Genomic DNA, 55,345 nt, shown 5'->3' with positions numbered 1-55,345 from the left:
CTCGCCAACATGCCGGAGGAGCGCTGGAGCTCCGTCCTGGAGGTGAACCTCGGCGCGGTGCTCCGCACCACCGATCACCTCCTGGACGCGGGCGCGTTGCGCCGCGGCACCGGCCGCATCATCAGCACCGCCTCCATCGCCGGTATCGCAGGCAACGCCGGCCAGACCAACTACGCGGCCGCCAAGGCGGGCGTCATCGGCCTGGTCCGCTCGCTGGCGCCGCGCGCCGCCGCCGAGCACGGGGTCACCGTCAACGCGGTCGCGCCCGGTTTCATCGAGACCCGGATGACCGCCGCCGTACCGCTGCTGATCCGCGAGGCGGGCCGCCGGATGAGCTCGCTCGGACAGGGCGGCGCGCCCGTCGACGTCGCCGAGACCATCGCCTGGCTGGCGAGCCCCGCCTCCTCCGGCGTCAACGGCCAGATAGTCCGCGTCTGCGGGCAGAGCCTGTTGGGGGCCTGATGAGCGACGCGACCTGGAGTCCTCTGCGTGGCACAACGGTGGTGCTGCGCCGTCGGCCCCGTCTGCTGCCGGCCCTCGGCAAGGGCGTACTGACCGGCATCGGCAAACGTCCGCACCCGGACGCCGCGCCGCCGCCCACCCGCCTGGTCCTGCCCGCCGCCCGGATCGACGCGGCCCAGGTCGCGGCGTACGCCCAGGTCTGCGGCTTCCCCACCACCGGGCCGCTCCCCCTCACCTATCCGCACATCCTCGGCTTCCCGCTCGCCGCTCGCCTGATGGGCGCCCGCGCGTTCCCGCTGCCGCTGCTGGGGCTGGTGCACACCACCCTCGAGATCGAGCAGTACGCGGCGCTGGAAGCCGATGACCTGCTCGAACTTGCCGTGTACGCCGAGGGGTTGCGGGCGCACCGGCGCGGCACGGAGGTCGTGATGACGACGGAAGTGTGGCGGGCGGGGCGGCTGGTGTGGGTGGACCGCAGCGGCTATCTGGCGCGGCATGGGGCGGCGGACGGGCTATCAGGCCCTGTCGAGCCGGGGCCCGCCCCCGGTGAGGCGGCCGCCGAGCCCCTCCCCATACGGGCCGAATGGCCGCTCGCCGCCGACCTGGGCCGTCGCCACGCCGCCGTCTCCGGCGACTACAACCCCATCCACCTCCACCCGCTGACCGCCCGCCCGCTCGGCTTCCGCCGGGCGATCGCCCACGGCATGTGGAGCGCGGCCCGCTGCGCCGCGGAGGCCGTCCCGGCCGGGGCCGCGTCCGTACGCCTTATGGCCGCATTCCGCGCGCCGGTGCTGCTGCCCGGCACCGTGGCGTACGCGCAGGAGGACGCGCGCGACGGCACGGGCTGCGCCTTTCAGCTGCGGGGTGGGGGCGGCGCGGCCGAGCGGGTCCATCTCTTTGGGACGGTGGCCGCCTAGCTCACGCTTGGCCGCCGTCCTGCCGTCCATCCGTCCTGACGTCCTGCCTCCCCGCCGCCCCGCCGTGGATTGATCCCGCCAGGCCGTCGAGGACCCGCTGGAGCCCGTAGTCGAACTTCTCGTCGCGGATCTCGCGCATGTCCTTGCTGCGCAGGGCGGCGTACTGCTCCTGGAGCCGGGGGTGTCCCTGGGCGGCCTCTTCGGCGGCCGGCCAGAGGTGCTGCGTCCACTCCTGCTCGCTCTGGCCACTACGGGAGACCGTCGTCAGCCAGGAGGCCTCGCTGATGGTCATGCCGATGACGTACGCGGTGAGCGTGGACACGGCAAGGTCGGCCTCGCCCGTCGGGAGGCCCGCCTTCTTGAAGATCGCGAGCATGCCCTCGGAGGCCCGCATCACGTTCGGCCCGAGCTGGGACATCCCGACCTCGCCGAGCACCGAGGCCATCCACGGGTGCTTCAGTATCGTCGCGCGCAGGCTTTGGGCGCAGCGGGCGGCGAGGGGGCGCCAGGCCGCCGGATTCCCGGCCTTCGATGCGCCGGCCTCTGATACGTCGGCCCCTGGCACGTCGCCCCCCGGCACGTCGACCTCTGGTACGTCGATCTCGCCGTAGACCTCGTCCACGACCAGCTCGATCAGCTCGTCCTTGTTGGCCACGTGCGAATAGAACGACGTGGCTCCGGCGTTCAGGCGGGTCCCGAGGCGCCGCAGGCTCAGCGCACCGATCCCCTCCTCGTCGAGCAGGCGCACGGCCTCCGCCACGATCTGGTCCCGGCTCAGCGCGGGCTGCTCGCGCTTGCGGCGCTGCGGGCGCGTCCACACCGACGGGATCGGCTGCTTCTTGTCGACCGGCATGCGGCCCCTCTTTTCGGTGTCTTTTGCGACGTGCTGTGCGGCGCATGGGCGTCTCGCCGGCGCTTCCTCGGCGCCTCTTCGGCGCCTCTTCGGCTTGACGATCAGGGTAGCCCCAGCTCGTACGTTGTGCGCCCTTGCGAACAGTGTTCGGAGACCGTACAGTGTTCGACATGAGGCCGAACGGTGTTCGGTGTGACGCACATCGCTCGACCCGAATGAGGCGCCGCGCCTCCCCGGCCGCCCGGCCGGCAACCAACTACCGCACCAGCACCAGCTGTTGACCAACAAGGGGGAGATCACATGTCGCAGAACGGCACAGTGAATGAGGGCACGGACAGCAATGGCGTGCCCAACCAGGTCGCCACGGGATGGGACGTCACTCGCTGGCAGGCCAGGCTGGACGGGCTGCTGGCCACCCACCACGTGCCGGGAGCCGCCCTGGCCGTACTCGCCGGCGGGGAGATCCACGAGCTGGCCAGTGGGGTGCTGCACACGGGGACCGGGGTCGAGGTGACCACGGATTCGGTGTTCCAGATCGGGTCGGTCAGCAAGGGATACACCGCCACGCTCGTGGTACTGCTCGCGGAGGCGGGAAAGCTGGATCTGGACGCGCCGGTCGTGGACGTGCTGCCGGACTTCGCCGTCGCCGACCCGGAGGCCAGCCGGACGATCACCGTCCGACAGCTGCTCAACCACACCAGCGGCATCGAGGGCGACTATGTGAACGACACCGGCCGGGGCGACGACTGCCTCGCCCGCTATGTCCAGGGCGCCAAGAGCGTGGGCCTGACCAATCCGCCCGGCGTCACGATGTCCTACTCCAGCACCGCCTACAACATCCTCGGCCGCATCGTCGAGGTGCTCACCGGCAAAACCTGGGACGAGGCGCTCCAGGAGCTGATCTTCGCCCCGCTCGGGCTCGGGCACACCATGACGCTGCCGGAGGAGGTACTGCGCTTCCGCGCCGCGATGGGACACATGGGCGATCCGGGCGTGGACCCGGTGCCCACGCCGGTGTGGAACATGCTGCCCCGCTCGGCCGGACCGTACGGCGGGATCAGCGCCACCGCCGCCGATGTGGCCCGCTTCGCCCGGCTGTTCATCGACGGCGGTACGGCACCGGACGGCACCCGGGTGATGTCGGCCGAGGCCGTCGAGGCCATGCTCAATCGCGAGGTCGAGATGCCGGACCAGTGGTTTCTGGGCGCCCACTGGGGGCTGGGCTGGGGACTCTTCGAGTGGGACGGCGTACGCGGATTCGGCCACGACGGCAGCACCTTCGGGCAGCTCGCCTATCTGCGTGCCATCCCGGAGAAGGGCATCGCGATCGCGCTGCTGACCAATGGCGGAGGCGCCGCGCCGAAGGTCTTCGAGACGCTCTGCCGCGAGCTGACCGCCGAACTCGCCGGGGTGACCATGCCGGAGTTCGGGCCCGCGGACGAGGAACTGGCCGTCGACACGGCACCGTTCGTCGGCAGCTACCGGCGCGAGGGGTTCTTGATGACCGTCACCGACCGGCCCGCCGACGAGGGCGTGCTCCAGGTGAAGTACGAGGGAACCGACAGCCTGAAGGGCACCTTCGAGCCGCTCTTCTGGAATCTGTTCCCCGTTTCGGACACACCGTCCAAGACGGTGTTCGCCGGACGCCGGAACGCGAAGGACGGCTGGATACCAGTGGTGTTCTACGCCCTTCCGGGAGGCGCCCGGTACGTCCACTTCGGCGTACGGGCCACGGCCAAGGCCAAGGCGGCGGCCGAGGCCGCGTAGCGACGCCGGCGAGTGTGCGTCGTGACCGCCGAGTGAACTCCGTGGCCGTACCGGCCACAGAGTCCGCCGGCCGGCCCACCGGTGCGGCTGCCCCGCGCAGCCGCACCAGAACGGGACGACGGACCGGACGAGGGACCGGACGAGGGCGTGCGGGACCAGGGCGTGCGGGACGAGGCGGACCACAAGGAGGGAGCCCATACGAAGCACAACCGGAAGCGGCCCGCACGGGAAACAGCGCCGACGCAGCCAGACCGCCCAGACCCTACGCCCGGCGCTGGTCGGACACCGTGGGGCACCAGGCCAGGTCCACCGATCGGAACCACCGATCAGCACCACCGGCCAGAGCCGCCTATCAGAGCCATCGATCAGAGCCGCTGATCGAGGCCACCGATCAGGGCGGGCGCCAACTCCGCGGCGCCGGGCGGGCCCTGGGTCTCGGGAATTCGCCCGGCGCCGCCGGCGTCGGCTCTCGTCAGGCGCCCGGTGTCCAGCGCTCGCCGCCCATCATGCGGCCCAGGCCTGCCCAGGCGAAGTTCATCAGCGTGGCCGCGGAGTCCTTTGCCGACGGGCGCTCGCGTTCCACCGAAGTGCCTGCATTCGTACGGGAGTTGGCCCACTCGGCGAGCGACTCGGCCGCGCCGACCAGTGCATGGGCAAGGGCAGCCACCTCGCGGTCGGCCAGTTCCCCGGCGCAGCCCGCCTCCTTGGCGGCCGCTCCGATCAGACCCGTAACGAACTCCACGATCTCGGCCCGCATCGCGGCCACTTCAAGGGCGAACGGCTCACCGTGCGTACGCGCCTGCTGGTGCAGCACCGCCCATCCGTCCGGATATTCGGCGGTGTGCGCGAAGAACCCCTTCAGCCCGCTCCACAGCTGCCGGTCGGCCGACGCCTCGGGCTCGACGGCCGCCGTCACGGACTCCACGAGCGCCGCCGACTCCCGCCGTATGACCGCAGTGAACAGCTCGTCCTTGGAATTCAGATAGAGATAGACCAGCGGCTTTGAAACCCCGGCGGCCTCCGCGATCTCATCCATCGAAGCTGCCCGGTAGCCGCGCCGGGCGAACGTCCGTACCGCCGCGTCCAGCATCTGCTGCTCCCGGACCGCCCGCGGCACCCGCTTGCTCTTCACAGCACTCACGCCGAATATCCCTCCATCCCGCCCCTTTACTGCAAAGTAAGTTTACGATCTTCGCCACCCGCACCTCGCTCCTTGACACGTTCGCGCCATGACGAGACGATACGTCTCGTCATGGGAGTTCGAGCTCGCGCTCACCACGCCCCTCCCCTCCCTCCATCCCCACGAACAGGACCGACCGTGCAGCAGTTCCTCAACTCCTCCACCCCCGGCATCCGCTTGTGGACCGAACAGCGCGGGTCCGCCGACGCGCCCCCGTTGCTTCTGGTCATGGGCGCCCAGGCGACCGGCGTCGGCTGGCCGGAGCCGCTGGTGGACGCGCTCGCCGAGCACCACCGGGTGATCCGCTACGACCACCGCGACACCGGCCGCTCCAGCTGGCCGTTCGAGGAGCGGCCGTATCACATCGCCGACCTCGCCGCGGACGTGGTCGCCGTCCTCGACGGGCTCGGCATCGAGCGGGCGCACCTCGTCGGCCTGTCTCTCGGCGGCATGCTGTCCCAGATGGTGCTCGCCGACCACCCCGACCGGTTGATCAGCGCCACCCTCATGGGCACCAGCGCCCTCAGCGCCACCCCCTACACCCTCCCCGACGGCACGACGGTCCCGGTCGACGAGCTGCCCGGCATCGCGCCCGAGGTCCTGGAGATGTGGGCCCGCCCCGTCGAGGACCATGGGCTGGAAGCGGAAGTGGAACGCCGTATCGCACAGTGGCGGGTACTCGCCGGTGACCACCTTCCCTTCGACGCCGACTACTTCCGCGCCTTCGAGCACCGCGTCATCGAGCACACCGGCCACTACCGCGTCGGCACCGCGCATGGCCGCGCCCATCACGACGGCATGCTCCGTACCGACGCACTCGCCAAGAACCGGGTCCCCACCCTCGTCATCGCCGCCCCCGCCGAACCCGTCTTCCCGCCCCCGCACCCGCAGCACCTCGCCCAGGCCGTCGGCAACGCCCACCTCGTCGAGATCCCGGGCATGGGCCACGCCCTCCCTGCGGCCGTCCACGCCCCGCTGGCCGCCGCGATCCTGGCGCATACGGGCGCGGCGCAGACGAATACGGCGGAGACGGGTACGGCGCAGACGGGTTCGGGCGCGACGGTCTGAGCCCACGGCGTCGCGGGGCCCGGAGGCACCCTCCCGACACCCCCGGCACCACAGCCGTCCCCACCTCCTGACCCGAAGGCCCGACGGCGCGGCCGGGCCCGCAGGAACGCCACCCGGATCACACGGCCCAGGGGCTCCCGCCACAGGCAGATCCCCGCCACACGTCGACTACAGCGGTGGCGCCCCAGGACATACGACGGCGCCCCCGCAGCCATCCGTACTGGACGTGATGGCTACGGGGGCGCCGTCCCGTGCGCTACGGGCCTCAGCTCGCGGCGGCCCCGGCGGGCACCGGCGCCGGCTCGGCCTCGGCCCGACGGCTCGACCGCCGCCTCGGGCACCGTCTCGGCCGACGTCTCGGGCACCGTCTCGGCCGACGTCTCGGGCACCGTCTCGGCCGACCTCTCGGGCACCGTCTCCGTCTCGCCGATGCGGATGCTGGTCGCGGTGGCGAAGGCCTCGCAGTCTAGGACGGACCTTCCGCCGCACGTTCTGCCATTCGGCCGAGGTGGGCGCCAATGGTGAGAGGGGCTGCGGCAAGGTCACCGTCGCTACGACTGGATCGAAGCCCGCGTGAACGAGGTGGTGGAGGCAGCTTTGCAGCTTCGCAGGCCCCAGCCCCAGGCCGCGCCCACCGAGGACCTTTCGGAAGAGATCAAGGTCTTGGAGGAGCGCATCCGTGGACTGCGTGCCCGGTGGAAGAAGGGCGAGATGGAGGACGAGGACTACTTTGACTCGCTGTCTCACCTCCGCAGCGAGCTGCAAATGCTGCGTACACGGGAAGCGGCATCCGTCGTCAAGGAGGCGCGCACCGAGACCGACGCGCTGGCGGTGTGGAGGGACGAGGACATGCAGAACCTCGAACGCCGCAGGGCCATCGTTGCGAGCGTGATCCAAGAATGCGAGGTCTTCAGTGTCGGCAGGGGGCGCAAGAAGCCCCCCGAGCCGGACTCGATCAAGGTTTGGCCAGTGGCCGCCGAGCGGGATTAGGGCACGCCGCCCACTCCCCGGCATGCCGACGCCCCGTCACTATGGCGGTGACGGGGCGTCCATCTGCGCCCATGCGGGATAAGGCGTCAGGTCACTCTCGGTGCAGCCCCCGAGCGAACGCGATGATCACGTCTCTGCCTAGCCGAAGGCCGAGATGGCCGGGGATGTCCAGAAGGTCACAGTCGGCCCGTAGGAGCCGTCCTCCTCGTCGCTCACCTCGACCGCGATCTCCCGGTCGGGGTAGCGCGCGGACAGAACTCCCTGCCAGCACTCCCCCAGAGCCAGCGCGAGTTGGGGCAGTTCCTCCCCGAGTTGATCGTCCTCCGTCAAGGGAGTGTTGCTGAAAACGGCCCACAACTCGACGTGGTTGACGACGAGTTCGATACGCCGCCGATCGTCCTGCAGGTTCGTGAACCAGTCGTCGACAGTGCCCTGACTGAAGTTTTCCTTGAGGAACACGCAGCCGCGGTACTCGACCGTCCCGGGGCAGAACAGCCACGCTGCGGCCAGGACGAAACGCAGGCCACCCTCGAAGTCAAGGTAGTTGTCCGGTGAGAGGTCCTCGTCCTTCCAGTCAGTGCGCCATTGCCTGAAGAACACCGGCAGCTCACGCTCGGACCACACCGGTTTACTGCTGCTCACGGGATCTCCCAAGGGAATGCGGCACGCGCCTTCCTTGATGGGCGCACGAAGATTTCACCAGTCTTCGGATGGGGATTATGCATATATTCTACGACATGCGCCGTTTCCACCCCGCCATGCGAATCACCCTCCAAGTTTACACGCTTCAAAGGCCGCCCTTCGGAATCGTAAGTTGTATAGTTGCTTACTTTTCCGGACTCCGGATTGGCCTTATAGAGGGTTCCGTTTTCGGACCGTCCTCCACTGGCAGATTGTTCGCTGCGCGACCACCGGTGCCCTTTTGTACTGCTGACGGTTATTAATGAGCTCGGACGCTTGCCGCTGTTCGGAGCCGCCGACGCCACGCCCTTCGCTGTTCCTCTGTAGAGGTTCGACCGCGGAGTCGCTTGTGGCGTGCCGGGCAAGGTCCGTGGCGCCGGCACCTGCCATGCCGACGCCCGTGGCAATCCCGGCAGCGGAGACAGCGTTGAGCGGTACTCCAGCGACAGCACCGAGGCCTGTGGCGTCCAGGGCAACGCCGAGCCCTTCACCGCCGGCGCTGACCCCGGCAGGGCTATGCCGCCGAGCAATGCCACACTGTCGCCCGGATGCTGGATCATGGCGTTTCCGAAGGAGGCAAGGTCGGTGAGAACGGTCATACCTCCGTCCACCGGCCCTTCACCCACATCGCTGAAGAAGTCGCCGACCTCGGGCCAGAATCCCGGGCGCTCCGGGGCGGATTCTGTGGCTTTCTTCACCAGCGTGACCGCGGTGTGCCCCGCGCTTTCCACATTGCCCATGGAAACGATCACGGAAGGCGTCGCCGGCTTTGCCACGCCAGCCATCCTCGGTGTCGATTTTCGCCAGCCCTTTGCCGGCCTCTATGAGTACATCACCGTAGGCGAGCAGAGACTGTGCAGTCGTGGTCAGAGCATCCGGTGCGTCAGGGACAAGCTCGCGGGGATTCGACGTCTCACCAAGGTGGGCCATCAGGACGCCCCCGGGTCTGTTCCGGATGAGGACTGAAGAATGCCCTTGGCTGAGATGGGGATGTGTTGCTCAGCCCTTTCATCGCTCTTGACGCAGTGGTTCAGCCGGTCGGAGACCTCTGCTCCGTCAGAGGCCAGGTGTGAGACGCCGATGTTCCACCGATCACAGAAATCGACGACTGCTGCGGCCAGTTCGCCGTGTCCGAAGGCGTCCGACCTCAGCTCCGCGGTCCTGTCCTGGATTGTGGCGCGCCCCGACGGCATTCAGACGGACCGGCCCGCCTCCCAACGCGTCGGCATGCGCGACGTCAAAGCGATCCGGGCGGCCGCCGAGATATTCATGCAGCTCGACTTCAAGTTCGGCGGTGGCCACGGCCACAGGGCTCTACGCCACTACTTCCGCCACGAGGTCCTGCCACTGCTCAGCGCCGGCTACAGCGAACGCGTCGGCACGGCACTGTTCGGCGCCGCTTCCGAAAACTCGCAGTTGCCCGGATGGACCCCGTACGACTCCGGGAACCACGGTCTCTCGCACCGCTACCTGACATCGACGTGGCGCCGTCCCAGGTCATCGACGACCGCGTGTTCGGCGCCCGCATTCTCGGCAACCTCAGCCATCAGGCGAACTGTCTCGGCAACCACGCCCAGGCGATCCAATTCGCCCGCGCCGCCGTCGAGGGCGCCAAGGGCCGAGCCACCCCACGCGCAATGGCGAACTACTCCGCGATGGAGGCTCGCGCCTACGCCAACGCGGGCGACTCCATCGGCGCCGGCCGAGCCATGAACGCAGCAGAACGCCACGTCGAACGCGCCGACACAGGCGAAGACCCGGAGTGGCTCGGCTACTTCAACTCCGCAGAACTCAAGGGTGAACTCTGCCACTGCTTCCGCGACCTGAAGATGCGCCGCGAGTCGATCGAGGCCGCACAACGAGCGGTCGACGAAACCGACCCGGAGTATGCCCGCACCCTGGGGTTCTGCCGGATGGTTCTCGCTCAAAGCCAGTTGCTCAACGGCGAGCTGGAAGGCGCCGTGCAGACCGCAAGCCTCGCTGTCGACGGCAGGGACACGCTCCAGCCGTCCCGCTTCCAGCGCTACGTCACCGACTTCCAGAAGGAGGTCAGCATCCACGCGGCGAACCCCTCCGGTGCTGCTTTCCATGACCAGGTGCGCGATGCCCTGGGCCGCCTGGACGACGAGTAGCAGCGAGTAGCAGCCAGTAAGGCGTGTCCGACGGTCGTGTGACGGCATACGTCTTTCACGGCACGGTCACACTCGCCGCGATGCGGCTCTGGCTTCGCCTGTGACCTGCCCGTCTCCCAGCTCACGCATCGTAATTCTCGTCGAACGTATCCCGACGATCTTGCTCCTCCTGCTGCTCCCGGAGCCTTCTTTCCCAGTCCTGCTGTCCGCGCTGCGATGCCTCGTCCTGTGCGCCCTGCTTGGCCTTCTCTGCCTTGTCCTTGGCCTTCTCTGCCTTGTCCTTGGCCTGCTGCGCCTTTTCGTTGAACTGGTCCTTGGCGCCCATGACTGGTCCTCCTAGACAGGTGACACTGATCTCAGACTGGCGCAGACCGCCTCAGCTCGCATCCGGGCTCCGGCATAGCGCGTCCCCTCCCTCAACGCGGCGCGCCAGAATGGCCCCTCCCCAACAGTCACGGGCTTTCCCACGCCGTCCCTGCTCGTCTTTTGATCAGCCGGACACGCCTTAGCAGCTACCGGGGGCGCCAGTCCCGAGGACCGTCATCATTCCGAAGGCCCGCGATGCGCCGCCGGTACTCGGCCGCGGTCGCTTCGTCCTCCTGCACGTTCCGCATGAGCCACGTCGTCATGCCGAACTCCTGGAGCCCGCGCAGCGTCTCGTACCCGTGCCGGTCTGCCGGGGTGGAAGCCCCAGAGCAGCATGTTGGGCTGGTCTTGCCCCCATTTTCATGCTCCCGCCCCACCGATCAAAGTCTCCCCAAAGCCTCTCTGGCGGTCCGCCGGCTCAGGTGACAAGCCGAAAGGCCCCTCGCATATCCACTCAACCTCTGAGTGGATATGCGAGGGGCCTCCTTGCTGCGGCAGAGGCGTTCTAGGAGCCTGCGGCACCGCCCACTGACGACGCTCCGGCAGGCCGACCGAACTCAGTACGGCGGCTGCCTCAGCCGCATCGGCATCGCAGGACGAGCTCAAGTCAGGCAGCAGCCGGCGCCGGGATCTTCTCGTCCACAGCATCAGCGGCGGCCGAGTCCAGGCTGATGCTCTTGGCGCCGTTGAACGCCTCGCGATCGAGGATTCCCTCACGCGCGGCCACGAGCAATGTGCATACGGATTGTCCAGCAACGTTGGTGGCCGTACGCATCATGTCCAGGATCGGGTCGATGGCCATCAGCAGACCGACGCCCTCCAGGGGGAGGCCCAGGGTGGAGAGGGTCAGCGTCAGCATGACCGTTGCGCCGGTCAGGCCGGCGGTGGCGGCGGAGCCGATGACGGAGACAAAGGCGATCAGGATGTAGTCGCCGATGCTCAGGTGGACGTCGAAGATCTGGGCGATGAAGATCGCGGCGATCGCCGGATAGATCGAGGCGCAGCCGTCCATCTTGGTCGTCGAGCCGAACGGCACCGCGAAGGAGGCATACTCGCGCGGCACACCGAGGCGCTCGGTGACCTTCTGGGTGACCGGCATGGTGCCGACCGAGGAGCGGGAGACGAAGGCCAGCTGGATGGCGGGCCAGGCGCCGCGGAAGAACTGGAGCGGGTTGACCTTGGCGACGGTCGCGAGCAGCAGCGGGTAGACGCCGAACATCACCAGGGCGCAGCCGATGTAGACGTCGACGGTGAAGGTCGCGTACTTGCCGATCAGGTTCCAGCCGTACGTCGCGATGGCGTTGCCGATGAGGCCGACGGTGCCGATCGGGGCGAGGCGGATGACCCACCACAGGGCCTTCTGGAGCAGGTCGAGGACCGAGCGGCTGATGTTCAGGACCGGCTCGGCCTTCTCGCCGAGCTGGAGGGCGGCGATTCCGGCGACGGCCGCCATGAAGACGATCTGCAGGACGTTCAGCTCGGTGAACGGCGTGATGATGTCCGTCGGGACGATGCCTGTCAGGAAGTCGATCCAGGAGCCGGCGTGGTCGGGGGCCTTGCCGTCCTTGGGGGTGAGGCCGGTGCCCGCGCCGGGGTTGGTGAGCAGGCCGATCGCCAGGCCGATCGCGACGGCGATCAGCGAGGTGGCCATGAACCACAGCAGGGTGCGGGTGGCGAGCCGGGCGGCGTTGTTGACCTGCCGCAGGTTGGTGATCGACACGAGGATCGCGAAGAAGACCAGCGGGGCGACGGCCAGCTTCAGCAGCTGGACGAAGAGGTCGCCGACGTGCTGCAGCGTGGACGTGAGCCAGCCGATGTCACCGCTCTTGGCGACCCAGCCGAGCAGCACGCCGAGCGCGAGACCGGCCAGGATCTGGACCCAGAACGGGACCTTGGGTATTCGGGAGGACTTGGGGGCCGCCGAGGCAGGCGTGGCCTGGGCAGACGGGGACGAGGACAACGGACACACTCCGGTAAGGGCGGGGAAGCTTCGGGGACGGCGTGCGGAAAGCGCCAGGAGGTCCGTACGTACTGCCAGGATCTCCGGCCGCTGGATGACGGGGTGGTCAGACGCGGCAACAGGCCGCGGACATACAGCGGCAAAGATCGACGTGCAGGCGCGCCACGAGCGGAACGCTCATGGGGAACGGGGGCGCGGCTGCTGTCTTCATGACCAGAACGTTAACACTTGAACTTTGAGGAACCCAAAGAAAATCTTTGGGAGGGGGAGGTTCCGCGGATCCGCGGCGCAAGCGGCGGAAAGGGAACAAAAAGCGGCAGGCGCCCGGCAGTTGGGGAGTTCCCCACCGCCGGGCGCCTGCCGCTCAGGACGTGGTGTGAGGCGTCTTACACGCCGTCCTCCTGGCTCCGGCTGGCCGCGAGGCGCTCGCGCTGGCGGTCCACCTTGGCCACGATCTGCTCGGACATCGCATCCCGCTGCTTACGCAGCAGCACAAAGCTGAGCGGCGCGGAGATCACGATGGCGAGCAGCAGCAGCCAGACGAAATTGGAGCTGCCGACGCCGAGCGGAATGATCCGGAAGTAGGCCAGCACCCACACCACGGCGAACGAGGCAAGGAAAAGGCCGATGCGAAGAGCGGTGTAGCGGAACGTGGCGAACTGGGGGCTACTCACGGACGGGACCTTCTTCTCAACAGCAACCGAAAGGGTCTGCTGCCAGTGAAGCACAGCGGCCCAGGCGATCTTCCGCAGCCCCGTCGCACCCGGCGCCCCGCTCATCCCAGCTCGAGCCACATCGTGATGTCGTCGCGGACGTCGTCCGCCGCGACCTTTATGGCGCCCGGGACGCGGCCGACCTCCTTGTAGCCGCAGGAAGCGTAGAACCGCTCAATCCCCATGCCGCCTCGGCAGGTGAGGCGGATGCCCTCGATCCCGTCGAGGGAGCGGGCCGCGTCCGCGGCCGCCGCCATCAGGTCGCGGCCGTATCCCCTGCCCTGGTGCCTGGGGTGGACCATCACGGTGTAGAGCCAGACCCAGTGCCGCATCAGGCGGTGGCTGTTGTGGGCGAGGAAGGCCGTCGCGGCGACGGCGCCCTCCTCGTCGTACCCCACAAGGAGCCTGGTGCGCCGCTCACTCATGGCCGTGAGGTGCTTCAGCCACTCGGGCCGGATGTCGTTGGGCGTGACGGGTGGCACGAAACCGACGGCGCCGCCCGCGTTGGTGACATCGGCCCACAGCGCGAGGACGCCGTCCCTGAGCGCCGGACCGCCCTTGGGGTCCAGCTCGCATATGAGCGCCATGCGGCCGGTCAGAGGCGCATCGGCTGCGGGGCCTCGCGGCGGTCCGGGTCGGGGCCCGGGTACTCGCGGATGGCCTCGTAGCGGGTGTTGCGCTCGACGGGGCGGAAGCCGGCGTCGCGGATCAGGTCGAGCAGGTCGTCGCGGGTGAGCTTGTTCGGCGTGCCGTAGTTGTCCGCGTCATGCGTGATCTTGTACTCGACGACCGAGCCGTCCATGTCGTCCGCGCCGTGCTGCAGCGCGAGCTGGGTGGTCTGCAGGCCGTGCATCACCCAGAAGCACTTGATGTGCTGGACGTTGTCGAAGAGGAGGCGGGAGACCGCGAAGGTCTTGAGGGCCTCGGCGCCGCTGGCCATGGTCGTACGGGCCTGGAGCTTGTTGCGGACCTTGCCGTCCTGCATGTCGACGAAGTCGTGCTGGTAGCGCAGCGGGATGAAGACCTGGAAGCCGCCGGTCTCGTCCTGGAGTTCACGGAGACGGAGAACGTGGTCGACGCGGTGGCGGGGCTCCTCGATGTGCCCGTAGAGCATGGTCGAGGGGGTCTTGAGGCCCTTTTCGTGGGCGAGGCGGTGGATGCGCGACCAGTCTTCCCAGTGGGTGCGGTGGTCGACGATGTGCTGCCGGACCTCCCAGTCGAAGATCTCGGCGCCGCCGCCGGTCAGCGACTCCAGGCCGGCCTCGATCAGCTCGTCGAGGATCTCGGAGGCGGTCAGCCCGGAGATGGTCTCGAAGTGGTGGATCTCGGTGGCGGTGAAGGCCTTGAGGGAGACCTGCGGGAGGGCTTCCTTGAGGGCCTTGAGGGAGCGCGGGTAGTAGCGCCACGGGAGGGTGGGGTGCAGGCCGTTGACGATGTGCAGCTCGGTGAGGTTCTCGCCCTCCATCGCCTTGGCCAGGCGGACGGCCTCCTCGATGCGCATCGTGTACGCGTCCTTCTCGCCCGGCTTGCGCTGGAAGGAGCAGTAGGCGCACGACGCGGTGCACACATTGGTCATGTTGAGGTGACGGTTGACGTTGAAGTGGACGACGTCGCCGTTCTTGCGGGTGCGTACCTCGTGGGCGAGGCCGCCCAGCCATGCCAGGTCGTCGGACTCGTAGAGGGCGATACCGTCCTCGCGGGTCAGCCGCTCCCCGGCGTGGACCTTCGCCTCCAGCTCGCGCTTGAGGCCCGCATCCATAGACGCAGCCATCCCGTCGCCTCCCAGTGTCCCGGACACGTCCGTGCCGTATCCGTTGCCGTATCCGTGCCGCTTTCGGTGCCTTTCGATGCCGAAAAAACGGCTTCGCCGAGCCTACTCCCCCCTTGTCCGGGCGGGCCGGAGGCCCCTTGCGCCGGGCGGACGGAGGCCTCTCGACACGTCCCGTCCGCCCGCGCTTCCCTGCCGGCGGCCGGCTCTACTCGGCCTCTTCGGGCAGCTCGCCGACCCGGTTCTCCCACTTGGTGGAGAGCACGATCGTGGTCCGCGTACGGGAGACGCCCCGGGTGCCGGACAGCCGCCGGATGGTGCGTTCCAGGCCGTCCACGTCGCCCACCCGCACCTTGAGCATGTACGAGTCGTCGCCGGCGATGAACCAGCAGTCCTCGATCTCGGCAAGGTCCTTGAGCCGGCGCGCCACGTCCTCGTGGTCGGCGGCGTCCGAGAGGGAGATGCCGACCAGCGCGGTGACGCCGAGCCCGAGGGAGGCGGCGTCGACCGTGGCGCGGTAGCCGGTGATCACGCCGGCCGCTTCGAGGCGGTTGATCCGGTCCGTGACGCTGGGCCCGGAGAGGCCCACGAGCCGGCCGAGCTCGGCGTACGAGGCCCTGCCGTTCTCGCGAAGTGCCTGGATGAGCTGCCTATCCACCGCGTCCATGCCCTCAAGCCTTCCAATCTTTACGCATTTTCGTGTTCTGCATGTAGAATCTAAGGCATACAGGGCCTCAGAGCCTGCGAATCTTTCGAGCCTTCCGGTTCGAAACGTTCAACGATCAGCGTCCACCAGCGACGACCCGCAAGATGACCTTCAACAGGAGCAGTCACCGTGTACTCGATCGAGATGGCCTACGCCCGCATGCGCGAGCTGCAGGACCAGGCCAATCGTTCACGTGCCCACAAGGAAGCGGCCCCGCGGGCCCGGCGCCTCTTCGGCCGCGCCGCCGCAGCCAAGAAGCGCTAGAGAGCTAGGACGGGTCCGGGGCCTCCTCCTTGGAGCCTCCCCGCAGCTCCCCCTCCCAGCGCCGGTACAGACCGTGCGGCACCTCTGCCGCATCGAGCACCCGGCCCGCGACGAAGTCCACCAGATCCTGGATGTGCGTCGCCCCCGCATAGAACGCCGGAGAGGCGGGCAGCACCACGGCGCCCGCCTCGTCCAGCGCCACCAGATGCTTCAGCGTAGGTCCGTTCAGCGGAGTCTCCCGCACCGTGACCACCAGTGGGCGGCGCTCCTTGAGCGTCACGCTCGCCACCCGCTGCAGCAGATCCTTCGAGAGCCCGAGCGCCACCCCGGCCACACACGCCGTGCTCGCCGGGACGATCAGCATCCCCTTGACGGGATACGAACCGGACGACGGGCCGGCCGCCAGATCCGCGGCCGGCCAGTACCGCACATCCGCCAGCTTCTCCTCGGTCACCGGGAACGTCCCCGGCTTGCCATCCGCCCCGAGCGCCAGCCATTCGCGCAGGTCGGAGCGCCAGTGCGCATCCCGGAAGGCGATGCCGGTCTCGTCCAGCAGCGTCAGCCGCGACGCCCGGCTGACGATGAGATCCACCGCCTCCCCCGCGGCGACCAGCCCGCGCAGTACGGACGCGGCATACGGCGTTCCGGACGCGCCGGAGATCCCCACGACCCACGGACGGCGGCGGCCGGGGCCCGGATTGCTGGTGTTCCTGGTGTCGTTGTGCGGCGGCTCCACAACTCGAGCCTATCCGGCGGAACCATTGACGCCGTCACGACCGTTCTTACCTGTGCGCCCCTCGCGCAGCCCGCCGAGGGCCGCCCCACCGGGGGACGAGAAGGGACGGCCGGAAGATGACCGCACGCGCGAAGCCCGCGATCTGCCTGATGCTGATGCTCGGCTGGGTCGTGCTCCTGTGGCTGCTGGAGGGCCTCGACTTCGTGACCGGGGGCGCCCTGGACACCTTCGGTATCCAGCCGCGCGACCCCGCCGAGCTGGTCGACATCGTCCCCGCCGCCTTCATGCACTTCGGCTTCGGCCACCTGGTGGCCAACACCCTGCCGCTGCTGCTGCTCGGCTTCGTCGCCGCGCTGCGCGCGGGCATACGCCGGTTCCTCGGTGTCGTCCTGCTGATCGTCCTCGCCAGCGGGCTGGGCGTCTGGCTGACCGCCGCGACCGGCAGCAACACCGCGGGGGCCTCCGGCGTCGTCTTCGGCCTCTTCGGCTATCTGCTGGTGCGCGGCTTCATCGAACGCAAGCTCCTCGACATCGGCATCGGGGTACTGGTCGGCGCGGTGTACGGCTCCATCATCTGGGGCGCGCTGCCGACCGACGGCCAGATCAGCTGGCAGGGGCATCTGTTCGGGCTGATAGGCGGGGTGGTCGCGGCCTTTGTCCTGCGCGGGCGCCCGCGTTCGGTCGCTGCCGCTGCCACCGTCCGAGCCGTCCCGTAGTCTCACCGGGACGGAAACCGTCGGCTGCCGCGGTCAGTTGACGCCATCGCGGCGGCGGACGACAGCAGCGGCGACACGGGGTGAGCAGAACATGTCCGACTATTACCAGTCCGGATACGGGCCGCAGGGCGGTGGTCCTCAGCAGCCGTACGGCGGCCAGCCGGGCTGGGGGACCGATCCCTCAGCGAGCGGCTACGGCTACCCGGCCGGCCCCGCCTACCCGTCCCCTCCCGCCTACCAGCAGCCCGGCCCCGGCTATCAGCAGCCCGGCTACGGCCCCCAGATGCCCCCGCCCTCGCAGCGCCCCGCGATGTGGTCGCACCTCGGGGCGCTGCTGACCGTCATCCTGGGCTCGGGCCTGTGCTGCGGCCTCGGCGGCTTCCTCGGCTGGGTCGCCCCGCTGTCCATCCGCAACAGCGCCCGCAACCAGCACGACCCCTACGTCCGCCACCACGCCACCCAGGCCATGAACTTCGGCTTCACGCAGGCGATCGTGGCGTTCCTCGGAGTGGTCCTGTTCTTCGTCAGCGGCCTGACCTTCGACGCCCTCGCCGATGAGGGCCAGAAGGCCGGCGACGGTGTGGCGGTCCCGATCCTGACCGTCATGGGCATCATGGGCGCGTATGCCATATCCGGCATGGTCTGCGCCATCATCGGCGCGGTGAAGGCGAACAGCGGCGAGCTGTGGACCTACCCGCGGCTGATCGCCTGGCCGATGGCCAGAGCCTGACCCCGTACGGGAAGCCGGCTCCCGTACGAGCCCGTTGTCCCGTCAGGCCGCCGGGCCGTCAGGCCGTCAGGCCACGGACCAGCAGGTCCAGCAGCGCGCAGACGAACAGCGCGATGCCGATGAAGCCGTTGACCGTGAAGAAGGCCCGGTTGAGCCGGGACAGGTCGTGCGGGCGGACGATGGTGTGCTCGTAGAGGAAAGCCGCGACCACGATCACCAGGCCGGCCCAGAAGAAGATCCCGGCGCCGGTGGCCAGCGCGTACCAGACCAGCAGGGCCGTGGTGACGGCATGGCTGGCGCGGGCGCCGTGCAGCGCCGCCGGGATGCCGAAGCGGGCGGGGACGGACTTCACGCCGTGCGCCCGGTCGGCCTGGACATCCTGGCAGCCGAAGATCAGGTCGAAGCCGCCGATCCAGACGCCGACCGCGAGACCGAGGATGACCGCGTCCCACGACCAGGTCCCGCTGATCGCGATCCAGGCGCCGACCGGCCCCATCGCCTGCGCGAGGCCGAGGATCGCATGCGGGAAATTGGTGAAGCGCTTGCCGTACGGATAGACCACCATCGGGATCACGGCGATGGGGGCGAGGGCCAGGCACAGCGGGTTGAGCAGCGCCGCCGCGCCCAGGAAGATCACCACGGCGACCAGGGCGCCGGTCCACGCGGACTTCACCGTGACCGCGCCGGTGACCAGCTCGCGGGTCGCGGTGCGCGGGTTCCGGGCGTCGATCTCGCGGTCGATGATGCGGTTGCAGGCCATCGCGAACGTCCGCAGTCCGACCATGGCGATGGTCACCAGCAGCAGCCGGCCCCAGTGGATGCTCCTGTCCCACTGGAACATCGCGGTGAGCGAGGCGATATAGGCGAAGGGCAGCGCGAAGACCGAGTGCTCGATCATCACGAGGCGGAGAAAGGCCTTGGTCCGGCCCGGCTGCGGGACCACTGCGGCGGCGGAGGCGGTCACAGCCCGTACTCCTTCCAGCGGCGGTCGACCAAGGCGGCCGTCCGCGGGTCGGACTCGACCATGTTCGGCCAGCCCCCGTCGCGTGTGTAGCCCTCCTCGGGCCACTTCTTCGTCGCGTCGATGCCCGCCTTGCCGCCCCAGAACTGCTGGTAGGAGGCGTGGTCGAGGTGGTCGACGGGGCCCTCGACGACGGTCAGGTCACGGGCGTAGTCGGTGTTGCCGAGCGCCCGCCAGGAGACCTCGTGCAGGTCGTGGACGTCGCAGTCGGCGTCCACCACCACGATCAGCTTGGTCAGCGACATCATGTGCGCGCCCCAGATGGCGTGCATGACCTTCTGGGCGTGCTTGGGGTACTTCTTGTCGATCGCGACGATCGCGCAGTTGTGGAAGCCACCGGACTCGGGGAGGTGGTAGTCCACGATGTCCGGGACGATGATCTTGAGCAGGGGGAGGAAGAAGCGCTCCGTCGCCCGGCCCAGCGGACCGTCCTCCGTCGGCGGGCGGCCCACCACGATCGACTGCAGGAGCGGGCGCCGCCGCATCGTCACACAGTCGATCGTCAGCGCGGGGAACGGCTCCTGCGGCGTATAGAAGCCGGTGTGGTCGCCGAACGGGCCCTCGGGCAGCATCTCCCCGGGCTCCAGCCAGCCCTCGATGACGACCTCGGCGTTGGCCGGGACCTGCAGCGGGACGGTCTTGCAGTCGACCATCTCGATCCGCTTGCCCTGGACGAAGCCCGCGAAGAGGTACTCGTCGATATCGCCGGGCAGCGGCGCGGTCGAGGCGTAGGTCACCGCCGACGGGCAGCCGAAGGCGATGGCGACCGGCAGCTTCTCGCCGCGCTTGGCGGCGACCTGGTAGTGGTTGCGGCTGTCCTTGTGGATCTGCCAGTGCATGCCGATGGTGCGCTTGTCGTGGCGCTGGAGGCGGTAGAGGCCCAGGTTGCGCACGCCCGTCTCGGGGTGCTTGGTGTGCGTCAGGCCCAGGTTGAAGAAGGAACCGCCGTCCTCGGGCCAGGTGAACAGCGCCGGAAGCCGGTCGAGGTCGACCTCGTCGCCCTGGAGCACGACCTCCTGGACCGGCGCGCTCTCGCCCTTGACCTTCTTCGGCGGGACATGCGTCATCCCGGCGAGCTTGCCGAACGCCTCCCGCACCCCGACGAAGCCCTGCGGCAGCTCCGGCTTGAGCAGTCCGCCGATCTTGTCGCTGATGTCGCCGTACGACTTCAGGCCGAGCGCCTTGAGCAGGCGGCGGTCGGTGCCGTAGACATTCATGGCCAGCGGCATCGCCGAACCCTTGACGTTCTCGAAGAGCAGCGCCGGGCCGCCGGACTTCTGCACCCGGTCCACGATCTCGCCGACTTCCAGATACGGGTCGACCTCGGCCTTGATGCGCTTGAGGTCGCCTTCGCGCTCCAGAGCCCGCAGCAGGGAGCGAAGATCGTCGTAAGCCATGCGCTCCAGTATCCGGTACGCACTACCCTGTACGGGTCACCGGGCCCCGCCGCGGGCCCGCCATCGCGTGCAGGGGGCCGTTCCGCAATGCTCAGGTATCTGCCGTTCCTACTGATCCTGGCACTGTGGATCTACGCCTTCATCGACTGCCTCAACACCCCCGAGTCGCAGGTGCGCGGCCTGCCCAAGGTGGTGTGGGTGATCATCATCCTGCTCTTCGGCGAGGTGCTGCTCGGCCCGATCGCCTGGCTGGTCGCGGGCAAGCAGCGGCAGCCGGCGAGGGGTGGCGGCAGCACACCCTCGGAGTGGCACCGCAGGCACAGCAGCGCCAAGTGGGTGGCGCCGGATGACAATCCCGAGTTCCTGAGGTCGCTCAAGGACGAGAACAAGAAGGACGAGGCGCTCCTCAAGGACTGGGAGGCCGACCTGCGCCGTCGCGAGGAGGAGCTGCGGCGCAAGGAGGGCGAGGCGCCGAACGGTCCGGAGGACACTCCGCCGCCCGCCAAGGGGTAGGGACTGGCGGGGGATCGGACCCTTAAGGGCTGGTCGAACGGATCCTCTCGGGGTGGCAAGGGCCCCCTGCGGGGCCACAACGTGGCGGGGGCGGGCGGTATTCCGGGCGTACGGGTACTCCGGGCGTACGGCGGGACCGGCGCACAGCGGGGCGCGGCGCACAGCAGGACCGGCGTACAGCGGGATGCGGCACACGGCAGGACGCGTGCGCACACCAGAACGCGGCCGGCGCACGGCAGGACGCGGCGCACGGCAGGACGCGGCGCACACCGGAACGCGGCACACGGCAGGACGACGCCGCGTACGGTGACCGCATGGACCGTGACCGCATGGACCGTGACCGCATGGACCGTACGGAGGACCGGGCCCGGGCCATGCTGGCGGCCGCGGTGGCCGAGGCCCGGGCGGGGCTGGCCGAGGGCGGGATCCCGATCGGCGCGGCGCTCTACGGGGCGGACGGGGCGCTGCTGGGGCGGGGCCGTAACCGCAGGGTCCAGGACGACGACCCGTCGGTACATGCCGAGACGGCCGCCTTCCGTGCGGCGGGGCGGCAGCGCAGCTACCGCGGTACGACGATGGTCACCACCCTCTCCCCCTGCTGGTACTGCAGTGGCCTGGTGCGGCAGTTCGGGATCTCGCGGGTGGTGATCGGCGAGGCCCGTACCTTCCACGGCGGGCACGACTGGCTCGCGCGGCACGGCGTGGAGATCGTGCTGCTGGACGACCCCGGATGCGCGGCGATGATGCGGGACTTCATCGGGGCGCACCCCGCGCTGTGGCACGAGGACATCGGCGACGAGTAGCCGGGCGCCCGCGAAATTCGGTGGCCCGCGGAATTCGGTGGCCCGCGGACCGGCCGCACGCCAGGATGAGCGGCGATGAACACCGCACCCCACACCCCCGAACCCGCCCGCCGCATCCGGGCCCGGCACACCGAAGAGACCGTCACCGTCTATCAGGCCTACGCCCCGGCGCTCGGCATCCCGGCCGCCCGTGACGGCCGGTTTCCCGCCGCCTGGAAGCGCGAGCGGATGACGTGGATCAAGCCGTCGTTCCTGTGGATGATGTACCGCTGCGGCTGGGGCACCAAGGACAGCCAGGAGACCGTGCTGGCCATCGAGGTCGACCGGGCGGGCTTCGACTGGGCGCTGCGCCACGCCTGCCTGTCGCACTACGACGCCGACGAGCACCCCGACCGGGCGGCCTGGAAGCAGCAGTTGAAGGCCGCGCCGGCCCGGGTGCAGTGGGACCCGGAACGCGATCTGCACCTGGCTCCGCTGCCGCACCGGTCGTTGCAGCTCGGGCTGACGGGCGAAGCCTCGCGGCGGTACGCGGACGAGTGGACGGTCGCCATCACGGATGTGACGCCGCTGGCGCACGAGATCCATGCGCTGGTGCGCGCCGGGGACGCCGGGGCGGCCGCCGCGCTGCTGCCCGCGGAGCGGCCGTACCCGGCACCCGAGGGAACTCCGGGGCTTGTCCGCGTGTCCTGACATACCGTCACCCCCCTGCGGTTCGGTCGGTTCACCGTCCGCGGCACGCTGCTCCGTATGACGTACGGGGCATCGCCGCGCGAGGGGCCAACTCGCTCCCGTTCACGGCTCGTTGATGCGGCGTTCAGCCACCTCCCCCAGCCCGGGAAACCCGGCCGCCGCCACAGTCGCATCGGCCCTCCGAGGCCGTACGCGACTCAGGGAGAGTGGCACATATGCCCGACATGACCCGACGCAGACTCCTCGGCTCCGCGGCCGGCGCGATCGGCGGCGGAGCCGCGCTGTCGCTGCTGCCGCCCAGCGTCCAAAAGGCCGTCGCCGCCGGACCGCCACGTCACGGCTCGCTCCAGGACATCGAGCACGTCGTCCTGCTCATGCAGGAGAACCGCTCGTTCGACCACTACTTCGGCACCCTGCGCGGCGTCCGCGGCTTCGCCGACCCCGACGCGCTCACCCTGCCCGGCGGCCGCTCTGTCTTCCATCAGCCGGACGCGGAGAACCCGGACGGCTATCTCCTGCCGTTCCGCCTCGATACGCACGCCTCCAGCGCGCAGGCCATTCCGTCCACCAGCCACGCCTGGTCCGTCCAGCACGAGGCGTGGAACGGCGGCACGATGGACCGCTGGCTGCCCGCGCACCGCAAGGCCGACGGGATCAACGGGCCGTATGTGATGGGGTACCACACCCGCGAGGACATCCCCTTCCAGTTCGCCCTCGCCGAGGCGTTCACCCTCTGCGACAACTACTTCTGCTCGGTCCTCGGCCCCACCTGGCCCAACCGCCTCTACTGGATGACCGGCACCCTCGACCCCGGCGGGACCCTGGGCGGGCCGGTCCTCAACAACACCGCGCCCAAGCCCTACCGCTGGACGACGTATGCGGAGCGGCTGGAGGCGGCCGGCATCAGCTGGCGGGTGTACCAGGAGGAGGACGACTACGGCTGCAATCTGCTGGAGCAGTTCCAGACCTTCAAGGACGCCAAACCGGGCGAGCCGCTGTACGAGCGCGGGGTGCGGCCGCAGCCGGCCGGGACCTTCGAGGAGGATGCCCGGAGCGACCGGCTGCCGGCCGTCTCGTGGCTGATCCCCACCAGCTACCAGTCCGAGCACCCGGACTATCTGCCGGCCGCCGGCGCCGACTATGTGGCGAAGAAGATCGAGGCCATCGCGTCGAACCCGAGGGTGTGGCGCAAGACCGCCTTCCTTCTCAACTACGACGAGAACGACGGCCTCTTCGACCATGTGCCGCCGCCGGTGGCGCCGGCGGGGACGAAGGACGAGTTCGTCAAGGGCCTGCCGATCGGCGGCGGCTTCCGCGTCCCGTGTCTGATCATCTCTCCGTGGACGGTCGGCGGCTGGGCGGCGGGCGATGCCTTCGACCACACCTCGGTGCTGCAGTTCCTGGAGCGCTTCACGGGCGTGGCGGAGCCCAACATCAGCGACTGGCGGCGGGCGGCCTTCGGCGATCTGACCTCCGCGTTCGGGTTCGGGCAGGCGGCGCACCGCCCGCCGACCCTGCCGGACGACACCGCCGAGCAGCTGGCCGAAGCGCAGTGGGAGGTGGCGCATCTGCCGAAGCCAACGCTGCCGGGGGCGGACCAGCAGCTGCCCCGTCAGGAGCGCGGGCGGCGCAGGCGGCGCTGAGGGCCGCGGAGAGACGACGGTGCCGTACGGCCGGGCTCGTGCGCCCGGCGCCGTACGGCACCGTGGTGGTGTTTCGGGGTCCGGGGGTCAGACTCCGGCGTAGGAGTGCAGCCCCGTCACAAAGATGTTCACGCCGTAGTAGTTGAACAGGTAGCAGCCGAACGCGATCAGGCCCAGCACGGCGGCCTTGCGGCCCTTCCAGCCGGCGGTGGCGCGGGCGTGCAGATAGCAGGCGTAGGCGACCCACGTGATGAAGGTCCAGACCTCCTTGGGGTCCCAGCCCCAGTAGCGGCCCCAGGCGGCCTCGGCCCAGATGGCGCCCGCGATGATGGTGAACGTCCACAGCGGGAAGACGGTGGCGTTGATGCGGTAGGCGAACTTGTCCAGCGAGGCCGCCGAGGGCAGCCGCTCCAGCACCGAGGTGGCGAACTTGCCGGGCTGCTTGCCCGCCGGGTCGGCGAGCTTGGCCTCGTAGGGGTCGCGGAAGAGGAACAGCAGCGTGGCGACCGCGCCCATGTAGAGCACCGCGCCGGAGATGATCGCGCAGCTGACGTGGATCCACAGCCAGTACGAGTGCAGCGCGGGCACCAGCTGGTCGCTGGCGGTGTAGAGGACGGTCACGGCCAGGCCCAGGTCGAGCAGGACGGTGGTGACCAGGGGGAGGCCGATCCAGCGGACGTTCTTCTTCAGGGCGAGCAGCAGCAGGTAGAAGCCGACCGCGACGGCCGCGAACGTCGTGGAGAACTCGTACATGTTGCCCCAGGGGGCACGCTGCACGGACAGGGCGCGGGTGACGACGCCGCCCACGTGCAGCGCCCAGGACAGCACGGTCAGCGAGATCGCGATCCGGCCGTAGAGGTCGCCCTTCTCGGTGCCGCCGTGGGCGCCCGGACCGTCAGGGACGTCGCGGCTGCCGGTGACCGACCTGGTGACGACCTTGGGGCGCTCCAGTACGGCGGTCCCGCCGCCCTTGTGGGCCACCTGGACGGAGACCGTCGCGGGCGCCTTGGCCTCGGTGGTGAGGGCCGCGGCGGTGCGGCCGACCTTGCTGCGGCTGCCGAACACCCACTCGGCCATATGGGCGAGGAAGGCGAGGGTATAGACAGCCATCGCCCCGTAGACGAGCAGATTGCTGTTGTGGGCCAGTGTCTCGTTGGCTGCGGCAGCGAGGGTCACGCGCGCGCTCCTTCGGAGGGGTCAGCAGGATCGGCAGAGTCGGTGGGCTCCGTCGGGTCTTGGTCGGCGGCCTCGGCCGCGGGGTCCGTACCGGGTTCCGTACCGGGTTCCGGCTCGGGCGGGGCGTCGGGCCCGAGCGCCACGGCGAGGTCGGCGAGTTCCTCCGGCAGCCGGGGCGACTCGCTGCGGCCCAGGCCCGCCATCTCGACGACGGTTACGCCGTCGGCGCCGCGCTCGGCCCGTACCCACACCCGGCGCCGCTGGATGAACAGCGACCCGGCCAGGCCCACCAGGGCGCAGGCGGCGCCGGTCAGCGCGAGGCCGTTGCCGGGCTGGTGGGTGATCTTGAAGCTGGCCCAGCTCTTGACGCCCTCGAAGGTGATCGAGCCCTGGCCGCCCGGCAGCTGCATCGTGCTGTCGGACTCGACGCCCTTCTTCGTCAGGCCGCCCTTGATGCCGGTGTGCTGTTGCGCCTGCCGCGTCAGACGGTCCTTGGGCATCAGCATCTTCTTGAAGATGCTGCCCTTGGCGTCCTTGTACTGCTTCATCCGCTTGGTGTCGAGCTGGTAGACGTTCTGCGGCAGTCCGGAGTCCACGCCCAGATCGCCGTGCCAGGCGTTCACCGCCAGCACGGGGAAGTCCAGCGCGGGGAACTGCGAGAACATCGACCCGGAGTTCTTGCCGCCGAAGGTCGGGACGAAGAGCCCGTTGAAGCCCAGCTGATTGCGCTTGCCGTCCTTGGTCTGCGCGCCCGGCACCTTCACCACGCCGGTCGAGGTGAAGTTCTTCGGCTCCTGCGGGAGGAACGGCACCGCGCCGTGGTAGACGACCTTGCCCCGGCCGTCCTTGACGGTGACCACCGGCGAGTAGCCGTGCGAGAGCAGATAGACCTTGTTGCCCGCGATGTCGAGCGGGGTGTTCACCTCGATGGCGGTCTTGTGCTCCGCGCCGTCCGCGCCGGTGAAGTAGGTGATGTGGGCGCGGAAGACGCGGGGGGTGCCCTTCTGCGGCCCGGTCCGCTCGTAGGTCGCGTCGAACTTCTTCAGCGAGAAGCCGAAGGGCTCCATGGTGTCGGTGTCGAAGAACGGTCCGGACTTGAAGTCGTCGTACTGCGTGAGGCTGTTGGCGAAGCCGTCGCCCTCGGTGACCAGCTTGCCGCCCTCGGACTTCCACAGGCTGCCCACCGCGAACGCCACCAGCATCACGATCAGCGCGATATGGAAGACGAGGTTGCCGACCTCGCGCAGATAGCCCTTCTCCGCGGAGACCGCGGTGCCGGTCCGCTGCGTCCGGAACCGGCGCTTCTTCAGCATCCGCTGCGCCGCCTCGAGGGCCTCCTCGGGCTCGGCCTTGGTACGCCAGGTGGTGTACGCGGGCAGCCGGGTCAGCCGGCGCGGGGCGGCCGGCGGGCGGCCGCGGAGCTGGCCGACGAACTGCCAGGTGCGCGGCACAATGCAGCCGATCAGCGAGATGAACAGCAGCAGATAGATCGCCGAGAACCACACCGAGCTGTAGACGTGGAACATCCCCAGCTTGTCGTAGATCGCGCCGAGGGTGTCGTGCTCGTTCTTGAACTGCTCGACCTTGACCGGGTCGATGCTGGTCTGCGGGATCAGCGAGCCGGGGATCGCGCCGATGGAGAGCAGGAAGAGCAGCAGCAGCGCCACCCGCATGGAGGTCAGCTGCCGCCAGAACCAGCGCGCCCAGCCGATCGGGCCGAGCGAGGGGAAGCTGATGTCTTCCTTGGGGGCGGTGGAGAGCTGGGATCCGGCGGCGCCGAGGTCGCCGCCCGCGTCGGGGGCGGCGGATGCGCCGGTGTCCGGCTCGCGGGGGCTGCCGGTCTTCGTGGACATCAATCAGATCCCAACATTGAAGCTTTGCGTCCAGGTCTGGAGGTCGTGCATCAGGCTGTTCCAGACGCCGGTAACGAGGAGGATGCCGAGCGCGACCATCATGCCGCCGCCGATCCGCATCACCCATTGGTAGTGCCGCTTGACCCAGCCGAACGCGCCGAGCACCCGGCGGAAGGCGAGCGCCACGGCGATGAACGGCAGCCCCAGGCCCAGGCAGTAGGCCACGGTGAGCAGGGCGCCGCGCCCGGCGCTGGCGTCGCTGAACGCGAGGGTGCTGACGGTGGCGAGGGTCGGGCCCACGCAGGGCGTCCAGCCGACGCCGAACAGCACCCCGAGCACCGGTGCGCCGACCAGCCCCATGGCGGGCTTCTTGTGGAAGCGCAGCTCGCGCTGGCCGAAGCGCTGGAGGATGCCGGCGAAGGCCAGCCCGAGCAGGATCATCAGCACGCCGAGGATGCGCGAGATGACGTCCTTGTATTCCTGCAGGGTCTGCCCGAAGAAGCCGAAGAGCGCGCCGCCGGAGACAAAGACGGCGGTGAAGCCGAGGACGAACAGTGAGGCGCCGGCCAGCATCCGGCCGCGCTTGGCCTCACCGAGGTCGGTGCCGGTGACGCCGGTCACGTACGACATGTAGCCGGGGACCAGCGGCAGCACGCAGGGGGAGAAGAAGGAGACCAGCCCGGCGAGCAGGGCGACGGGCACGGCGGCGAGCAGCGCGCCGGAGACGATGGTCCGGTTCTCCGCGGCCGTGGCGGCGAGCTCGATCACAAGATCACTTCTCGGCAATCAGCGGGTCGATCATCGTGCGCAGTTCGTCCTTGGTGAGCGGACCGAGCGAGCGGGCGGCGATCTTGCCGTGCCGGTCGATGACGATCGTGGAGGGAATGGCCTGCGGGTTGAGGCTGCCCTTGGGGAAGCGGAGCATCAGCTTGCCGGTCGGGTCGTAAAGGCTCGGGTACGGGACCTTGTGCTGTTCCTCGAAGTTGACCGCCAACGACTTCGTGGTGTCGCGGGTGTTGATCCCGAGGAACTGGACGCCCTTGGCCTTGGTCTCGTTGGCGACCTTGGCGAAGTTCGGCGCCTCCGCGATGCACGGCCCGCAATACGATCCCCAGACGTTGAGGACGACGACCTTGCCCTTGTAGTCGGCGACGTCCAGCGTCTTCTTGCTGGTGGTGGCCTGCGCGGACAGCTCGGGCGCCGGCTGCCGGTCGGCCTTGGGCACGGTGTCGATGCCGTTCTTGCCCTGGACGAACCGGGTCTGGGCGGATCCGCCGGAGGCGCCGTCACCACAGGCGCTCAGCGTCAGCGAGGCCGCCGCGGCCCCTGCGGCGAACAGGGCGATACGGCGGCGGCCGGTGCGGCGTGGACGGCAGGCACTCATGTGAAAAGTTTCGCATGGGCCGGTTCCGGATCTTCCGCACCCCCCTTGCACGACACCCCCCGGCGCAAAGGGGCATGTCAGGACGTACGCCCCCGGGCAGTGGCAGGGATTTCAGGCCGCCGAGAGGTACGCGTTCCAGCCGCCGGCCGGCCGCTCCCCCACCCGCATGCGCTGGAGCTTGGCCAGCACCTCCGGGTCCTGGGCGTCGAGCCAGTCGGTGAACTGCCGGAAGGAGACGAGGTGCACATCCCGGTTCTTGTCGTCGGCGATGTGCTTGAGCACTTCCTCGACGGCGTCCATGTAGATGCCGCCGTTCCACTGCTCGAAGTGGTTGCCGATGAAGAACGGCGCGCGGTTGGTCTCGTAGGCCCGCCGGAATCCGCCGATATAGGCGCCAAAGGCCTGCTGCCGCCATCCGGGGTAGTTGGCCGGCGGGGCCTTGGTGGAGTTCCGCGACTGATTGGCGAGCATGTTGTAGTCCATCGAGAGGACCTCGAACGGGTGGCCCGGGAAGGGAATCTGCTGGAGCGGGTAGTCCCAGAGCCCGGACTTTTTCCTGGGCCACATCTGCAGACCGCCGGAGGAGCTGGCGTCATAGCGCCAGCCGAGATTCCTGGCGGTCGGCAGCAGATTTTCCTGACCGAGCAGGCAGGGGGTGCGGCCGCCGACCAATTCCTTTCGGTAATCGAACGGCAGCGGTTCTATGTCCGTGAACCCCGTATGCGTACGCCACTTGGTGACAAAGTCCACCGCCTGGTCGATCTCGGACTGCCATTGCTGCGGCGTCCAGTGCTTCACGGCGCCCGAGCCCGAGCAGAAGTGGCCGTTGAAGTGGGTGCCGATCTCATGGCCGTCCAGCCAGGCCTCGCGTACGTACTTCAGCGTCTGCCTGATGTGGTCATCGGCGAGATAGCCGATGTCGGAGGCGCCGCGCCGGTTGTTCGGCGGGTCGTAGAGGTGCCGCTTGGATTCCGGGAGGAGATAGAGCCCGGAGAGGAAGAACGTCATCGCCGCGTCGTGGTCCTTGGCGAGCTTGAGGAAACGCGGGAAGAGGCCGTTGCCGACCTCTCCCGCGCCGTCCCAGGAGAAGACCACGAACTGCGGCGGGGTCTGGCCGGGTTCCAGCCGTTCGGGCCTGGGCTGATTCGGCTGCGTCCCGGAATTGGCCGTCGAGCCGTCACCGATGAGCCTCGACCGGGCCTGCAGCTCGTTCTGCACTCGTTGCTTGTCCGCCCCGTCGCCCGAGCCGGACGAGGAGCAGCCCGCTATGCCGAACGCCGCCGCTGCGCCAACTCCCATGCCCAGCAGGTCCCGCCGACTGATCGCGTGCATACCGTGACCCCATCCGTACTCGCCGTACTCGAAGTCCATATAAACGGACAAACGAGTAGAGGGCATGTCGAACGGTGGGGATCCGGTTATTCGCTCACATCTCTTGTTTTTCCCGTGATTGACATACCGCCAATTGAGGCAGCATCAGGCGCCGAAAGCCTTGGCCTTTCCCTTGACGGGTTTGGCGCCCGCCAGAAGATGGGAGGGAACCAGGTCGCGCGCCGGCTCGCTGTAGCCGACCGAGATGATCTTGTCGCCGTGGAAGGTGAACGACGTCAGCGAGGCCAGCGTGCACTGCCGCCGCCGCGGGTCGTGCCACAGCCGCCGCCGCTCGGCGAAGCTGCGCACTATCCAGATCGGCAGCTGATGGCTGACCGCCACCGCCTCGTGCCCGCGCGCCGCATCCCGCGCCGCACCGAGCGCCGCCATCATCCGTACGACCTGCTCGATGTACGGCTCCCCCCACGACGGCCGGAACGGATTCGTCAGGTACTTCCAGTTCCCCGGCTTCTTCAGCGCGCCGTCACCGACCCCGAAGGTCTTCCCCTCGAAGACATTGCCGGCCTCGATCAGCCGCTCGTCGGTGGCCAGCTCCAGACCGTGCGTGCCCGCGATCGGCAGCGCGGTCTCCTGCGCACGCTCCAGCGGGGAGGCGACGACATGGGTGATGTCCCGCTCCGCCAGATGCCCCGCGACCCGGTCGGCCATCTTCCGGCCCAGGTCGGAGAGGTGATAGCCGGGCCGGCGCCCGTAGAGGACGCCCTCCGGGTTGTGCACCTCACCGTGCCGCATCAGATGCACCACGGTGATGTCGTCGCCGCTCATGTCGCCCTTCTCACGGTCCTCCCGCACCTGGTCCGCCATCGCCTGGTCCGCCATCGCCTGGTCCGCCATCGCCTGGTCCGCCATCGCCTGGTCCGCCATCGCCTGGTCCGCCATCGCCTGGTCCGCCCCGCTCATGCCGAATCCTCGCTTCGCTCGGCCCCGCATTCGCGCGGCGCGCACCTCTCCATCGTTCGCTCGCTGCGCTCGCTCACGCGGTCGCCTTGGCAGCGGCCTGCGCGGCCGACGGCAGCGCGGCGGCGATCCGCTCGACGGCCGCCGCATCGTGCGCGGTCGAGACGAACCACGACTCGAAGGCGGAGGGCGGGAGGTAGACGCCCTGCTCCAGCATCGCGTGGAAGAAGGCGGTGAACCGGAACGACTCCTGCGTCTTCGCGCTCTCGTAGTCCCTCACGTCCCGGTCGGTGAAGAAGACCGAGAACATGTTGCCCGCCACCTGGAGCCGGTGCGCCACGCCCGCCTTGGTCAGCGCCTCGCCGACCAGTGCCCGCAGCTCGGCCGAGACCGCGTCGACCTTCTCGTACGCCGCATCGTCCAGCAGCCGCAGCTGCGCGACGCCCGCGGCGGTGGCGATCGGGTTCCCGGACAGGGTGCCCGCCTGATAGACGGGACCGGCCGGCGCGAGGTGCGCCATCACCTCGGCACGCCCGCCGAAGGCCGCGGCCGGGAAGCCGCCGCCCATCACCTTTCCGAAGGTCATCAGGTCCGGGCGCACGCCGTCGATGCCGTACCAGCCGGCCTTGCTCACCCGGAAGCCGGTCATGACCTCGTCGGAGATGTAGAGCGCGCCGTTGGCGGCACACAGGTCCTTCAGGCCCTGGTTGAAGCCGGGCAGCGGCGGCACCACGCCCATGTTCCCCGGCGACGCCTCGGTGATCACACACGCGATCTCGCCCTCATGAGCCGCGAACGCGGCCCGGACCGCCTCGAGGTCGTTGTACGGCAGCACGATGGTGTCGCCGGCCTGCGCACCGGTCACGCCCGGCGTGTCGGGCAGACCGAAGGTCGCCACGCCCGAACCGGCGGCGGCCAGCAGGGCGTCGACATGCCCGTGGTAGCAGCCCGCGAACTTGACCACCTTCGCCCGGCCGGTGAACCCGCGCGCCAGCCGGATCGCCGACATCGTCGCCTCGGTGCCGGACGAGACCAGCCGCACCTGCTCGACCGGCTCGATACGGGCCACGATCTCCTCGGCCAGCTCGACCTCACCCGCGCCGGGCGTGCCGAAGGACGTCCCGCGGGCGACCGCGTCCTGGACGGCGGCGATCACCTCGGGGTGCGAGTGACCGAGGATCATCGGTCCCCACGAACACACCAGATCGACATATTCCCGTCCATCGGCGTCGGTGAGGTACGGACCCGTACCGGACACCATGAACCGGGGCGTACCCCCCACGGCTCGGAACGCCCGCACCGGGGAGTTGACGCCGCCCGGCGTCACCACGGACGCCCGGTCGAACAGCGACTGCGAAACAGGGGCTTCATACGGAAAAGACACTGTGATCCTGACCTGCATAAACGGAGGGAGGGCGGCGGCACACGGACACGGCCCGGCTGACAACGGTGCGGGATTCCCCTCGCGGACCCCCTGGGGGTGCCGCTCGGTTCCATCTCGGTCCCTTTTTGATTCCTCTCGCTCTCGACCGGGCGTCAGGCCCCGTGCGTCTGCAAAACTGGGGCGACGTACGAGTAAGTCACGCAAGCAATGGTCTCAGAGGCGTACAGGGGCGCGTGGCCGGGCGTTTCACATGCCGGTTACGGGGGAGGTCTCTGTGACGATGATCGGGTTGCGCGGCTGGGGCTGCGAGTGGTCGGGTGGAGATATGCATCGCGGTGGCGAAGTGGGCGAAGGGACCAATGACCGGGGTCCCGAGCGCGCCCAGCGTGGCCGTCACCGGCGTGAGGACGTCGAGGGCATCGCAGGCGGCGAAAACAGCGGCGAGGAAATCACCGGGGAACACAGGGGCGGCCGCATGGGGGTGACGTACAAATACTTCGGTGCGCCGAATGGCGCCACGGCGGCCCGCGTCCCGATCTCCATGCGCCCCGAGGAACTCGGCGGCGACGAGCTCGGCATGGGCGGCATGTTCTCCAAGATCAAGCCGGAGACCATGGCGGCGATGGTGCTCACCGGTATAGAGGGCATACCCCTCCATAAGGTTCCCCCGCTGGAGCTGGTTGTCCTGCACCCCGACTACGCCGTCGTCAAGCTCCCCATGACCGTGGTCGACCCGCTGCGCGGCGTCGGCGAGGAATCGGTCGGCGCCGCCGCGTTCATCTGGTCCACCGTCCCCGACCGCGGCGGCCCGCGCGACGCCTACACCGTCTACCAGCTCCTGCACGAATGGCAGGACTTCAGCCACCGGCTGCACGAGGCGGGGCATCAGGCGTACTGCCTGGTGTGGCCCTGACCACAGCGGCCTCCCCGCCCGGCGGCCTGTGCCCGGCGGCCTTTTGTGTGAGCCGTAGCGGCCCGGCCGCCAGGTCTCGGGCGGCGGTGCGGTGATGGTGTGCCAGCGCGGCATGCGGATCGTCCACAGCGCCGTCGGCGGGGCCATGATCCGTGTGGACGGTGGCCGCGGTCAGCCGCGGCACCGCATGGATCAGCGCATGCTCGGCCGCCACCGCCAGCGAGTGCGCCGCCACCACGGACAGCCGCGGGTCGACCACGATGTCCGCCTCGGCCCGTAGCGTGTGGCCGATCCACCGCATCCGCACCTGCCCGATGTCCCGCACCCCCGGCACACCGCGCAGGGCGGACTCAGCCCGCTCGACCAGCTCCGGGTCGACGGCGTCCATCAGCCGCCGGCCGACCTCCCGCGCGGCGTCCCGCAGCACCAGCACGATGACCGCGGTGATCAGCAGGCCGATCGCCGGGTCGGCCGCCCGCCAGCCGAGCGCCGCGCCGCCCGCCCCCAGCAGCACCGCGAGCGAGGTGAATCCATCGGTCCGGGCGTGCAGTCCGTCGGCGACCAGCGCCGCCGACCCGATCTTCCGGCCGGTACGGATCCGGTAATGGGCCACCCACTCATTGCCGAGGAACCCGATCACCGCGGCCAGCGCCACCGCCCCCAGGTGGGACACGTCCCTGGGGTGCAGCAGCCGGTCGACGGCCTCCCAGGCGGCCACCACCGCCGACGCGGCGACCGTCAGCACGATGGCGATACCGGCCAGGTCCTCGGCCCGCCCGTAGCCGTAGGTGTAGCGGCGGTTGGCCGCCCGCCGGCCCAGTACGAAGGCGATGCCCAGCGGCACGGCGGTGAGCGCGTCGGCACCGTTGTGGACGGTGTCCCCCAGCAGCGCCACCGACCCCGACCAGACGGTGACCACGGCCTGCACGGCGGCGGTCAGCCCCAGGACGACCAGCGAGATCCACAGCGTGCGCATGCCTTCGCGGGAGGTCTCCATCGCGGGGTCGACCTTGTCCGCCGCCTGGTGGCTGTGCGGTGTCACCAGGTGCGCGACCTGGTGCCGTACGGCGGACCAGCGGGACCTGCCGCGTTCCTGGTCTTGATGGTGGTGATGATCGTGGTGGTGGTGATCGTGATGGTGACGGTGGTGCCGAAGTCCCTCCATGGTCCCTCCATGAATTCCACTGTGGCACTGCAACTCCCCTGCAGCCACTGTCGGGACAGGGACTGCGCCGGGGCGTGGCCAGGGGGCGTGACCAGGTGCGACGGGCTCGCAGATGCCTGGCGGGCGGGGTTGCGGGGGCTACGCGGGACGGGACGGCCGCAGCGGCCCGAGGCGCGTCACCACGTGGGACGGGCCGAGACCCCGCCGTCCACGACCAGATCGTGGCCGGTGATCCAGGAAGCCATCGGCGAGGCGAGAAAGACGCAGGCATCGCCCACGTCCTCGGGCCGCCCCAACCGCCCGGCGGGCGCCGCCTCCTGCCAGCGCCGCACCCCGTCCGGCCAGTCGTCTTCCAGGCCAGGGCGCGCGATCAGCCCCGGCGAGACGCTGTTGACGCGGATGCCGTACGGCCCGTACTCCAGCGCCGCCGACCGCGCATGCATCACCACCGCCGCCTTGGCCGCGCTGTAGTGGGCGTGCAGCGGCGCCGGCCGGTCCGCCTCGATGGACGCGATATGGGTCACCGACCCTCCGCCGCCCTCCCGCATCACGGCCGCCGCGGCCTGCGTGCAGGCGAACACGCTGTGCACATTCGGGTCCACCACCGCCCGCCAGTCCGCCAGCGACATACCCGCCAGCTCCTGGGTCGGCTGCACCCCCGCGTTGTTCACCAGCGCCGTGAGCCGCCCGCCCCACTCGGCCGCCTCCGCCACCAGCCGGTGGCACTCCGCCTCGCCGGCCAGATCAGCGGCCAGCGCCACGGCACTCCCGCCGCCCGCCCCGATCTGCCGCACCAGTTCCTGCGCGGCCCCGGCGGCCGTACGGTAATGCGCCACCACGGCGGCACCCGCGGCGGCAAAGCGCAGGGCAATCCCGCGGCCGATGGTGCCGCCGGCGCCGGTGATCAGCGCTACCTGGCCGGTCAGGTCGGGGAGGGGCGATGGGGTGGAGCCGGAGGTGTGGGCGGGGTCGAGGTGGCCGGGGCCACCGGGCCGCGCATCGTGGCCGGGGCGGCCGCGGCCGCTGGGGCGACGACCGCGGCCACCGGGACGGCGCCCGTGGTCCTGGTGGCCGGGCGTGTCGGTAGCACGTTCGGGCGTACTTCCGGGGGTGCCGGTCCCGTCGGGAGCCGTGCGCCCGCCCCCTTCGTTGTGGGCCCCACAGGGGGGCGTCCGCTCTGTCATGGCCGGCTCAGCGCCGCGATCCGCGCCGCCTCCTCGGGGAAGCGTGCCGCCAGTTCGGCGCCGTCCCCGTGCTCGTAGTCCGCGAAGGTGAAGCCCGGCGCCATGGTGCAGCCGAAGAGCGCCCAGGAGCCGCCGTCGGCGACCGCGGCGGCCATCCAGGTGCCGGCCGGGACGGTGAACTGGACGTGCTGGCCGCCCAGGATGTCCGGGCCCAGGACGGCCACGCGGGCGGTGCCGTCCCCGTACAGGAGCAACAGGGTCAGCGGATCGCCCCGGTAGAAGTGCCAGATCTCGTCGGTCGGCAGCCGGTGCAGCGCACTGAAGTCGCCGGGCTCGGCGGTCAGCAGCATGACGATCGCCGAGCCCTCCGGCCGCCCGTCCGCCCGCTCGGGCCCCGCCCAGGTACGCCGGAACCGCCCGCCCTCACGGGGCAGCGGGACCAGCCCGTAGAAGTCGATCAGGGCCTCGGGCGTCGGCTGCTGCATTTACGGCCTCCCGTACTCCTGACGCCTCGGCTTCCGGCTTGGTCCACACCCTAGGCAGGGGGCGGGCGGGGACGCGGGCACAATCAGGCCATGTCCGATGCCTTGCCTGATGGGTTGCCGCATGCAGTGCCCGGCGCCATGCCTGATTCCGCGTCTGCTGCCATGCCGGATGCGGTGCCCGGCGCCACGCCTGATGCCACGTCCGATGCCCTGCCCGGCGCCCTGTCCGGTACCGCGGGCGCCTTGGACGGTACGGCCGTGTGGGCGGCCGTCGAGGAGCTGGTGCGCTGGCTCGACGACGGGAGCGCGCTGCCGCCCGAACAGGTGCGACTGCTGCGGATCCTCAAACTCTCGGAGGAGGCGGGCGAGGTCGCGCAGGCCGTCATCGGGGCCACCGGCCAGAACCCGCGCAAGGGCCACAGCCACACCTGGGACGACGTACAGAGCGAACTGTGCGACGTGATCGTGACGGCGATGGTGGCGCTGCGGACGCTGACGCCGGATGCGCGGCGGGTGTTCGACGGGCATCTGGGGCGGGTGGCGGAGCGGGCGGCGGAGCTTCCCCGTCCCCGTGGCCGGATGTGACAGAAAGCCGTCATTGCGGTCGTTGGTGAGGGCGGTGACGATGGACGCATGTCCTCTCCCCGCCGGGTTGTCATCGCGGTCTTCCCCGATGTCGACCTCCTCGATGTCACCGGCCCTGCAGAGGTCTTCGCGCTGGCCAACCGGGAGACCGCCGGCCGGGCGGGCTACCAGGTGCGGCTGGCGGGCCCGGCCCGTGGGGCGGTCACCACATCGGCCGGTGTGCGCCTGATCGCGGACCTGGCCTTCGCGGAGGTCCACGGGATGCTGGACACACTGCTCGTTCCCGGAGCGGTCGACCTGTGCCCCGGCGGCCCGGTCGCCCGGATCGACCGGGAGGTCGTGGAGTGGGTGCGGGCTGCCGCGCCGCAGGCCCGCCGGGTGGCGTCGGTGTGCGTGGGCGCGCACCTGCTGGCGGCCGCCGGGCTGCTGGACGGCAGGACCGCGACCACGCACTGGTCGACGGCCGCACAGCTGGCCGCCGACCATCCCGCGGTGACGGTGGACCCGGACCCGATCTTCCTGCGGTCGGGGAAGGTGTGGACCGGGGCCGGGATCAGCGCCTGCATGGATCTCGCGCTGGCGCTGGTGGCCGAGGACCTGGGCGAGGAGGTCGCGCTGGCGGTGGCGCGGCAGCTGGTGATGTACCTCAAACGCCAAGGCGGGCAGAGCCAGTTCTCGGTCCCGCTGAGCCGGCCCCCGGCATCCCGCAGGGACATCGACGAACTGCGGATGTTCATCGCCGACCACCTCGACAGCGACCTGTCCGCGGCCGCCCTGGCGGCGCGGATGCACCTGAGTGAGCGTCACTTCGCCCGGGTGTTCCGCCAGGAGACCGGTACCAGCCCCGCCTGCTACGTCGAGGCCGCCCGGGTGGAGGCGGCCCGCCGCCTCCTGGAGGGCACCGACCAGCCCCTGGACCAGGTCGCCGCCGCCTGCGGGCTCGGCTCGGTCGAGACCCTGCACCGGGCGCTGCGCAAGCAGATCGGCACCACCCCGGCGGCCTACCGCCGCCGTTTCCGCACCACCGACTGACCCACAGGCCAACTCCCTGATTCCCACCGGGCACGCGCATGCCCGGCGCGGCTTCGCCGTGCCTTCATCCCTGTTGAAAGGAACCCCTGATGACCGCTTCGACGACCCTGCGTGACGTGATCGGCCTCGACAACCAGCTGCCCCGGCTCGCCGACACCACCCTCGTCATGATCGACTTCCAGCACACCTACCGCACCGGCGTCATGGCCCTCGAAGGCGCCGAGCAGGCCCTGGCGGCCGGTGCCCGGCTGCTGGCCGCCGCCCGCGCCGCCGGCATCCCGGTGATCCACATCGTCAACGACGGCGGCGAGAACACCCCCTACGACATCCGTGCCGAGATCGGCGCCATCAGCACCGAGGTCGCGCCCGTCGACGGGGAACCCGTCGTGGTCAAGCAGTTCCCGAACGCCTTCCATGACACGGAGCTGGAGAAGACCCTGCGCGAGCTCGGGGCCGGGACCGAGCTGGTGCTGGCCGGTTTCATGACCCACATGTGCGTCACCTTCACCGCCGAGGGCGCCTTCAACCTGGGCTACCGCCCCACCGTCGCCGCCGAAGCCACCGCCACTCGCCCGCTGGCCGCGCCCGACGGCACCGTCCTTCCCGCAGCCACCCTCCAGACGGCGGCCCTGACCACCATCAGCGACCTCTTCGGCACCATTGTCCCCACCGTCAACGACCTCACCACTGGCCCCTGACCCACCTTCAGTCCACGGCCCGAAACGGTAGTGACCGAGCACGTTGAGGTTGCGGGCGCACGCCCGGCACGCGCGGTGGACGGTGCCGCGCGTGCCGTGGCACCACGTCCCGGGCCGGGGCCATACGGATTAAGGCTTACGGGCTTACGGCTTGCCGCCACAAGCACGCAGGCCGCTCACGGCCGTTCGGCCGTCAGATAGCGCTGGACGGTGGGCGCCAGCCAGGCGATGAGTTCGTCATGGCTGAGGGCGACGGCGGGCGGCATGTGCAGGACATAGCGGCACAGCGCCATGCCCAGGATCTGCGAGGCGATCAGCGCGGCGCGGGTGGCCGCCTCCTCGGGCACTGGGCAGACGGCCTCGAGCGCCGGCCTGATCTGGTCGGCGAAGATGCCCCGCATCCGCTCGGCTCCCGCGGCATTGGTGACGCCGACGCGCATCATGCCGGTCAGCGTCTCGTCGCCCTCCCAGCGCTCGATGAGGTGGCGGACGAGGCGGGCGCCGATCTCGTCGGGCGGCACCTGGGTGAGGTCGGGGGCGTGCAGCTCGATCTCCGAGGCGGCCGCGAAGAGGCCCTCTTTGTTGCCGTAGTAGCGCATCACCATCGACGGATCGATGCCCGCGTCCCGGGCGATGGCGCGGATCGTGGCGCGCTCGTAGCCGTCGGCGGCGAAGCGGTCCCGGGCGGCCGCGAGGATCGCGGCGCGGGTGGCGTCGGAGCGGCGGGGGCGGGAGTGGTCCCCGGCGTTGGGGGCGGTGGTGACGACGGGGGGTGCGTCGAGGGACACGTCGGGGGTGCGGGACGGCGGGGTGGAGCGGCTGGTGGAGGGGGCGGCGGGGGGTCTGCGGTCGGCCATGCCAACAAATGTAGGCCAACGGGTGTTGACATGCCAGCTCGGGAAGCTTTACGGTTGCCAACAAGCGTTGACCAACGCGTGTTGGCATGGGAGGCATCATGAAGGCGACGAACGGCAGGCCCGGCACCACCTCCGACTCGACGACGACCCCCGACACCCCGCGCAGCGACGTCATCGTCGTCGGCGCCGGCCCGACCGGACTCCTGCTCGCCGGTGACCTCGCCGAGGCCGGGCTGCGCGTCACGCTCCTGGAGCGCCGCCCCGAGGCGCTCAGCAATCTCACCCGCGCGTTGGTCGTCCAGGCCCGTACGTTGGAGCAGCTGGACGCCCGCGGGCTCTCCGACGAGCTCATCGCCGGCGGCCATCGGCTCACCCGGCTCCGACTCTTCGGCAATGCCACCCTCGACCCGGCCCTCATCCCGTCCCGCTTCCCCTTTGTGCTGGTCACCCCCCAGTTCGAGGTGGAACGGCTACTGGTGGCGCGGGCCCGCGAGGCCGGGGTCACCTTTCGGTACGACTCCGAGGTGCTCGGCCTCGTCCAGGACGCCGACGGGGTGACGGTCCGCGTCCGCCACGCCGAGGGCACTCACCACGCCCGCGCGGCCTACCTCGTCGGCACCGATGGCGTACGCAGCACCGTCCGCGAAGCCCTCGGCCTGCCCTTCCCCGGCCGGTCGGCCGTCCGCTCCCTGGTCCTCGCCGATGTCCGGCTGGCCCGCGAGCCCGCGTCCCCCTTCGCCGCCAACTCCACCCGCGACGCATTCGCACTGATCGGCTCGTTCGGCGACGGCTGGTATCGGGTCATCGGCTGGAACCGCCACCACAGGGCCGACGACGACGCGCCCGCCGACTTCAACGAGGTCCGCGAGTGCGTCCGGCTCGCCTTCGGCAGCGACTACGGCATGCATGACGCCCGCTGGATCTCCCGCTTCCACAGCGACGAACGCCAGGTCCCCGACTACCGCACGGGTCGTGTCTTCCTCGCCGGGGACGCCGCGCACGTCCACTCCCCGGCCGGCGGCCAGGGCATGAACACCGGTCTGCAGGACGCCGCCAACCTCAGCTGGAAGCTGGCCGCGGTGCTGCGCGGGCACGCCCCTGACAGCCTGCTGGACAGCTATCAGAGCGAGCGTCATCCGGTCGGCAAGCAGGTGCTGCGCACCAGCGGCGCCATCCTGCGGCTCGGGCTGGTACACACCGCGCCGGCGCTCGCCGCCCGCACGCTGGCCGCCCAGCTCGTCAACCGCCTTCGCCCACTGTCCCGCCGGGCGGTCCGCGCCCTCTCCGGCGTCGACATCAGCTATCCGGCCGACCGCGGCGCCCACCCCCTCGCCGGTCACCGCGCCCCCGACGTCCGTCTGGCCGACGGCAGCCGGCTCTATGAACTCCTCCGCCAGGGAAAGTTCGTCCTCATCACGCCCGCCGACGAGACCGGCAGCCTCCGCCCCGCCGACGACCGCGTCGTCACGGCCGCCTGGCAGAGCGGCCGCCGCACGGCCCTGCTCGTCCGCCCCGATGGCTATGTCGCCTGGGCCACCGACGCCACCGGACCGGCCGAGCGCACCACGGCGCTCCGTACGGCTCTCGCCCACTGGACCGGCGCCGCGATATCCCCCGCGAGCCCCGGCCCGGCCGGCCCGTCCGTCGCCGTCAGCTCATGAGCCACTGAGGATGTGCCGCAGATACGTCTGCGGGTCGGCCATATAGCGGCGCCAGTGATCGACGAGGCCCAGCTCCGCCCACTCCACCGACCGCATCCCGTGTTCGCCGACCTCGACGATCTCCGCACCGGGCAGCGCCGTCAGCAGGGGGGAGTGCGTGGCGCAGATGATCTGCGCGCCCCCGCTCCCCAACTCGCCCATCAGACCGACCAGTTCAAGGCAGGAGGAGAACGACAATGCCGCCTCCGGCTCGTCCATCACATACAGACCCTGCTGCGAGAACCGCTCCCGGAAGGCCATCAAAAAGCCCTCCCCATGGCTCATTTCGTCCGGGGCGCGGGACAGCCGCAGTGACCTCCGCTCGCCGTTCAGCGCCTCCAGCGCCGTCTCGGCCCGCAGAAAGAACCCCCGCCGCCGGGTCCGGGGCCCCCGCACCATCCGGCGCCCCTCGCGCGTCGGGTCGAACCGCATCAGCCCGCCCAGCAGCGACGCCTCCCGCGAGCTGGCGTACTTGTAGCCCGCCGAGCCGCCGTACGAGTCCAGTCCGAACCCCTCCGCCAGCGCCTCCGCCAGCGTCGACTTCCCCGAACCGTTCTCCCCCACCAGAAACGTGACCGGAGCGCGGAACGTCAGCCCTTCTTCGGCCAGCCGACGCACACACGGAACGTTCCAGGGCCAGCCCTCCTCGGCCGTTCCCCCACCCTCCGGAAGATCCACGTAAGCCCGTTCGATCAGCATGCTTCCGAAGCTCTCACACCCCACCGGCATCCACGCCGTGCACACCACGCGGGGCGCGACCACCACCATCCCGCTTCCCTGCCCTTCCCTGCCCTTCCCTACCCTTGCCCGCATGCTGACCGGCCGCTCCATTGCCCTGTTCGTCGTCGCCGCGCTCTTCGAGATCGGCGGTGCCTGGCTGGTCTGGCAGGGGATCCGGGAGCACAGGGGCTGGGTGTGGATCGGGGCGGGGGTGATCGCCCTCGGGCTGTACGGATGCGTGGCGACGTTCCAGCCGAACGCCGACTTCGGGCGCATCCTGGCCGCGTACGGCGGGGTCTTTGTCGCCGGGTCGCTGGCCTGGGGCATGGTCGCGGACGGCTATCGTCCCGACCGCTGGGACGTCATCGGGGCGCTGATCTGCCTGGCCGGCATGGCGGTGATCATGTATGCCCCACGGAGCCGCTGATCCGCGCCTGCATATCCTGGCCAGGTAAGGGCCGACCACCCTCCACCAAGTTCCCGAGGAGCAGGGGGAGGCCAGCACCCCGGCCCCTGCCCCTGCCGCCACCCCCGGCTCCGCCCGGCTACGGCCCCACCCCGGCCACGAGGAGAACGCATGACCGCCGACGCCCCCACCGCCCAGGGCCGCACCGCCGAGGGCGGCCCCGCCGACGCCCGCCCCGCGGAAGGCCGTACCGCCGACAGCCGCCCCGCCCGGACCCGTACCGCAGTCATCACCGGCGCGAGCAGCGGCATCGGCGCCGCCACCGCGCGCCGGCTGGCCGCGGCCGGATACCGCGTCGTCCTCACCGCCCGCCGCAAGGACCGCATCGAGGCGCTCGCCGCCGAGCTGCCGGGCGCCGAGGCCTGCGCCCTCGATGTCACCGACCGCGCCGCCGTCCACGCCTTCGCCGCCTCCCTCGAACGCTGCGACGTCCTGGTCAACAACGCCGGCGGCGCCTTCGGCGCGGAGCCGGTCGCCACCGGCGACCCGGACGACTGGCGCGCGATGTACGAGGTCAACGTCCTCGGCGTGCTCCATATGACCCAGGCGCTGCTGCCCGCCCTCACCGCCGCCGGCGAGGGCACGGTCGTCGTGCTGTCCTCCACCGCCGGCCACGCCACCTACGAGGGCGGCGGCGGATATGCCGCCGCCAAGCACGGTGCGCATGTCATCGCCGAGACCCTCCGCCTGGAGCTGTGCGGCGAGCCGGTACGGATCATCGAGATCGCCCCCGGCATGGTCAAGACCGACGAGTTCGCCACGACCCGTTTCCGCGGCGACACCGCCAAGGCCGCCAAGGTCTACGAGGGCGTGGCCGAGCCGCTCACCGCGGACGATGTCGCCGACACCATCACCTGGGCGATCACCCGCCCCGCTCACGTCAACATCGACCTCCTGGTCGTCCGCCCGCGCGCCCAGGCCTCCAACTCCAAGGTCCACCGCACCAGTTGACGCCTGGCGAGGCGCCCCTGCGCGACGCCTCGCATGAGGCCGCCCCGCTTCCCGTACGGGGCCTGGGTACACCCACAACCGGGTGTCCCGGCCCCGTGCCCCGCGGCGCCGCCCTCGCAACAGTGGACCCATGACCTCCACGACGCACCCGGACGGCCCCACCGCCCGTAGCGCCCCGCCGCCCGGCCCCGCCACTCCCCGCCCTCGTCCCCGACGCCGCGCCGCCTGGTGGCTGCTCCCCATGGCCGCGGTGATCATCCTCGTCACCGCCCGAGCGCTCAGCGCCTACGTCCCCCCGGACCTGCACACCAGCCGCGTCCCACCGCGCAGCGAGCTCCACTACGCGCTGCTCCTGGCGCACATCTTCACCGCCACCGTCGCCGTGCTCACCGGCATCGCCCAGTTCTGGCCCTGGCTGCGCCGCCACCACCCGGCCGTACACCGCCGGATCGGCCGCACCTACTTCTTCGCCGGCGTCTTCCCCTCGGCCGTCATCGGCATCCCCGTCGCCCTGCTCGCCCCCACCGGCCTGAGCAACGAACTCGCCCTGCTCGTCCTCGACATCCTCTGGATCATCACCGCCCTCGCCGGATACCGCACCGCTTGCCGGCGCCGCTACGCCGACCACCGCACCTGGATGATCCGCAACTTCGCCCTCACCCTCGTCGCCATCACCTCCCGCCTCCTCCAGCCCGCCATCGAGTACCTCACAGCGGCCCAACTCCCCGACCCGGTCAGCTACGCGGGCAACCAGCTGACCGCCTCCCACGACATCGCCAGCGCAACGGCCTGGCTCGGCCTCGTCCTCAACCTGATCGCGGCGGAGTACCTGATCCAACGGCGGGGGAAGCGAGCGACACGACAGCCAGCGGCACGACAGCGAGGGGCACAACGGCCCGCGGCGTCGTAGGCGCGGGCCGCGCGCAAAAAGCCCCGAACCGCATCCGGTCCGGGGCCCCTCCGACACCTGCCGTGCCGGGCTCAGCCCTTCACACAGACAACCTGCTCGAGATGGGCGACAACCTCCACCAGATCCCGCTGCTGCTCCATGACCTTCTCGATCGGCTTGTACGCGCCCGGGATCTCGTCGATCACGCCGGAGTCCTTACGGCACTCCACGCCCCGCGTCTGCTCCTCCAGATCCCGCGTCGAGAACCGCTTCTTCGCCGCATTACGGCTCATCTTCCGGCCGGCGCCGTGCGAGGCCGAGTTGAAGCTCGCGGCATTCCCCAGGCCCTTGACGATGTACGAGCCGGTGCCCATCGAACCCGGGATGATGCCGTACTCGCCGCTGCCCGCCCGGATCGCCCCCCTTACGGGTCACCAGCAGGTCCATGCCCTCGTACCGCTCTTCCGCCACGTAGATGTGCTGACTGCAACTGACCTGACCATCCGGGCCCGTTCGAGGCCGCGCACTCGGCCTACAGATGGAAGCCATTGCCGCCCTCGCCGCAGCCGAAAACAGGGCGGGTGGTGTTCCCACGGTCGTAAGGCAGTTCAGGGTTCGCCATCACCAGGCCGGCCGCGGGCCCCGGCGGCCAGGCGGGGTCTGCTCCGGCAGGTCACGGCCTCGGACTGTCCGCCGCACACGGGCATCGTAAGGCGGGGCGGAGAATTCGGTTTGGCCACTCCTGTGGCGGCTGGAGGCGACCCCCTCGAACGTCGGCATCGCTGAACTGCGCACGGGAGAACGTGACCATGCCGCCGCTCAACTGGTGCGATGGCTCTCGTGCTCACCTTGACCTCACTTCAGCATGGCGTCCCCTCAAGTGGTGCAGGGGATCAGATGCCCGGCTCCAAGCCCGGCCCTTGGAACTCTGACGAGAAGGGCCCGTATGTCGGCTTGGTCGGTCCGTGGTGAGCCTCCCCGCTACCGAGCGTGGTGCCGGGGAGAATGGGGAGCGCGTCGGGCGGGAGACCGGCGGACTGGGCGCTCTCACACATGCCCCTAACACCGGCGGCACGGTCGAGGGCGTGGTGCTCGGGGCTGTGTGGGGCCATGTCACTCTGGCTGCGATGCTGGGCGGAAGTGTTCAGGGAGACGTCTCGCGACAGTCGCAGGTGGGTGCCCACTCGGAATGAGCCGGTGGGCCGGCTGGCGCCAGATGGTGGACCCGGGCCGGCGGCAGGTTCCCCAGCACCGTCTCCGTACGGAATGTGTGCCGGCGCAGGATGCGGCGCAGTACGCCGAGCCCGGCGAGGGTGCGCTCGCGGTCGGCTGCGTCGGCGAGTGTCCGGCGTAGGGTTTCGCCGCCCACGTACCCGAAGAAGGACAGCGTGCCGCCGGGCCGCAGGGACCCGAGGAGTCGGTCGAATATCTCTTCGATTGTGCGGGCGTCGAAGTTGGCGAACGGCAGGCCGCACACGATGGTGTCGTAGGAGGCGAGTTCGTGTTCCTGGATCAGGCCCGTGTGGATGCGCAGTCTCGGATCGCCGGCGTAGGTGTGTCGCAGCAGGGCAGCGAAGCGCGGGTTGGCCTCGATCAGATCCAGGGTGTCCAGTCCGCCCAGTGAGTCGGTGATGTAGCGGGTCACCGCTCCTGTACCGGGCCCTACCTCAAGTACCGCGCGGGAGCGGCCGGGATTCGGGATCATGTACCGGGTGAGGGCCCTGCAGAGCCGGGCGCTGCTCGGGGCGATAGCCCCCACGTCCCGACGGGTCTTCGCATATTCCCGGAGGAAAAGCGTTACTTCGGCCACGCGCCATCCATCTGTCTAGTGCTTGCGAAATTATCGAGGTGCAAGTGATGACACCTTCTTTGACGGCCGTCGCGGCGACATCGTGCCGAGCAGTGTGCCCGTGAACTGGTAAAACCACTGATGAGCAGTCGGGGAGATGTCGTGAAGGAGATGTGCCGGTACTCCTCGCCCCCGTCACGCGATCCAGTGCAGCCGGGAACATCACTTCACGAGTGCAAGGCCAGAGATTTCCTGGTCTTTATTCCTTTGTTTGGAGTTGTGCCGGCTTTCCCGTGCTGTAGGCGGAAATCGCCCGACAGCGGGGCACGGCTACGGGCGCACACCCGGGGCACGGCCCCGCGCACTTCCGAACCTTGATCTCCTACACCACTTGAGGGAACGCCATCCGCTTCAGCCGGGCCGCAACCCTCGTCAACCAATGACGAAGCCCCCGGAGGATCCCGATCCGGGGGCTTCTCGAGGACGACAAGTGCTGCACTTCAGCCCTTAACACAGATGACCTGCTTGAGCTTCGCGACCACCTGCACCAGGTCCCGCTGCTGCTCCATCACCTGACCGATCGGCTTGTAGGCACCCGGGATCTCATCCACAACGCCGGAGTCCTTGCGGCACTCCACACCCCGCGTCTGGTCCTCCAGGTCCCGCGTCGAGAACTTCCTCTTGGCAGCGTTCCGGCTCATCCTTCGGCCGGCACCGTGCGAAGCCGAGTTGAACGACTTCGGGTTGCCCAGGCCACGGACGATGTACGACTCCGTACCCATCGAACCAGGGATGATCCCCCACTCTCCCTCGCCCGCGTGGATGGCTCCCTTGCGGGTAACCAGCAGATCCATCCCCTCGTACCGCTCTTCACTGACATAGTTGTGATGGCAGCTGATCACGCCAGGGCGGTACTCGACGGTCCTCATCTGACCTTCGGCATCTTCCTGCTGACAGGAGATGACCTCGCCGAAGGTGACCTTCGCCTTCTTGAACTCCCGGCGGATCACGTCCTGGGAGAGCGCCATCATGATCTCGCGGTTGTGCTTTGCGTACTCCTGCGCCCAGAACAGATCGTTGCGGTACGCGGCCATCTGCGGGGTGTCCGCGATGAAGACGGCGAGATCGCGGTCGACCAGCCCCTGGTTCTGCGGCAGCTTCTGGGCCACGCCCATGTGGTACTCGGCCAGTTCCTTGCCGATGTTGCGCGATCCGGAGTGCAGCATGATCCACACGGACTGATCGGAATCGATACAGAATTCCCAGAAGTGGTTGCCGCTGCCCAGCGAACCCATCTGCTTCGTGGCCCGCTCATGACGGAACTTGACCGCCTCGGCGACGCCGTCGAACCGCGCCCAGAAGTCCCCCCACCCTGCCGTCGGGAAGCCGTGCAGCCGCCCCGGGTCGACCGGATCGCCGTGCATCCCCCGCCCGACCGGAATCGCCTGCTCGATCTTGGAGCGCAGCCGGGAAAGATCGCCGGGGAGGTCGTTCGCGGTCAGCGAGGTCTTCACCGCGCTCATCCCGCAGCCGATGTCGACACCGACCGCCGCCGGGCAGACCGCGCCCCGCATCGCGATCACCGAACCGACGGTGGCCCCCTTGCCGTAATGCACATCCGGCATCACGGCCAAGCCCTTGATCCACGGGAGGGTGGCGACATTGCGCAGCTGCTGCATCGCGACGTCCTCGACCGCGGCCGGGTCCGTCCACATCCGGATCGGTACCTGCGCACCGGGCACTTCGGTGTACGACATAACTTTCTCATTCCCCCGAAAACAGATAAAACGCAAAACACGGACAACTCATCGGATCTTGGACGGTTGACCGGCGTCTGCGGCACAACGTGCGGTAGACATTGTGTCCATCGGCCGCCGCTCGGCGGCAACCACATTTCGTGGGGATCTCCGCAAGGAAGCGCAAGGGAAGGAGCCACGAACGATGCTGCGAAAGACACCACGGAAGTCGTTCGTACCCGGTGCCGCAGTGGTGGCCGCCGCGGCGCTCGCCGTCGGCCTCACCGGCTGCACCGGCGGCTCCGGCACCGACGGCGGGGCCGCCGACGCCAAGGGCGGCGACGCCGCCACCTCGAGCCAGGCCGCCGAGCCGGGCCGCTACCAGACCCTCCCGGAGGCCTGCGGGCTCCCCGCGCGCAGCACCGTACGGGGCCTGCTGCCCGGCGACGACCAGCAGCTTTCGGCCGACGAGGCGGAGAAGATCTACGCGGGCCAGCCCGACGTCACGTACGACACCGACCGCCGTGTCGGCTGCCGCTGGAAGCGCGAGACGACCGAGGGCACCCGCCACCTGGCGCTCGACATCGTGCGGGTGGTCTCGTACGACCCCGCCGTCAGCGACGACGACCGGGCGCAGGAGATCTACGCGGGCAAGGAGCTGGCCGCCGAAATTCCGTCCGACGGCTCCGCAACGCCCACCACGCCGCCCCCGTCCGCCAAGGGCACGCCCGAAGCGAAGGACGGCAAGAGCGGCAAGGGTGCGGACGGCGCCGACGGGAAGGCGTCCGGTAGCCCGTCGTCACCGTCCACCGGAGCGAGCACGGACCCCGGCAGCTCGACCGCGCCGCGCGTCCTGGACGGTCTCGGCGATGCGGCGTTCCTGAACGACAAGCTGGCCACCGCGGACTCCGGTGTGCACCGTGACATCACTGTGGTCTTCCGCACGTCGAATGTCGTCGTGACGATCACCTACGACCAGTGGTCCACGGAGAAGGCGAACCTGCCCGAGAGCCAGGAACTGCAGGACAAGGCCCGTTCGCTGGCCGGAGAGCTGGCCGAGAGTCTGAGCGAATAGTTCGAGTTGGGCGAGATGAGGCATTAGCCGCATTACATGCCTGCCGCCCGATTCATCCGACCGTTCAAACGACACGAATCGGCCACCGATCCCGCCTCGCCGCGTACCGTGCCGTCTAGCCCCGCCCCCGTACGGCCCCCCGTACGACCCTCATATGCGAGGTGGGGCGGCCGCCACGACGACGAACAGCGAAGGAACCATGCACCGTTCAGCCAAGCGACTCGCCAGCCTTCTCGCCTGCACAGCAGTCCCGGTGATGCTCGTCGCCGGCTGCTCCGGCTCGGACACCAACAGCTCCGGCGACTCCTCCGACGCGCCCAGCAAGTCGAGCAGCCCGTCGCCGACCGTCGCGGCCGCCAAGTTCCAGAAGCTGCCGAAGCCGTGCCAGGTGTTCTCCAAGGACACGCTCCACAAGCTGGTGCCCAAGACGAAGGACAAGTCCGGCGACCAGGGCGACTCCCCCGACAGCTCCGCGCACGGCACCTGCCACTGGGAGAGCTCCGACGAGCAGGGCGTCGACGGCACCCAGTTCCGCTGGCTGGACATCGGCCTGCAGCGCTACGACTCCGACCCCAACCCGAAGGTCGGCTCGGGCGAGCAGCGCGCCGCGATCTTCTACACCAAGCAGATCACCGAAGCGAAGGGCACCAAGGGCGCCAAGAAGCTGGAGACCGCCAAGACCTCCGGAACGGGCGACGAGGCGACCGCGGTCACCTACAGCTTGAAGAAGGACGGCAGCCCCTCCACGAAGACGACGGTCGTCGCCCGCACGGCCAATATCGTCGTCACGATCAACTACAACGGCTGGGGCCTGGCCGGCGCCGACGCCCCGAAGGCCGCCGACCTGCTCAAGAAGGCCCAGGCAGCCGCCAAGGAGGCCGTCTCCGCCGCGGTCAAGGCCAACGGCTGACGGCTGACGGCTGACGGCTGACGGCTGACGGCTGATCGCACCGCCGTAACCGTCGCAGCCCGTGCGAGGCGCGACGCCGCACCCCGGAGCATCGCGCTCCGGGGTGCGGCGCTTGCGTCAGCGGCGGCCGCCGCCCCTCCGGGCGGTCACGGAGGTGTCGGTGATGCCGCCCCCGGCAGTCTGCTTGAGGAGGGCGAGCGCCTTGTGGTTGTCGATGAAGATGTTGCAACCACCGTCCGGGGGGAGCAGGAGGCTGAACGAGGGCGCACACCGAACATCCTCGAAGCGACCTTCACCCGAGCCCGCGCTGGCCGTGCCTGCCGCCGACGCCAGCAGCGCACCGGCTCCAAGGGTTCCCGCGACCATACGCAATGCCTTACTCATGACGGAACTTCCTTCGCGCTCTGGTCCCGGTCTTACGCCGGGATCACCGCCATAACGCGTCAGTAACCGATCAATCACGCCGCGTTACTCCGTCGCAGTGACGGCGCTGTGAGGTGCGAGGGAAGGAGCGAGGCGTACCGGCACACGCTCGCCCGTAGGCATGTGCCAGGCTGTCGCTCGCAACAGACCGACTAGGAGGGTCTCGGGTGGCCGCGCCGCTGAAGCTGACACGCACACACCGGATACTCATCGGAGTCGTCATCACCGGCGCGGCGGTGATCGCCGCCATCGGCTTCGCCGGCTCCTACGCGGCCGTGCGGGAACTGGCCGTCAAGAAGGGCTTCGGCGCCTTCTCCTACTTCTTCCCCATCGGCATCGACGCGGGCATCTGCGTCCTGCTCGCCCTGGATCTGCTGCTGACCTGGATCCGTATGCCCTTCCCGCTGCTGCGCCAGACGGCGTGGCTGCTGACGACCGCGACCATCGCCTTCAACGGCGCGGCCGCCTGGCCCGATGCGCTGGGCGTGGGGATGCATGCGGTGATCCCGGTGCTGTTCGTGGTGGCCGTGGAGGCCGCCCGGCATGCCGTCGGCCGGATCGCGGACATCACGGCCGACAAGCACATGGAGGGCGTACGGCTCACCCGCTGGCTGCTGGCGTTCCCGTCCACCTTCCGGCTGTGGCGCCGGATGAAGCTGTGGGAGCTGCGCTCGTACGACCAGGTCATCCAGCTGGAACAGGACCGCCTCGTCTACCAGGCGCGGCTGCGGGCCCGCTACGGACGGGCGTGGCGGCGCCGCGCCCCCGTCGAGTCGCTGATGCCGTTGCGGCTGGCGCGCTACGGCGTACCGCTGGCGAAGACGGCACCGGCCGGGCTGACGGCTGCGGGGATAGAGCCGCCGGTGCTGATGCCGGCGGGCGTGGAGGCGGCAGGTGAGCCGGGAGTGGCCGCGGCCGCCCCGCCCGCCCTGGAGCCGCGCCCGGAGTCGGCCCCCGAGCCGCTCCCCGGGCCGGACGGCGGCGCCCCGGTATCCCTGCAGGAGACCGCCGGCGAGGCCACCGGCGCCGCCCTCACCCCCGAACACCCCACACCCGCAAGCCAGTTGACCGTCCCCGTAGGCCCCGGCCGCAGCCGCCCGCTGGGCAACGCCGGCGAACCGCTGCCGATCCCCGAGCAGCGCGGCGCCCGCCAGGAAGCCGCGCCGGAAGCCGAACCGGAGGCCGGGCCGGCGGTCGAGCCCGCCCCCGAGCCGCTCCCGCCGATCACGACCCTCCCCGACGACCTCCCCCGCGACGAGGCCTACTTCCTCGCCTTCCGCGCGTATGTCTCCGAGAAGAACGCCTTCCCCGACTCCCGGCAGTTCGGCCGCTATCTGCTGGACTTCCACGGGGTCACCGGGCGCAACGGCGGCCCGCTGTCCGAGAGCTACCTGCGCACGTTCGTACGGGACTTCCAGGTGCGCTTCCGGATGGAGATGGAGAGCGAGTACACCCCGTAGGCCCGAGCGCCTCACGGACGCCCGGACACACCCCCGCAGCCCGGGAACCTACGCCGCCCCCGTCTCCTTCTGCTTGCGCTTCTTGTCCAGGTCGCCCCATACGGCCAGCGCCGCGCCGGCCGCGAACAGCCCGGCATAGGCCACCACCGGCGGGTCGAACCAGTGGGACAGGATCCCCCAGGACTTGTCGAAGAACACCTTGCCGATGAAGCCCACCGCCCCCTGGAGCATGGCGATGAATCCGATGAATCCCCTCATGCCCTCAGCGTGACGGGTTCGGCCCCGGGGATCCTCGTCCCCGGGGCCGAACCCGTCGTCATCCGCAAGTCGCACGCCCGCGCCGGGCCTACGGCCTACCGGCAATCGCTCACCCGCCGAGCAGCTTGCGCACCCGCTCCGCGCCGACCGCCAGCAGCAGCGTGGGCAGCCGCGGCCCGGTGTCCCGGCCGACCAGCAGGTTGTAGAGCAGGGCGAAGAAGGCGCGCTGGGCGACCTTGAGCTCGGGCGTCGGCTTGGCGTCCGGCTCCAGCCCCGCCTGGACCTTGGGCACGCCGTAGACCAGCGTGGTCAGACCGTCCAGGGACCAGTGCTCGTCCAGCCCGTCGAGCAGCAGCCGCAGCGAGCCGCGGGCCTGGTCGTCGAGGGTGGCCAGGAGCTCCTCGGCGGGCTGCTCGCGGACGATGGTGCGCTGTTCGGCCGGGACCTGGGTGGTGATCCAGTACTCGGCCTTGTCGAGCCGCGGCCGGGCCACGTCCAAAGAGGCGACCGGGTTGTCGGGGTCCAGCTCGCTCAGGATGCGCAGCGTCTGCTCGTCGTGGCCCGCGGTGATGTCCATGACGGACGCCAGGGTGCGGTACGGGAGCGGGCGCGGCGTGGTGGGCAGCTCGCCGGCGGCGGTGCCGATGGCGCGCTTGTACGCGGCGGCGTCGGCGGGCTGCGCCGAGCCGTCGGTGACCTTGGCGGCCAGCTTGTCCCACTCGTCGTAGAGGCGCTGGATCTCCTGGTCAAAGGCGATCTTGAAGGACTGGTTGGGCCTGCGTCGGGCGTAGAGCCAGCGCAGCAGCGGCGCCTCCATGATCTTCAGCGCATCGCCGGGGGTGGGCACGCCGCCCTTGGAGGAGGACATCTTGGCCATGCCGCTGATGCCGACGAAGGCGTACATGGGTCCGATGGGCTGCGCGCCGTCGAAGACCTCGCGCACGATCTGCCCGCCGACGACGAAGGACGACCCCGGCGAGGAGTGGTCGACGCCGGACGGCTCGAAGACCACGCCCTCGTAGGCCCAGCGCATCGGCCAGTCGACCTTCCAGACCAGCTTGCCGCGGTGGAACTCGCTCAGCCGGACCGTCTCGCCGAAGCCGCACTCCGTGCAGGTGTAGGTCAGCTCGGTGGTCTCGTCGTCGTACGCGGTGACCGTGGTGAGGTCCTTCTCGCACTGCCCGCAGTAGGGCTTGTACGGGAAGTAGCCCGCCGAGCCGCTGCTGCCGTCGTCCTCGGCGGCCGCGCCGGAGCCCTCGGCGGCCTCCAGCTCGGCCTCGTCGACCGGCTTCTGCGACTTCTTCGCCGGGGCCTTCTTCGTGCGGTACTGGCCGAGGATCGCGTCGATCTGCGCGCGGTGCTTCATCGCGTGCAGGACCTGCTCGCGGTAGACGCCCGAGGTGTACTGCTCGGTCTGGCTGATGCCGTCGTACTCGACGCCCATCTCGGCGAGCGCCTCGGTCATGGCGGCCTTGAAGTGCTCGGCCCAGTTCGGGTACGGGGAGCCGGCCGGGGCCGGGACCGAGGTCAGCGGCTTGCCGATGTGCTCGGCCCAGGAGTCGTCGACACCCGGGACGCCGGCCGGCACCTTGCGGTAGCGGTCGTAGTCGTCCCAGGAGATGAGGTGGCGCACCTCGTGGCCCCGCCGGCGGATCTCGTCCGCGACCAGGTGGGGGGTCATGACCTCGCGGAGGTTGCCGAGGTGGATCGGGCCGGACGGGCTCAGGCCCGAGGCGCAGACGACCGGTTTGCCGGGGGCGCGGCGCTCCGCCTCGGCAATGACCTCGTCCGCGAACCTGGAGACCCAGTCGGTCTCGGTGCTCTGCTGAGCCACGATCGGCCCTTCCTCTTCCTGGTGCTTTTTGGTTGCGCCCGGTGGTGCGCCGCGGCGCACATAAGCCTGACGGTGCCATTCTCCCAGACATCGCCCGGACAGAAATTCAGTGGTATCGCCGTGGGATACTCACTGGCAAACCCTTTCCACCCCAACGGAACGGCTCACTTCCATGGCCTCGGTCACTTCCCTCGCAGCTACGGTCAACCAGCGCGTCGCGGACGCCCTCTCGGCAGCCCTGCCGGAGGCCGGCGCCGCGGACCCGCTGCTGCGCCGAAGCGACCGGGCCGATTTCCAGGCCAACGGGATGCTGGCGCTGGCGAAGAAGCTCAAGGGCAATCCGCGGGAGCTGGCGTCGCAGGTCGTCGCCAACATCCCGACCGGTGAGAGCGGCGCCGTCATCAAGGAGATCGAGGTCTCCGGCCCCGGCTTCCTCAACATCACCCTCGCCGACGAGGCGATCATCAAGACCCTCGCCGAGCGCGCCGCCGACGCCCGCCTCGGTGTGCCGTACGCCGACGGTGCGGGCACGACCGTCATCGACTACGCGCAGCCGAACGTGGCCAAGGAGATGCACGTCGGCCATCTGCGGTCCGCGGTGATCGGTGCGGCGATGGCCGAGATCCTGGAATTCACCGGCGAGAAGGTGATCCGGCGGCACCACATCGGCGACTGGGGCACCCAGTTCGGCATGCTCATCCAGTACCTGGTCGAGCACCCGCACGAGCTGGACCACAAGAGCGACGAGAGCACCGATGCCTCCGGTGAGGAGGCCGCGTCCAATCTCAACCGGCTCTACAAGGCCTCGCGGGCCCTCTTCGACACCGACGAGGAGTTCAAGGAGCGGGCGCGGCGCCGGGTCGTCGACCTCCAGGCGGGCGACGAAGAGACACTCGCGCTGTGGCGGCGGTTCGTGGACGAGTCGAAGATCTACTTCCACTCGGTCTTCAACAAGCTCGACATGGAGATCCGCGACCCCGACATCGTCGGCGAGTCCGGCTACAACGACATGCTCGAGGAGACCTGCCGGCTGCTGGAGGAGTCCGGTGTCGCGGTGCGCTCCGAGGGCGCGCTGTGCGTGTTCTTCGACGACGTCAAGGGCCCGGACGGCAACCCCGTCCCGCTGATCGTGAAGAAGTCCAACGGCGGCTACGGCTATGCCGCCACCGACCTCTCCGCGATCCGCGACCGCGTCCAGAACCTCGGCGTGGACACCCTCCTGTACGTCGTGGACGCCCGCCAGTCCCTGCACTTCAAGATGGTCCTGGAGACGGCGCGCCGGGCCGGCTGGCTGAACGAGAAGACGAAGGCCTTCCACCTCGCCTTCGGCACGGTCCTGGGCAAGGACGGCAAGCCGTTCAAGACCCGTGAGGGCGAGACGGTGCGGCTGGTGGATCTCCTCGACGAGGCGATCGAGCGGGCGACGGCGGTCGTGCGCGAGAAGAACGACGAGAAGATCGCCCTCACCGAGGAAGAGATCGTCGAGAACGGCACCCACATCGGCATCGGCGCGGTGAAGTACGCCGACCTGTCGACGTCCGCCGGCCGCGACTACAAGTTCGACCTGGACCAGATGGTCTCGCTGAACGGCGACACGTCCGTCTACCTCCAGTACGCCTACGCCCGTATCCAGTCGATCAAGCGGCGGGCCGGCGACGCCCGCCCCGTCGCCCACCCGGAGCTGGAACTGGCCCCGGCGGAGCGGGCGCTGGGGCTGCACCTCGACGGGTTCGCCGAGGTGGTCGCCGAGGCCGCGGCGTCGTACGAGCCGCACAAGCTGGCCGCGTACCTCTACCAGCTGGCCTCGTGCCTGACCACGTTCTACGGCCAGTGCCAGGTCGTCAGCGCGGACAACCCGGCGGAGGTCGTCGAGAACCGCCTCTTCCTGTGCGACCTCACCGGCCGCACCCTCCACCAGGGCATGGCACTGCTGGGCATCCGGACGCCCGAGCGCCTCTGATCCCCGGGGAACCCCTTCAGCGCTACGGTGGCGGGCGCCCGTGAGCTGTTCGGGAACACGATGCCGAAGGTGCCGAAGTCGGTCACCGGCGCC

Annotated in this window: 55 protein-coding genes and 3 pseudogenes (1 of these 58 cut by a window edge); 25 read left to right on the top strand and 33 right to left on the bottom strand. The window is 69.8% G+C overall.

Annotation, left to right across the window (positions count from 1 at the left end; all coding sequences use genetic code 11):
- Both AB0D04_RS09185 and AB0D04_RS09180 read left to right on the top strand, forming a co-directional pair.
- Nucleotides 1-462, top strand: the 3' end of a protein-coding gene (locus AB0D04_RS09185) for a 3-oxoacyl-ACP reductase (protein WP_362701012.1). 954 nt of this gene lie to the left of the window's left edge; the window shows 462 of its 1,416 coding nt (coding positions 955-1,416); the start codon falls outside the window, past its left edge; the stop codon is at nt 460-462.
- On the top strand, nt 462-1,379 hold the full coding sequence (locus tag AB0D04_RS09180; protein WP_362701010.1) for a MaoC/PaaZ C-terminal domain-containing protein: 918 nt from the start codon (nt 462-464) through the stop codon (nt 1,377-1,379). The genes AB0D04_RS09185 and AB0D04_RS09180 overlap by 1 nt, the downstream gene beginning before the upstream one ends.
- Nucleotide 1,380: 1 nt before the next feature.
- Here the strand turns inward: AB0D04_RS09180 and AB0D04_RS09175 are convergent, their stop codons facing one another.
- On the bottom strand, nt 1,381-2,232 hold the full coding sequence (locus AB0D04_RS09175; protein WP_362701008.1) for a TetR/AcrR family transcriptional regulator: 852 nt from the start codon (nt 2,230-2,232) through the stop codon (nt 1,381-1,383).
- Nucleotides 2,233-2,532: 300 nt separating this feature from the next.
- Between AB0D04_RS09175 and AB0D04_RS09170 the strand changes: the two genes are divergently transcribed.
- On the top strand, nt 2,533-3,999 hold the full coding sequence (locus tag AB0D04_RS09170) for a serine hydrolase domain-containing protein (RefSeq protein ID WP_362701005.1): 1,467 nt from the start codon (nt 2,533-2,535) through the stop codon (nt 3,997-3,999).
- Between the two features lie 472 nt (nt 4,000-4,471).
- Here the strand turns inward: AB0D04_RS09170 and AB0D04_RS09165 are convergent, their stop codons facing one another.
- Complete coding sequence (locus AB0D04_RS09165) at nt 4,472-5,140, bottom strand: TetR/AcrR family transcriptional regulator (RefSeq protein ID WP_362701003.1); 669 nt, start codon at nt 5,138-5,140, stop codon at nt 4,472-4,474.
- A gap of 177 nt (nt 5,141-5,317) precedes the next feature.
- On the opposite strand from AB0D04_RS09165, the gene AB0D04_RS09160 reads away from it, so the two are divergent.
- Together AB0D04_RS09160 and AB0D04_RS09155 are read left to right on the top strand one after the other, a co-directional pair.
- The gene (locus AB0D04_RS09160; RefSeq protein WP_362701001.1) at nt 5,318-6,247 is read left to right on the top strand and encodes an alpha/beta hydrolase; all 930 of its coding nucleotides are present in this window, start codon (nt 5,318-5,320) and stop codon (nt 6,245-6,247) included.
- A 573-nt stretch (nt 6,248-6,820) separates the two neighbouring features.
- Nucleotides 6,821-7,237, top strand: a complete 417-nt coding sequence (locus AB0D04_RS09155) for a hypothetical protein (RefSeq protein ID WP_362700999.1) — start codon at nt 6,821-6,823, stop codon at nt 7,235-7,237.
- 138 nt (nt 7,238-7,375) lie between these two features.
- On the opposite strand, the gene AB0D04_RS09150 is transcribed toward AB0D04_RS09155, so the two are convergent.
- From AB0D04_RS09150 to AB0D04_RS09140, 3 genes and pseudogenes are all read right to left on the bottom strand, one after another.
- Nucleotides 7,376-7,879 carry a hypothetical protein gene (locus tag AB0D04_RS09150; RefSeq protein WP_362700996.1) on the bottom strand — a complete coding sequence of 168 codons (504 nt, stop codon included), beginning with the start codon at nt 7,877-7,879 and terminating at the stop codon, nt 7,376-7,378.
- Nucleotides 7,876-8,694, bottom strand: coding sequence for a polymorphic toxin type 24 domain-containing protein (locus AB0D04_RS09145; protein WP_362700994.1), 819 nt, complete (start codon nt 8,692-8,694; stop codon nt 7,876-7,878). The genes AB0D04_RS09150 and AB0D04_RS09145 overlap by 4 nt, the downstream gene beginning before the upstream one ends.
- Before the next feature lie 16 nt (nt 8,695-8,710).
- A pseudogene (locus tag AB0D04_RS09140) lies at nt 8,711-8,848 on the bottom strand (hypothetical protein); the annotation flags it as partial.
- Nucleotides 8,849-9,399: 551 nt separating this feature from the next.
- Here AB0D04_RS09140 and AB0D04_RS09135 point away from each other — a divergent pair.
- Entirely contained in the window at nt 9,400-10,050 is a 651-nt protein-coding gene (locus AB0D04_RS09135; RefSeq protein WP_362700992.1) for a hypothetical protein, read from the top strand.
- A gap of 121 nt (nt 10,051-10,171) precedes the next feature.
- Here AB0D04_RS09135 and AB0D04_RS09130 read toward each other — a convergent pair whose 3' ends face one another.
- The 7 genes and pseudogenes from AB0D04_RS09130 to AB0D04_RS09100 all read right to left on the bottom strand — a co-directional run bounded on the left by AB0D04_RS09130 (nt 10,172) and on the right by AB0D04_RS09100 (nt 15,524).
- The gene (locus AB0D04_RS09130) at nt 10,172-10,375 is read right to left on the bottom strand and encodes a hypothetical protein (RefSeq protein WP_362700990.1); all 204 of its coding nucleotides are present in this window, start codon (nt 10,373-10,375) and stop codon (nt 10,172-10,174) included.
- 187 nt (nt 10,376-10,562) lie between these two features.
- A pseudogene (locus AB0D04_RS09125) lies at nt 10,563-10,718 on the bottom strand (aminoglycoside phosphotransferase family protein); the annotation flags it as partial.
- Nucleotides 10,719-11,023: 305 nt separating this feature from the next.
- A complete protein-coding gene (locus tag AB0D04_RS09120; RefSeq protein WP_362700987.1) occupies nt 11,024-12,376 on the bottom strand; it encodes a dicarboxylate/amino acid:cation symporter in 1,353 nt (450 codons plus the stop codon).
- Between the two features lie 386 nt (nt 12,377-12,762).
- Nucleotides 12,763-13,050, bottom strand: a complete 288-nt coding sequence (locus AB0D04_RS09115; RefSeq protein ID WP_362700984.1) for a DUF4229 domain-containing protein — start codon at nt 13,048-13,050, stop codon at nt 12,763-12,765.
- 101 nt (nt 13,051-13,151) lie between these two features.
- Nucleotides 13,152-13,676, bottom strand: a complete 525-nt coding sequence (locus AB0D04_RS09110) for a GNAT family N-acetyltransferase (protein WP_362700982.1) — start codon at nt 13,674-13,676, stop codon at nt 13,152-13,154.
- An 8-nt stretch (nt 13,677-13,684) separates the two neighbouring features.
- Complete coding sequence (mqnE, locus tag AB0D04_RS09105) at nt 13,685-14,848, bottom strand: aminofutalosine synthase MqnE (RefSeq protein WP_362701166.1); 1,164 nt, start codon at nt 14,846-14,848, stop codon at nt 13,685-13,687.
- A 217-nt stretch (nt 14,849-15,065) separates the two neighbouring features.
- On the bottom strand, nt 15,066-15,524 hold the full coding sequence (locus tag AB0D04_RS09100) for an Lrp/AsnC family transcriptional regulator (protein ID WP_362700980.1): 459 nt from the start codon (nt 15,522-15,524) through the stop codon (nt 15,066-15,068).
- Between the two features lie 168 nt (nt 15,525-15,692).
- Here AB0D04_RS09100 and AB0D04_RS09095 point away from each other — a divergent pair, with 168 nt between their 5' ends.
- On the top strand, nt 15,693-15,827 hold the full coding sequence (locus AB0D04_RS09095) for a hypothetical protein (RefSeq protein ID WP_362700977.1): 135 nt from the start codon (nt 15,693-15,695) through the stop codon (nt 15,825-15,827).
- 4 nt (nt 15,828-15,831) lie between these two features.
- Here the strand turns inward: AB0D04_RS09095 and AB0D04_RS09090 are convergent, their stop codons facing one another.
- Nucleotides 15,832-16,563 carry a UbiX family flavin prenyltransferase gene (locus AB0D04_RS09090; RefSeq protein WP_362700975.1) on the bottom strand — a complete coding sequence of 244 codons (732 nt, stop codon included), beginning with the start codon at nt 16,561-16,563 and terminating at the stop codon, nt 15,832-15,834.
- Nucleotides 16,564-16,679: 116 nt separating this feature from the next.
- On the opposite strand from AB0D04_RS09090, the gene AB0D04_RS09085 reads away from it, so the two are divergent.
- Both AB0D04_RS09085 and AB0D04_RS09080 read left to right on the top strand, forming a co-directional pair.
- Complete coding sequence (locus AB0D04_RS09085) at nt 16,680-17,279, top strand: rhomboid family intramembrane serine protease (protein ID WP_362700973.1); 600 nt, start codon at nt 16,680-16,682, stop codon at nt 17,277-17,279.
- A gap of 91 nt (nt 17,280-17,370) precedes the next feature.
- Entirely contained in the window at nt 17,371-18,009 is a 639-nt protein-coding gene (locus tag AB0D04_RS09080; protein WP_362700970.1) for a DUF4870 domain-containing protein, read from the top strand.
- Nucleotides 18,010-18,067: 58 nt separating this feature from the next.
- Here the strand turns inward: AB0D04_RS09080 and mqnP are convergent, their stop codons facing one another.
- Complete coding sequence (gene mqnP / locus AB0D04_RS09075; protein ID WP_362700967.1) at nt 18,068-18,973, bottom strand: menaquinone biosynthesis prenyltransferase MqnP; 906 nt, start codon at nt 18,971-18,973, stop codon at nt 18,068-18,070.
- Nucleotides 18,970-20,427 carry a menaquinone biosynthesis decarboxylase gene (locus tag AB0D04_RS09070; RefSeq protein ID WP_362700964.1) on the bottom strand — a complete coding sequence of 486 codons (1,458 nt, stop codon included), beginning with the start codon at nt 20,425-20,427 and terminating at the stop codon, nt 18,970-18,972. The genes mqnP and AB0D04_RS09070 overlap by 4 nt, the downstream gene beginning before the upstream one ends.
- A gap of 87 nt (nt 20,428-20,514) precedes the next feature.
- Here AB0D04_RS09070 and AB0D04_RS09065 point away from each other — a divergent pair, with 87 nt between their 5' ends.
- From AB0D04_RS09065 to AB0D04_RS09050, 4 genes are all read left to right on the top strand, one after another.
- Nucleotides 20,515-20,940, top strand: coding sequence for a PLD nuclease N-terminal domain-containing protein (locus AB0D04_RS09065; protein ID WP_362700961.1), 426 nt, complete (start codon nt 20,515-20,517; stop codon nt 20,938-20,940).
- A 344-nt stretch (nt 20,941-21,284) separates the two neighbouring features.
- Entirely contained in the window at nt 21,285-21,743 is a 459-nt protein-coding gene (locus AB0D04_RS09060) for a nucleoside deaminase (protein WP_362701163.1), read from the top strand.
- Between the two features lie 75 nt (nt 21,744-21,818).
- Entirely contained in the window at nt 21,819-22,433 is a 615-nt protein-coding gene (locus AB0D04_RS09055; RefSeq protein WP_362700958.1) for a DUF4291 domain-containing protein, read from the top strand.
- A gap of 215 nt (nt 22,434-22,648) precedes the next feature.
- Complete coding sequence (locus AB0D04_RS09050; RefSeq protein ID WP_362700956.1) at nt 22,649-24,076, top strand: alkaline phosphatase family protein; 1,428 nt, start codon at nt 22,649-22,651, stop codon at nt 24,074-24,076.
- Nucleotides 24,077-24,163: 87 nt separating this feature from the next.
- Here AB0D04_RS09050 and ccsB read toward each other — a convergent pair whose 3' ends face one another.
- From ccsB to hemL, 7 genes are all read right to left on the bottom strand, one after another.
- Nucleotides 24,164-25,252: a c-type cytochrome biogenesis protein CcsB gene (gene ccsB, locus AB0D04_RS09045; protein WP_362700954.1), complete on the bottom strand. Its 1,089-nt coding sequence runs from the start codon at nt 25,250-25,252 to the stop codon at nt 24,164-24,166.
- A complete protein-coding gene (locus tag AB0D04_RS09040; RefSeq protein WP_362700952.1) occupies nt 25,249-27,105 on the bottom strand; it encodes a cytochrome c biogenesis protein ResB in 1,857 nt (618 codons plus the stop codon). The genes ccsB and AB0D04_RS09040 overlap by 4 nt, the downstream gene beginning before the upstream one ends.
- 3 nt (nt 27,106-27,108) lie before the next feature.
- Nucleotides 27,109-27,873: a cytochrome c biogenesis protein CcdA gene (locus AB0D04_RS09035; protein WP_362700949.1), complete on the bottom strand. Its 765-nt coding sequence runs from the start codon at nt 27,871-27,873 to the stop codon at nt 27,109-27,111.
- A 4-nt stretch (nt 27,874-27,877) separates the two neighbouring features.
- Nucleotides 27,878-28,489 (bottom strand): TlpA disulfide reductase family protein, encoded by a 612-nt coding sequence (locus AB0D04_RS09030; protein ID WP_362700946.1) that lies wholly within the window; start codon nt 28,487-28,489, stop codon nt 27,878-27,880.
- A gap of 111 nt (nt 28,490-28,600) precedes the next feature.
- Nucleotides 28,601-29,821, bottom strand: coding sequence for a hypothetical protein (locus AB0D04_RS09025; protein ID WP_362700944.1), 1,221 nt, complete (start codon nt 29,819-29,821; stop codon nt 28,601-28,603).
- A 144-nt stretch (nt 29,822-29,965) separates the two neighbouring features.
- The gene (locus tag AB0D04_RS09020; protein WP_362701160.1) at nt 29,966-30,646 is read right to left on the bottom strand and encodes a histidine phosphatase family protein; all 681 of its coding nucleotides are present in this window, start codon (nt 30,644-30,646) and stop codon (nt 29,966-29,968) included.
- Nucleotides 30,647-30,854: 208 nt separating this feature from the next.
- Entirely contained in the window at nt 30,855-32,180 is a 1,326-nt protein-coding gene (hemL, locus tag AB0D04_RS09015) for a glutamate-1-semialdehyde 2,1-aminomutase (protein ID WP_362700942.1), read from the bottom strand.
- A gap of 307 nt (nt 32,181-32,487) precedes the next feature.
- On the opposite strand from hemL, the gene AB0D04_RS09010 reads away from it, so the two are divergent.
- Entirely contained in the window at nt 32,488-33,075 is a 588-nt protein-coding gene (locus AB0D04_RS09010; protein WP_362701158.1) for a hypothetical protein, read from the top strand.
- On the opposite strand, the gene AB0D04_RS09005 is transcribed toward AB0D04_RS09010, so the two are convergent.
- The 3 genes from AB0D04_RS09005 to AB0D04_RS08995 all read right to left on the bottom strand — a co-directional run bounded on the left by AB0D04_RS09005 (nt 33,020) and on the right by AB0D04_RS08995 (nt 35,909).
- Nucleotides 33,020-34,240 (bottom strand): cation diffusion facilitator family transporter, encoded by a 1,221-nt coding sequence (locus AB0D04_RS09005; RefSeq protein ID WP_362700940.1) that lies wholly within the window; start codon nt 34,238-34,240, stop codon nt 33,020-33,022. The two genes, AB0D04_RS09010 and AB0D04_RS09005, sit on opposite strands and share 56 nt — an antisense overlap.
- Before the next feature lie 176 nt (nt 34,241-34,416).
- The gene (locus AB0D04_RS09000) at nt 34,417-35,166 is read right to left on the bottom strand and encodes an SDR family oxidoreductase (protein ID WP_362701155.1); all 750 of its coding nucleotides are present in this window, start codon (nt 35,164-35,166) and stop codon (nt 34,417-34,419) included.
- A 254-nt stretch (nt 35,167-35,420) separates the two neighbouring features.
- Nucleotides 35,421-35,909 carry a cupin domain-containing protein gene (locus AB0D04_RS08995; RefSeq protein WP_362700937.1) on the bottom strand — a complete coding sequence of 163 codons (489 nt, stop codon included), beginning with the start codon at nt 35,907-35,909 and terminating at the stop codon, nt 35,421-35,423.
- A 138-nt stretch (nt 35,910-36,047) separates the two neighbouring features.
- Here AB0D04_RS08995 and AB0D04_RS08990 point away from each other — a divergent pair, with 138 nt between their 5' ends.
- From AB0D04_RS08990 to AB0D04_RS08980, 3 genes are all read left to right on the top strand, one after another.
- A complete protein-coding gene (locus tag AB0D04_RS08990) occupies nt 36,048-36,494 on the top strand; it encodes a MazG-like family protein (protein WP_362700935.1) in 447 nt (148 codons plus the stop codon).
- 48 nt (nt 36,495-36,542) lie between these two features.
- Complete coding sequence (locus tag AB0D04_RS08985) at nt 36,543-37,526, top strand: helix-turn-helix domain-containing protein (RefSeq protein WP_362700932.1); 984 nt, start codon at nt 36,543-36,545, stop codon at nt 37,524-37,526.
- Nucleotides 37,527-37,615: 89 nt separating this feature from the next.
- On the top strand, nt 37,616-38,224 hold the full coding sequence (locus AB0D04_RS08980; RefSeq protein ID WP_362700930.1) for an isochorismatase family protein: 609 nt from the start codon (nt 37,616-37,618) through the stop codon (nt 38,222-38,224).
- Nucleotides 38,225-38,400: 176 nt separating this feature from the next.
- On the opposite strand, the gene AB0D04_RS08975 is transcribed toward AB0D04_RS08980, so the two are convergent.
- Nucleotides 38,401-39,081: a TetR family transcriptional regulator gene (locus AB0D04_RS08975; RefSeq protein ID WP_362700927.1), complete on the bottom strand. Its 681-nt coding sequence runs from the start codon at nt 39,079-39,081 to the stop codon at nt 38,401-38,403.
- A 98-nt stretch (nt 39,082-39,179) separates the two neighbouring features.
- Between AB0D04_RS08975 and AB0D04_RS08970 the strand changes: the two genes are divergently transcribed.
- Nucleotides 39,180-40,742, top strand: a complete 1,563-nt coding sequence (locus AB0D04_RS08970) for an FAD-dependent oxidoreductase (RefSeq protein ID WP_362700924.1) — start codon at nt 39,180-39,182, stop codon at nt 40,740-40,742.
- Here the strand turns inward: AB0D04_RS08970 and AB0D04_RS08965 are convergent.
- On the bottom strand, nt 40,737-41,480 hold the full coding sequence (locus tag AB0D04_RS08965; RefSeq protein WP_362700921.1) for an AAA family ATPase: 744 nt from the start codon (nt 41,478-41,480) through the stop codon (nt 40,737-40,739). The genes AB0D04_RS08970 and AB0D04_RS08965 overlap by 6 nt on opposite strands.
- Nucleotides 41,481-41,592: 112 nt before the next feature.
- On the opposite strand from AB0D04_RS08965, the gene AB0D04_RS08960 reads away from it, so the two are divergent.
- The 3 genes from AB0D04_RS08960 (at nt 41,593) to AB0D04_RS08950 (ending at nt 43,828) form a co-directional block, all read left to right on the top strand.
- Nucleotides 41,593-41,928 carry a YnfA family protein gene (locus AB0D04_RS08960; RefSeq protein WP_362700919.1) on the top strand — a complete coding sequence of 112 codons (336 nt, stop codon included), beginning with the start codon at nt 41,593-41,595 and terminating at the stop codon, nt 41,926-41,928.
- Nucleotides 41,929-42,078: 150 nt separating this feature from the next.
- Entirely contained in the window at nt 42,079-42,918 is an 840-nt protein-coding gene (locus AB0D04_RS08955) for an SDR family NAD(P)-dependent oxidoreductase (RefSeq protein ID WP_362700917.1), read from the top strand.
- A 130-nt stretch (nt 42,919-43,048) separates the two neighbouring features.
- The gene (locus AB0D04_RS08950; protein WP_362700915.1) at nt 43,049-43,828 is read left to right on the top strand and encodes a DUF2306 domain-containing protein; all 780 of its coding nucleotides are present in this window, start codon (nt 43,049-43,051) and stop codon (nt 43,826-43,828) included.
- Nucleotides 43,829-43,899: 71 nt separating this feature from the next.
- On the opposite strand, the pseudogene AB0D04_RS08945 reads toward AB0D04_RS08950, so the two are convergent.
- The 3 genes and pseudogenes from AB0D04_RS08945 to AB0D04_RS08935 all read right to left on the bottom strand — a co-directional run.
- Nucleotides 43,900-44,281, bottom strand: a pseudogene (locus tag AB0D04_RS08945) (RtcB family protein); the annotation flags it as partial.
- A 670-nt stretch (nt 44,282-44,951) separates the two neighbouring features.
- Nucleotides 44,952-45,512, bottom strand: coding sequence for a methyltransferase (locus AB0D04_RS08940; protein WP_362700912.1), 561 nt, complete (start codon nt 45,510-45,512; stop codon nt 44,952-44,954).
- Nucleotides 45,513-46,096: 584 nt separating this feature from the next.
- Nucleotides 46,097-47,353, bottom strand: coding sequence for an RtcB family protein (locus tag AB0D04_RS08935; protein ID WP_362700909.1), 1,257 nt, complete (start codon nt 47,351-47,353; stop codon nt 46,097-46,099).
- A 184-nt stretch (nt 47,354-47,537) separates the two neighbouring features.
- Between AB0D04_RS08935 and AB0D04_RS08930 the strand changes: the two genes are divergently transcribed.
- Both AB0D04_RS08930 and AB0D04_RS08925 read left to right on the top strand, forming a co-directional pair.
- Nucleotides 47,538-48,407 carry a hypothetical protein gene (locus AB0D04_RS08930; protein WP_362700907.1) on the top strand — a complete coding sequence of 290 codons (870 nt, stop codon included), beginning with the start codon at nt 47,538-47,540 and terminating at the stop codon, nt 48,405-48,407.
- Between the two features lie 199 nt (nt 48,408-48,606).
- Nucleotides 48,607-49,317: a DUF3558 domain-containing protein gene (locus AB0D04_RS08925; RefSeq protein WP_362700904.1), complete on the top strand. Its 711-nt coding sequence runs from the start codon at nt 48,607-48,609 to the stop codon at nt 49,315-49,317.
- A gap of 117 nt (nt 49,318-49,434) precedes the next feature.
- Here the strand turns inward: AB0D04_RS08925 and AB0D04_RS08920 are convergent, their stop codons facing one another.
- Nucleotides 49,435-49,701 carry a hypothetical protein gene (locus AB0D04_RS08920; RefSeq protein ID WP_362700902.1) on the bottom strand — a complete coding sequence of 89 codons (267 nt, stop codon included), beginning with the start codon at nt 49,699-49,701 and terminating at the stop codon, nt 49,435-49,437.
- Between the two features lie 206 nt (nt 49,702-49,907).
- Between AB0D04_RS08920 and AB0D04_RS08915 the strand changes: the two genes are divergently transcribed.
- A complete protein-coding gene (locus AB0D04_RS08915; RefSeq protein WP_362700900.1) occupies nt 49,908-51,200 on the top strand; it encodes a DUF2637 domain-containing protein in 1,293 nt (430 codons plus the stop codon).
- A 48-nt stretch (nt 51,201-51,248) separates the two neighbouring features.
- Here AB0D04_RS08915 and AB0D04_RS08910 read toward each other — a convergent pair whose 3' ends face one another.
- Nucleotides 51,249-51,458, bottom strand: coding sequence for a hypothetical protein (locus AB0D04_RS08910; RefSeq protein WP_362700898.1), 210 nt, complete (start codon nt 51,456-51,458; stop codon nt 51,249-51,251).
- A 109-nt stretch (nt 51,459-51,567) separates the two neighbouring features.
- Nucleotides 51,568-53,292, bottom strand: coding sequence for a lysine--tRNA ligase (gene lysS / locus AB0D04_RS08905; RefSeq protein WP_362700896.1), 1,725 nt, complete (start codon nt 53,290-53,292; stop codon nt 51,568-51,570).
- Nucleotides 53,293-53,464: 172 nt separating this feature from the next.
- Here lysS and argS point away from each other — a divergent pair, with 172 nt between their 5' ends.
- Complete coding sequence (argS, locus tag AB0D04_RS08900; protein WP_362700894.1) at nt 53,465-55,252, top strand: arginine--tRNA ligase; 1,788 nt, start codon at nt 53,465-53,467, stop codon at nt 55,250-55,252.
- The last annotated feature ends 93 nt before the right edge of the window (nt 55,253-55,345 follow it).

The organism is Streptomyces sp. NPDC048483, assembly GCF_040651455.1.
Taxonomy (GTDB): Bacteria; Actinomycetota; Actinomycetes; order Streptomycetales; family Streptomycetaceae; genus Streptomyces.
Note: the sequence above shows the minus strand (reverse complement) of the source record. Positions and strands in the feature narration are given on the sequence as shown.

Coding starts and splice junctions, on each gene's coding strand:
- AB0D04_RS09040 (WP_362700952.1), bottom strand. CDS start 27,105: ATGTCCACGAAGACCGGCAGCCCCCGCGAGCCGGACACCGGCGCATCC.
- AB0D04_RS09060 (WP_362701163.1), top strand. CDS start 21,285: ATGGACCGTACGGAGGACCGGGCCCGGGCCATGCTGGCGGCCGCGGTG.
- AB0D04_RS08930 (WP_362700907.1), top strand. CDS start 47,538: ATGCTGCGAAAGACACCACGGAAGTCGTTCGTACCCGGTGCCGCAGTG.
- AB0D04_RS08955 (WP_362700917.1), top strand. CDS start 42,079: ATGACCGCCGACGCCCCCACCGCCCAGGGCCGCACCGCCGAGGGCGGC.
- AB0D04_RS09005 (WP_362700940.1), bottom strand. CDS start 34,240: ATGGAGGGACTTCGGCACCACCGTCACCATCACGATCACCACCACCAC.
- AB0D04_RS09050 (WP_362700956.1), top strand. CDS start 22,649: ATGCCCGACATGACCCGACGCAGACTCCTCGGCTCCGCGGCCGGCGCG.
- AB0D04_RS09010 (WP_362701158.1), top strand. CDS start 32,488: ATGCATCGCGGTGGCGAAGTGGGCGAAGGGACCAATGACCGGGGTCCC.
- AB0D04_RS08970 (WP_362700924.1), top strand. CDS start 39,180: ATGAAGGCGACGAACGGCAGGCCCGGCACCACCTCCGACTCGACGACG.
- AB0D04_RS08960 (WP_362700919.1), top strand. CDS start 41,593: ATGCTGACCGGCCGCTCCATTGCCCTGTTCGTCGTCGCCGCGCTCTTC.
- AB0D04_RS09080 (WP_362700970.1), top strand. CDS start 17,371: ATGTCCGACTATTACCAGTCCGGATACGGGCCGCAGGGCGGTGGTCCT.
- AB0D04_RS09030 (WP_362700946.1), bottom strand. CDS start 28,489: ATGAGTGCCTGCCGTCCACGCCGCACCGGCCGCCGCCGTATCGCCCTG.
- AB0D04_RS08910 (WP_362700898.1), bottom strand. CDS start 51,458: ATGAGGGGATTCATCGGATTCATCGCCATGCTCCAGGGGGCGGTGGGC.
- hemL (WP_362700942.1), bottom strand. CDS start 32,180: ATGCAGGTCAGGATCACAGTGTCTTTTCCGTATGAAGCCCCTGTTTCG.
- AB0D04_RS09070 (WP_362700964.1), bottom strand. CDS start 20,427: ATGGCTTACGACGATCTTCGCTCCCTGCTGCGGGCTCTGGAGCGCGAA.
- AB0D04_RS08935 (WP_362700909.1), bottom strand. CDS start 47,353: ATGTCGTACACCGAAGTGCCCGGTGCGCAGGTACCGATCCGGATGTGG.
- AB0D04_RS08925 (WP_362700904.1), top strand. CDS start 48,607: ATGCACCGTTCAGCCAAGCGACTCGCCAGCCTTCTCGCCTGCACAGCA.
- AB0D04_RS09170 (WP_362701005.1), top strand. CDS start 2,533: ATGTCGCAGAACGGCACAGTGAATGAGGGCACGGACAGCAATGGCGTG.
- AB0D04_RS08990 (WP_362700935.1), top strand. CDS start 36,048: ATGCCTGATTCCGCGTCTGCTGCCATGCCGGATGCGGTGCCCGGCGCC.
- AB0D04_RS09130 (WP_362700990.1), bottom strand. CDS start 10,375: ATGGGCGCCAAGGACCAGTTCAACGAAAAGGCGCAGCAGGCCAAGGAC.
- AB0D04_RS08950 (WP_362700915.1), top strand. CDS start 43,049: ATGACCTCCACGACGCACCCGGACGGCCCCACCGCCCGTAGCGCCCCG.
- AB0D04_RS08965 (WP_362700921.1), bottom strand. CDS start 41,480: ATGCTGATCGAACGGGCTTACGTGGATCTTCCGGAGGGTGGGGGAACG.
- AB0D04_RS08920 (WP_362700902.1), bottom strand. CDS start 49,701: ATGAGTAAGGCATTGCGTATGGTCGCGGGAACCCTTGGAGCCGGTGCG.
- AB0D04_RS08975 (WP_362700927.1), bottom strand. CDS start 39,081: ATGGCCGACCGCAGACCCCCCGCCGCCCCCTCCACCAGCCGCTCCACC.
- AB0D04_RS09175 (WP_362701008.1), bottom strand. CDS start 2,232: ATGCCGGTCGACAAGAAGCAGCCGATCCCGTCGGTGTGGACGCGCCCG.
- AB0D04_RS09055 (WP_362700958.1), top strand. CDS start 21,819: ATGAACACCGCACCCCACACCCCCGAACCCGCCCGCCGCATCCGGGCC.
- mqnE (WP_362701166.1), bottom strand. CDS start 14,848: ATGGATGCGGGCCTCAAGCGCGAGCTGGAGGCGAAGGTCCACGCCGGG.
- AB0D04_RS09020 (WP_362701160.1), bottom strand. CDS start 30,646: ATGAGCGGCGACGACATCACCGTGGTGCATCTGATGCGGCACGGTGAG.
- AB0D04_RS09025 (WP_362700944.1), bottom strand. CDS start 29,821: ATGCACGCGATCAGTCGGCGGGACCTGCTGGGCATGGGAGTTGGCGCA.
- AB0D04_RS09085 (WP_362700973.1), top strand. CDS start 16,680: ATGACCGCACGCGCGAAGCCCGCGATCTGCCTGATGCTGATGCTCGGC.
- AB0D04_RS08980 (WP_362700930.1), top strand. CDS start 37,616: ATGACCGCTTCGACGACCCTGCGTGACGTGATCGGCCTCGACAACCAG.
- AB0D04_RS09065 (WP_362700961.1), top strand. CDS start 20,515: ATGCTCAGGTATCTGCCGTTCCTACTGATCCTGGCACTGTGGATCTAC.
- AB0D04_RS09110 (WP_362700982.1), bottom strand. CDS start 13,676: ATGGCGCTCATATGCGAGCTGGACCCCAAGGGCGGTCCGGCGCTCAGG.
- AB0D04_RS09180 (WP_362701010.1), top strand. CDS start 462: ATGAGCGACGCGACCTGGAGTCCTCTGCGTGGCACAACGGTGGTGCTG.
- argS (WP_362700894.1), top strand. CDS start 53,465: ATGGCCTCGGTCACTTCCCTCGCAGCTACGGTCAACCAGCGCGTCGCG.
- AB0D04_RS09100 (WP_362700980.1), bottom strand. CDS start 15,524: ATGGACGCGGTGGATAGGCAGCTCATCCAGGCACTTCGCGAGAACGGC.
- AB0D04_RS08940 (WP_362700912.1), bottom strand. CDS start 45,512: ATGATCCCGAATCCCGGCCGCTCCCGCGCGGTACTTGAGGTAGGGCCC.
- AB0D04_RS08985 (WP_362700932.1), top strand. CDS start 36,543: ATGTCCTCTCCCCGCCGGGTTGTCATCGCGGTCTTCCCCGATGTCGAC.
- AB0D04_RS08995 (WP_362700937.1), bottom strand. CDS start 35,909: ATGCAGCAGCCGACGCCCGAGGCCCTGATCGACTTCTACGGGCTGGTC.